A 57671-nucleotide genomic window follows, 5' to 3' on the forward strand; every position below is an offset into this window, starting at 1 on the left:
GGCTAGATTGGAGTCATATCACAGTGGCCTTCAGTCCGTTTCTGGCGTGAAAGAACTAGAGCCACCTCAATCTCAGCGACAGGCTTATCAACGTCAGTTCAGTCGACAGATGGCGGAATCCTTTAAGTCGGCTAAAAAGGATTCTCTAATGACAGCTCTCATGGGTAAGCCATCAGTGATCCTGTATGGAAATAGCTCTATCCATTATGTATATCACGGTCCGGATGGCGAAAAGACTCGCCAAGAAAGTCCCATGCACAGTGTCAGCACCTCAATAGAGTTTCCTACACTTGACAACATAGATTCTCAAGGACTGGAATATATGCTCCGCGCTTTTAAAGTTGGTGGGATTAGGCTATGAAGTTAATAATTAGAGAGTATTTGGCTGGTCTGAGAGAACGTGATGAATTAGATGCATTGCTGCCTGACCTGTTATCGCAGATGGGGCTTGATGTATTTTCTAAACCGGCAGTTGGCGGTCGTCAGTATGGAGTCGACGTAGCAGCGATCGGGAGTATTGATGGAGGACCTGAAACGGTCTATCTTTTTTCTGTGAAATCCGGTGATCTAGGCAGAACTGATTGGGATGGGGCATCCCCCCAGTCTCTGAGGCCCTCATTGAACTCGATTATTGATATATACATTGGCTCTCATTTACCTGCCCCTTATCGAAACAAGCCAATTGAGATATGTCTTTGTTTCGGTGGAAATATAAAAGAAACAGTCAGATTGGATGTGAGCAGCTATATTAATAACAATACTAGAGGCAATGTAAGTTTTGGCGAGTGGAATGGCGAGAAGCTGGCAAATTTGATAGAACGCTATTTTTTACGGGAGGATCTATTGCCGGAGCACTGCCGACAGTTGCTTCGAAAATCAATTGCAATACTTGACGAGCCTGATGCATCGTACTTAAACTTCAAGCAATTAGTGCACTTATTACTTTCCGATAAAACTTCATCAACAGAAGAACTATTGACATCACTGCGTCAAGTTTATCTTTGCCTCTGGATCCTATTTACTTGGTCGCGCGACCAAAATAACGTAGAGAGTTCTTATGTTGCAAGTGAGCTTTGTGTTTTGCACTCCTGGGAGAGGAGTAAGAAGCTGTTGACAGGCACGAACAAATTGCATGTATCGATCCAGAATACGTTTGCTGCCATTCAACAACTGCACATACAGATTACAACTCATTACATGTCAACATCAATACTACCTCACACAAATAATCTTCACGCACTGTCTACTGCTGTTTTTTCTTCGTGTTCGACGGACGTAAACCTAAAGATGTTTGATGTGCTTGGCCGATTGGCAACTTTAGGAATGTGGAACATATGGGCTTTTGAAAAACTAACGGAAGAGGATCGCTCTTCTGAGCTAGGACTGTCAGTAGTTAAATCTATTAGGTATTTACAATCATCCATGGCCGGGATGATTGTAAACAACCCAGTATTGAAAACGCCGTGCAAAGACGATCAAGGAATTGATATCATTTTGGCAGCTTGGTTTTTATCTTTTGATTTCGGGATCGATATTGCCGTTGATGATTGGTTGAACCAAGTGATTAATGCTGCGGAGTACCAGCTTGCGATAAAAAACAAATATCCCTGCAATTTGGGCGAGTATTACAAGCTGATCGAGCACCCTCAGAAAGGCGAGAGCTACTTTGAAGAGGTTACGGCTGGGTCAATACTTTATCCTTATCTGGCACTCTTGGTAGCGTTGATGGGCGATGAAGAAGGCTATAACAAGATTCGCTACATTAAGAAAGAATTTCTGAAACATTGCAACTTCCAATTTTGGTTCCCAGATGCCTCCTCGGAAGAAAATTTCTATGATAACAATTCAAGTCATGGTGCCACGCTTTCACATGTTTCCATGGAAACTGATGGTGGGATTTGGGGATTCCTAGATATGATATTCAAGGAATGTGACGAGTCTAAGAGCTTCAATTCGCTAAGCGCCGTAGAATTACAACACTGGCCACTTATCGTTATCGCTTGTCGACATTATAGATACCCTGTGCCTTTGCATTTTTTTAGCGGTATGTATGTCCAGTTAAAAAACGAACTGCCACCAGTTTGAAAAAGTATCGGCGCCCCCAAAAGCGGCCCATGTCGGTTCTGATTTAGAGTGCCATGAGGACGGCTCCGTGGCGCAGCTTATTCCTGTCGCCTCAAATTCCTTATGCAAGCCTCGGAATCAGCCTGTGTCAGGACCAGCATCACTTTGAGCATTTCACACCGACTTCAAGCGCCCCTCACCAATACGCGTTAACCCCTACCAGAACCAAACTCATGTAAATAATCCTCACTAGCCGCCTTCTCTCCTTAGGCGCTCGTTAAAGAGTTCATAGATTTTCTGTGCAAGAAATTCATCGTAGGCGATTCTGTAGCCAGTAACAGCCATCCCCTCGCTGCTCCAGACACCACCGTCAGATGTGTCGGTGTAGACCCACCAGATCGACTGATCCTTCACCACAGCAAACCAATTTGAATATCCAGAAGGAAGACTTTCTCGTAGCAAAGGCGTTGCCTGCCTCTCCTTTGCCTCTGCCCAGGTGCGCCACCTGCTGACCTTCTCACCCGTCTGAGCTATGTGCTTTTGAATACTGCTGCGTGTGTATATCAAACCCTCCCTCCGAAGTGTGAAGCATTCTGACCGGGGAACTACATGCTTGATCGAACCACATACGAATGACTGCTTTAGCGATAACCAGACGTTGACAGGGCATTCATTACTTTCTTTATCGCAAACTCGTGCTCTGGACCATCAGATGATGGGGAGAAGAGCCAGCCCGGAGGAAAAATTACGCTGATCCACTCTTCAGGAATGCTTTGAAGCTGTTTGAGCCAGCCGAATTCATCCCGGAATACCTCAAGGATGATTTCATCCTCCTCCGAGGCTGAATCGTCAAAAAGGTACGCACGGGGCAATCCCACTTTTGAGATCGTCCCCTCAGGGCAAGTTATTTGGCTGTAGCTACTCATTATCGAACCGCCACCACCTGGGTAGTCGTAGTGCGTAGATAGTGGCGCAACCACCCACAGCGAAGCGCCTGATGGCAGTGGCATTGCATCGGCAAGCACCAAGTACGATCCCATGCTTGTGTCGCAGACTCCGATGATGTTGCCGTTCAGTTTAAGGCGCTCCAGTTCTTGAGCTACCTTCGGCTGAACTATCTCCAGGCTGGCTCGGAGGCCTTCCAACTGCGCGCGTCGGTAGGCTATACGTGCCAGCTCGCGCTCAACACGGCGTGCCTCCTTTTCCTTCTTGAGCTGCTCACGAGCAATAACAGCTTGCGAAGGCTGAAGTTGCCTTTCGAGCAGCGCAGCTAGCTCACCACCACTGACTGTCTCGTGTGGATGAAGGTCTTGGTTATCCTCAAGGTATCGCAGCAACCGCGGCCAGCAACTGACGCTGAACCATTCGCTTGCACCATCTGCGCTCCCACCGCTGGCGACCACCTCAAGAGGATCCACGCTAGCAAAGCGAAATGTGCGGTGTAGGATTTTTTCTAGGGTGTATGCATCAGCTTCAGATGCCAGGCGAAGGCCAAGCGATTGTGGAAAATCAATCGACTGCCACTGAAAACTCCGCGCCCTAGCGAGGATGTTGTTCGCTTTGCCGATTTTGAATCGAGGGTGTTTCAGGTCTAACAGAATGTAAACGTGGGACGCCAAGTGTCGATCCTTATGATTAAACCAACGGGCCTAAACGGCCGCTTTCGGCTATGAGCATAGATTGATGGAATAGGCCAAAACAGCGGACAATTACGCAGATATAAATCATTCCCACTTAGACAACCCTTTTTAAATCCTGCCACGCAAACCGTGGCAGAAAAATAATATGGCCAATTACTTTAGAGTAGCAAATCCCTTAAGGCCGGAAGGTCCAGTCATTTTTATTCGTTTTAACTACAACCTCAACTACATCGCAGCGCTTATATTGAATATTATAGTCATACGTAATAGTCGAACCGAAAGGCACCTTCACTGCCTTCTTCGGATTCCCCACGCTTTCTGAGCATTGATTTCGATTAACTATAACGCTATTGATCGTTAGATCATCTGATGTGCTTACGATGTTTACTGTTCTGTAAGGAGTCTGAACAGTTCCATATTTGAACATTTTCTCGCCAATGCTTATTTTGAAGGGAGTATCTGTGGCGGCGCTCGCTGTCCTGCTGCCAGCACCACCAGACTCATCTTTCTGGCCCGGCACCTTGATACCGATACCACTTACTAATAATGTTTTAGCTGCCTGTATTGTCTCGGGCTTACAGGTATGTCTTGCGGTTTCCTTTCCCATGGTGTCCATGGAGCTAAAATACGCGCCCACCTTTCCGTCATGATTTTCATAACCAACCGCAACGGCACCCTCAATGTCGTCATCAGTTCCTCGGAGAACGAAGGACTTACTAACTCCGCCAACATTATTCAAAAATTGCTGTGCTCCACCGGACGGGATATCCAGTTTAACCACGCTCCCGCCATCATCCGGATCGTCGTTCGCCGCCAAAAACTCTATATAAGCAGTACTATTGCTGTGGCTGAGCGTCATTACCTCTCCACTATCCAAGGTACATTTAATGTCGTACTGTTCTTCAGCGCTAGAGTGGGCGGATATGGACAGTGATACAAAAAATGCAGCCACAACTAAATTTTTCATTAAGCGTCTTTCCCTAGGCGTTTTTTTTGGATTCAGGTTACGGGGTCGTTATTCATCGTTTGTATCGGCAGTAGAGAAAATGTCTTGAGGTACTCAATCGATGCAATCAGCCTCTACGCACCGCGCTGACCTAAATCGAACGGTCCAACGCCCGACAACACCCGGCGCTAAATTCAAAAGCCAGCATTTAGCTCCAGACTTGTCTCACCACCACCATCTCCTCCCTGCCCCCCCCAAACCAGCCTTAACCCCGCTGGCGAAATTCCGGCATAGCCGGGGATACACCTTCAAAATTAGGGATTCAATTCCTTTGTACTGCTCATCGGCTTCATAGGTGACAGCACCTAATCATCGGTCAGCCAAAGTAGTAACCAGCACTGCAAGGGAGTTCAGCGAATCGTATTCCCGCCCTCCCAGTTGGTGCACTTAGTAGCTCATCCAGCAATATTCATCGCATCGAGCGCTCTTTCAATGAGATCTTCTTCTGGGGCAGGAAGCATCGACCCCCTTCGCTCATAGAAGACCTCCTTCGCTCTCTCCCGGGTCAACCCCACGTCATCAAGCTTCATGTTCTTGACAGTCCAGCGCCCCTTCGCCGATACCCCTTTAATAACAACCGGTAGCTGGTCTTGATCACTGTCAAACTGAATATGCAATTCGATCTCGTCATCGTAAGGATGAACGATGTGGAACTCACAATCGTCGTACGTATCTTTGAGTTCTTTGATTGTGTCTATGTCGGACTTGACCGCTAGGCCGTTGCAATACTCGCAAGATATAACAAGATTTTTTGCAACGAAGGTCCACTGCGGGTAAATCGATGACGGAGCGATATGATCCCGATGGATTGTTCGCCTACCTTCTGCTCCCAAGGGCAGAGTGCACCATGCGCAGCGCTCTCGTTGGATCAAACGCCCTTGCGTAAGTACCTCGCCTTTAAATGTAGTCACTGCTTTAGCTTTTCCATACCAACGCTTCGGCCTTAACTCAACCTTTATGGCATCAAGCTTTTTTTGAACGCCAGGGTCAATGGCAGCACACCGCGGCAGGTTGATCATTTAAGACCTTCTATGAAGCTGCCAATGCGCTCTAGAATGATGTTCATGGCAGGGTTGTCCGGGCCGGCCACTTTTTCTAAGCGAGCGTAGGTCGAATTCAGCTCTCTGATATTCAGAGTTTCGGTCCCAGCAATCATTTGCAGTGCTTTACGGAGGTCATTTTCAACGTACATGTTGCCTGTAGTAGCCACACCAAAAACTCGGTATAGGATGTTTTCAGGAGAACGTCCGTACACGTCACCTTCAAACAATTCAAATTTTGGCCCTTCCTCGTATCGGGCAGTGACCAAAACCGAGTTATCATGACCCAAATCAGAAACCATAAAATGAGAGTGCGTAGCGATCAAAACATGCGTAGCGTCGATGTTTCTAAGGCTATCCAGCAGTGTCGGTATGTACTTGATCTGCCACTGTGGATGCAAGCTTATCTCAGGTTCATCGATCACAACCAGAGAATGATCATTTAGCTCTGCGAGCAGGCGAGAGTTCGTACCAATCAGCTGCTGCTCGCCTGAACTCAGGTCAGAAAACTCGCTTCCTACATTAGATTTTCCGAAGATAAGAGAAGATTTTTTAAATGCTCGCCACCGCCTAGCGGCATCAAATCCTTTTTTCCATATCTCTGCGGCTTCTGTACTCTCCAAAACTTCTGAAAGCTCATAATACATCGTAGTACCATCTACCCCCTGCTGGACTGGCCAAACACTAAGCAATCTTAAAAAATACCAAATATCGTCGAATTCTCTATCTAGTCTCGGTCTAAGACTTGACTCTCTTGCAGGTGACATCGCTCTTGCCGACTGTATACGAATTAGCTCCTCGTAAACTTCACGCCAGTCCCCCGAAAGCAATTTAAGTGATTGCAACTCCAACAAAATACGAATATCTTCTTTGAATCCCGCGAGCCGGAGCCAGTTCTTCAGCCTATCTTTGAAACCCGGAGTAGAAAAACCTGTGATGAGGCTTTGAATTACTTTTTTCTCTAGTGCACCAGTCGTTGTCAAATTTGAAGACTGCCGTAGTCCTAAGTACTTATAGAATGAATTTTCGCTTTCCGTAGTGAACCTAAATTTGTCATTTGGAAGGTGAGAAACCGTCGCTACCTGGCTTGGAAATGGTATATCTTTGAGCGTTGTACTTTTACCGTTTATAGAGCAACGAGTTTCATCAAGAATGTTGCGCTCAATCACGCACATTTTGCCGTCGAATCGATATTTTAGAATTGCCTGATCTGCTAGCCCCCTACTTCTAAACGCAGCTTTATCGCCATCCGTTCGCAGGGTATGCAAATAGCAAACCTCATCTACTATGCGACTTATGTATCTGCTTTTTCCCGAACCATTGGGACCAATCAGAACAGTTACGTTCGTGCTACCACCTTTGATGTTTTCATCAAAAAGCGGGATGTTAACTTTTTCTTCTTCATAACTTACTAAGCAGAAACCCACCTTCTTGTTTTTTCTCTTAACAGATTCGCTCATTTTATTCGCCATACCATCATACGGTTAACTTCACTATTATAACTATATCAAACAACGTAGATACTTATGCTCTACACTTGCGCCGAAACAACCACCCAACCTAACTCGCCACACGCCTGCACCACAAAACTTAAACCCCCCGGGGTGATTCCGGCACGCCCGGGTGATCATCCCAGTCTGTTATAAGCAAAAATTTTAGGTGACAGATACTTCATTAGTCGGGCTAAAAGCGTAGATCTTGGCAATCAGCTCAACCGCTTCAGAAGTAGCGGCGCCATTACGAATCAACTCTGCGAAATCATAAATTGCTGCCGCTCCTGAACCAGCGGCCAGTGCGCAGGCCATCAACTGCTTAACCTTAGCGTCGATGCTTGCCTCGATTTCTTCTCGAACTGAAGGCCCTTCGGAAAACAGCCTAGCTACGGCTACGCCTGAAGAATCATGGTCAATTCCAAATCGTTCTTTGAAGATCTTGCCCAGCGTGCCAGCCGACAGGAATTCGATGCGACCCCATCTTTTTGCTTCTTTGTTACCCTTACGGGTTTTTTCATAATGATGTAGCAGCCTTTGCGAAATTGTCGTTCCGGCGTCGTCGCGCTTGTAGTTGCGATCTTCAGCTTGCCCGGAGACTTCTTTCACAGCTTTCCACAGCAGGCACCACACCTGCGAAATACTGTAGAACTGGACGGCAGTGCGAATGGCGTTCTTGATTTCCTCAACCTGATTTCGAGGAACGTCCAATTTCTCCTTGTGGGATTGTTCATACAGATAGGACATGCACTCGGCTACGGCATAGTCGAACCACAGGTTTAACAGCCTCGGCTTATCGTCAAACGAACGAGCCGCGATCTTTTGAAATGCCTCCACGCCTGCACCCAGCTTCTCGTCCGGGACTAGGGCAAGCTTGATGCGATCCTTGTAGTAGCTTAGGCCATTGTCATTTGCTGAATAGGCGGATGCTCCGGTCGCGCGTGGGGCGTCCGTTAACACCTGCGCGCTCCATAGTCGATCGACGAAATCTTCTGCTCCCATAGGTGCCAGGGAGCGACTCTCGCGGTAGCTGAAGCTTCTCCCTACGAGACCAGATGCGACAGCTCTATCGAGGGCGAGAGCAATCAGGGAAAGGTCATCAGGGATTTCGTCGTAGCGAGTGGTAAGCGCGTCCACTCTTTCGATGTGCTTCGCTAAATAGCTCTGCAACTTGGCATTCGCTTCTGCCTCAGCAACCCGACGCTCATCGTCCTGTACCGCCTTGCATGAGGGGCAAGGACTACTGCTCGAATGCTGGGGGTCTTTGTTGACCTGGGACCGAGTTGTGATCGCTACGGCGCCACCGCAGATCGAACACGACTGGTTCTGGTCAATCACCAGGCACTGAGTCTTAACGAAGCTCGCAATACCGGCGGCGTTTTTGACCTCACGAAATGGCAACAGCGCACCGACCTTTTCCAGGAAGTCACCCTCCTCGTTCATCGCCCAATAGCGCTGGACCAGCGAGATGACTTCCGGGTCGGTAGCGTGGATCTCTAATTTGATTGCCATCGTGCGATCGGTCCGAGGAGGTGGTTTCGAATTGTCGGGGGTCGATCGCCATCCTACTCAAATTCTGGCTAATGGCCATAGATTCGCCTGAGCTTCTGAGATCCACCTGGAGCCCGAGAAAGTAGATAGGCACACCTAAGATTGTTAATTCGCACGAAATTCAACTGAGAGCTTCTGAGGTGCCTTCTTGCCACAGCGGAGGGTAGCGTTACATTTGGCTTAAAAAGCGACAGGGGGTTTTGGGGAGAGAATCAGGGAAAACGTTACATTCCGCGTAAATCGAAGGGAGAAATGAGTAAGCGTTACATTTTTTTGGTTTTGCGGGGATTTTGACGGGCGATAGATATTGTTAGGCAGTAATAAAATCTTGTAAATACTGGTATTTTTTGCTGAAAATCGAGTTTTCCTTATAGAGATCTATAGTGTTACATATATAGATCTTAAGGGTTAACTCAATGGTAAAACGATCACACAGGACCACCGCACCGCGGGCCAGTGCCGGGCGAATCACCTCGGCCAGATGCTGGGCTCGTGCAGCGAACACCAACAGCAACTCGGTGTCGGGGTTCATGACTTCGTCAACCGGCGCCAGCAACACTTCGCGGATCCGCTCGGCCAACGGCGTGCCGCCTGGTTCGCGAGTCAGCACGACCTCGATACCCGCGGCGCGCAGGCGCTCGGCCAGGTATTCGCGATTGGTGCTCTTGCCGGCCCCTTCCGGGCCTTCCAGGGTAATAAACAAGCCAGTCACAGGCAGTCCTTAGTCAGAGTCATTGCGGGCTTTGCGGCGCGGTTGCATCCGGTTCGGGCGCGGGTGCGGCTGCGGGTTCTTGAGCGGGTTCTTGCGCCGGCTCCGGTGAAGGCGACGGGTCAGGCGCTTGCGGCTCTGGTGGCGCCGCCTGAGCAGGCTCTTGCGGCGGCACTTGCGGCAAAGCCTCGGGGGCTGTGTCAGGCGATGCAGCCGGAATCGGTGCCTGCTCATCCGTCACCTCTGGCGCCGTGGTCGGCGCGGGGCTGGAGCGGTAGTCGGCACGGCGCTTGATCTGGAACTCACGCACAGCATTATTGTGCGCGTCCAGATCATCGGAGAACACGTGGCTGCCATCACCACGAGCCACGAAATAGAGGCTATTGCCAGCCACCGGGTTCAGCGCTGCATGAATCGCTTCGCGGCCGACCATGGCGATCGGGGTCGGCGGCAGTCCCGAAATCATGTAGGTGTTGTACGGCGTCGCTTCCTTGAGATGGGCGCGAGTCAATTTGCCGTTGTAACGATCACCGAGGCCGTAGATCACGGTCGGATCCGTCTGCAACAACATGCCCATTTCCATGCGCCGTACAAACACGCCAGCGATTTGCCCGCGCTCCTGCGGCACGCCGGTTTCCTTCTCCACCAGCGAGGCCATGATCAGCGCCTGATAGGGTTCGGTGTACGGCACGTCAGCGGCGCGCTGGCTCCATTCCTTGGCCAGGACTTCGTCGAGGCGGTCGTAGGCTTTTTTCAGCAGCTCGACATCGGTCATGCCGCGCACGAAGCGATAGGTGTCAGGGAAGAACCGCCCTTCCGGAAAAATCCCGGTGTGGCCGAGTTTGTCCATAACCTCGCTATCACTCAAACCGTCGAGGGTCTTTTCGAGTTTTTCATCCTTGGCCAGAGCAGCGCGGACCTGATGGAAATTCCAGCCCTCGACCAGCGTCAGGCTGTACTGAACCATTTCCCCGCGTTTCCACAGGTCAATCAGTCCTTCGACGGTCATGCCCGGCTGCATGCGGTACTCGCCCTTGTGCAACGGTTGTTTGGCGAGATTGAAGCGCCAATACACCCGCAGCCAGAAAGCGTCCTTGATAACGCCATCGGCTTCGAGTCGATAGAAGGTGCGGGTCGGTGTCGTGCCTTTGGGCACTTCCAGCAGCTCTTCCTGAGTGATGTTCAGCGGCTGTTCCAGCGCCGAATGGATTTTCCAGGCGGAAGCGCCCAGACACAGCCCTGCCAGAACCAATCCGGTTTCCAGCAGCAGCAAGAATTTACGTCTCACGTATCAAACATCCAGTAGCGCGCGGGCAATGGTTTGGAGTTTACGGGTGAGCGGACCAACCGGCCAGCTCAGTGCGGCATAGGCGCGCACCGGCCAAACGCCATACACGCTGTTGCAGACAAAGACTTCATCAGCCCATTGCAGCTGATCCAGGGTGATGTCGGTGATTTGCGTGGGGATCCCCAATGACTCGGCTTGAAACAATAATTCGGCACGCATCACGCCGGCCACGCCACAGCGCTTCAAATCAGCCGTGATCAGCACACCATCGCGAATCAGGAACAGATTGCTGAACACGCCTTCGATCACGCGACCCGCCTGATCGAGCATCAAGCCTTCGGCGTGCTCCGTATCTTGCCATTCGGCGCGGGCGATCACTTGTTCCAGACGGTTAAGGTGTTTGAGGCCGGCAAGCAGTGGCTGCCTGGACAGTCGTGTCGCACAAGGGAACAGGCGAACGCCCTGCTCGCCATGAACGGCAGGATAAGCAGCGGGTGGATTGCCTTGCAGAATACGTCGGGCCTGAGCCGAGGGATCGGGGGCATAACCGCGCAGACTGTCGCCGCGGGTGATGATGAGCTTGAGCACGCCCTCACCCAATGTGCTGGCATAGGCCAGCAGCTCACTGCGGATCAACTTATGATCGGCAGTGATCGCCAGGCGTGAACAACCATCGGCCAGACGCGCCAGATGTCGGTCCAGCAGCAACGGTTGCCCGCCACGCACGGCAATGGTCTCGAACAAACCATCACCGTAAGCCAGGCCGCGATCCTTCAGCGACAAAGCGTCAGCCGGCTGACCGTCGACCCAGCTGTCCATCAGTCAGCGAACCGGCGGAACACCAGCGAGCCGTTGGTACCGCCAAACCCGAAGGAGTTGGACAACACCACATCGATTTCCATGTTGCGCGCGGTATGCGGTACGAAATCGAGGTCGCAACCTTCGTCCGGCTCATCAAGGTTGATGGTCGGCGGCGCTACCTGGCTGTTGATCGCCAGCACACTGAAGATCGCCTCGACCGCGCCCGCCGCACCCAACAGGTGACCGGTCATGGACTTGGTCGAACTGACCGCCAGCTTGTAAGCGTGATCGCCGAATACCGACTTGATCGCACAGGCTTCGGCAAGGTCGCCCGCCGACGTCGAGGTGCCGTGGGCGTTGACGTACTGAACTTGATCGCCATTGATCTTGGCATCGCGCAGCGCATTGGTGATGCAACGTGCAGCACCTGCACCATCAGCCGGTGGCGAAGTCATGTGGTAGGCATCGCCACTGGTGCCGAAGCCGATCAGCTCGGCGTAGATCGTCGCGCCGCGGGCCTTGGCGTGCTCCAGTTCTTCCAGAACCAGAGCGCCGGCACCGTCGGACAGCACGAAGCCATCACGGCCCTTGTCCCATGGACGGCTGGCGCGGGTCGGTTCGTCGTTGCGGGTCGACAGTGCGCGGGAGGCACCGAAGCCGCCCATGCCCAGACCGCAAGCTGCCATTTCAGCGCCGCCGGCAATCATCACGTCGGCTTCGTCGTACATGATGTTGCGTGCCGCCATGCCGATGCAGTGCGTACCGGTGGTACACGCAGTGGCGATGGCGTAGTTAGGTCCCTGTGCGCCCAGATGGATGGACAGGAAACCGGAAATCATATTGATGATCGAGCCAGGCACGAAAAACGGAGAGATCCGTCGTGGGCCGGAATCATGCAGCGTGCGGCTGGTTTCTTCGATATTGGTCAATCCGCCAATACCCGACCCCATGGCCACGCCGATGCGCTCACGGTTGGCGTCGGTGACTTCCAGACCGGCGTTACGAACTGCCTGAAAACCTGCGGCCAGACCGTATTGAATGAACAGGTCGAGCTTGCGAGCTTCCTTGACCGACAGGTATTCCTCGACATTGAAGCCCTTTACCGAGCCGCCAAAACGGGTGGAATAGGCAGAAAGGTCGGTGTGTTCGATCAGACCAATGCCACTGCGGCCAGCCAGAATGCCCTGCCAACTGCTCGGCACATCCGTGCCCAGTGGCGACAACATACCCATACCGGTGACTACGACGCGTCTACGCGACACAGCACTCTCCTTTTTCAAATGACGACTTTGCATCAGGCCTAAAGAAAAAACCGCACGCCGTGATGGCAGTGCGGTTTTTCCATGACAGCAAGCAACGATTACAAGCTATTAAGCCTGGTGGTTAGTAACGTAATCGATTGCGGCTTGTACAGTAGTGATCTTCTCAGCTTCTTCGTCAGGGATTTCGGTCTCGAATTCCTCTTCCAGAGCCATCACCAGCTCAACGGTGTCAAGGGAGTCGGCACCCAGGTCTTCAACGAAGGAAGCAGTGTTGACCACTTCTTCTTCTTTAACGCCCAGTTGCTCAGCAACGATTTTCTTGACGCGCTCTTCGATGGTGCTCATACCTTGTTTTCACTCCTAATGGACAAATTCAGGCAGCTGGCCAGTGGGTAAGTGTATAGAAAGACTTTTCAGTTTTTCAACTGAAAGCTTCACTCCTCAAACCCGACGACCCTCTGCCTATAAATAGATTGCAGCTTTATAACGGATTTTAGACAGCTCGTATGACATTTTTTTGAAGCAATCCGTCACATTTAACTCATGTACATCCCGCCGTTCACCGGGATTGTAGCCCCAGTAACGTAAGCCGCACCGTCGGATGCAAGAAAAGCGACCACAGACGCGATCTCTTGAGCTTGCCCCAGACGGCCCAGCGGAATCTGCGTCTGCAAGGCTTCACGCTGTGCCTCCGGCAGTTCGCGGGTCATATCGGTGTCGATGAACCCAGGGGCCACCGAGTTTACCGTAATCGAACGCGAACCGACTTCACGCGCCAGTGAACGGCTGAAACCTTCCAGACCGGCCTTGGCGGCTGCGTAGTTTACTTGGCCTGCGTTGCCCATGGCACCCACAACCGAGCCAATACTGATAATTCGTCCCCAACGGGCTTTGGTCATACCGCGCAAAACGCCCTTGGACAGGCGGAACAGACTGTTCAGGTTGGTATCGACGACGTCATGCCATTCGTCATTTTTCATGCGCATCATCAGATTATCGCGGGTGATACCGGCATTGTTGACCAGGATCGCCGGCGCACCGAACTGCTCCTGAATGCTCGCCAGCACTGCCGCAACGGATTCGTCGCTGGTGACATTGAGCTCCAGGCCCGTGCCTTGAATACCGTTTTCCTTCAGGGTTGCGGCAATGCGCTCGGCACCCGAGGCAGACGTCGCGGTGCCAATAACGATGGCGCCCTGACGACCCAGTTCCAGGGCGATAGCCTGGCCGATACCGCGGCTCGCGCCAGTGACCAGTGCAACTTTACCTTGCAGACTCATGCAGGCTTCTCCTGATTCAGGCCAACGCTGCGCGAGCGGCAGCGAAGGCGTCGGGGGTATTGAGGTTGGATGTCGACACGCCTTCGGCGCAACGCTTGTTCAGGCCAGCCAGCACTTTACCCGGGCCGCATTCGACCAACTGGGTAGCACCTTTGGCGGCCAGCGCCTGAACCGATTCGACCCAGCGTACAGGCTTGTAAAGCTGCTCAAGCAGATCGCGCTTGAGGGTTTCCAGATCGGCCGGCACAGTGGCGCTGACGTTCTGCACCACCGGAATCTGCGGCGCCTGCCAGTCGATCGCTGCGATCGACTCGGCGAAACGCTCGGCCGCCGGACGCATCAGCGCGCAATGGGACGGCACGCTGACCGGCAACGGCATGGCGCGTTTGGCACCACGAGCCTTGCAGCCTTCGATGGCACGCTCGACCGCAGCCTTGGCACCGGCGATGACAACCTGGCCAGGGGAGTTGAAGTTGACCGCACTGACCACTTCGCCTTGCGCCGCTTCGGCACAGGCTGCCAGCACATCAGCATCGTCCAGACCGAGAATGGCGGCCATGCCACCTTGCCCGGCCGGAACGGCTTCCTGCATCAACTGACCACGGCGTTCAACCAGCTTCACCGCGTCACCCAGGCTAAGACTGCCCGCAGCAACCAGAGCGCTGTATTCGCCCAGGCTGTGACCGGCAACATAAGCCGGACGCGCGCCGCCTTCAGCCAGCCACAGACGCCACAAGGCAATCGAGGCGGTCAGAATGGCCGGCTGGGTTTTATCGGTTTGATTGAGTTGTTCTTCCGGCCCTTGCTGGGTCAGTGCCCACAGGTCGTAACCCAGAGCATCGGAAGCTTCTTTGAATGTTTCGAGGACAACCGGATGTTGTGCGCCCAACTCGGCCAGCATGCCGAGGGACTGCGAACCCTGTCCCGGAAAGACGAATGCGAGGGAAGCAGACATGTAACAAGCCCCTAATGATCTTGTCGTCGGAGAATTGACGTCCCGCTTGGGGGACGCAAGAAACTGACAGTTGGATGGCAAATTGAACTGAGCGGTCACATTTAAGCATTGTCCGACGAAAACGCCTAAAGCAACAAATCCTCCAGGCGACCGTGAATGCGTTCCGGCAGGTTTTCCTGGATCTCGATCAAGGCGCATTGAATCGCACTCTGGAAGCCCTGAACCCCCGCCGAACCATGGCTTTTCACCACAATCCCCTGCAACCCAAGGAAGCTTGCACCGTTATGCCGCGCAGGCGCCAGATCGGCTTGCAAGCGCTTCATCAGCGGCAATGCCAAAGCACCGACCACTTTCGACGCAAGGTTTTTCTTGAACAAGGCTTCGATGCGCCCGGCAATCATGGTCGCCAGGCCTTCGCTGGATTTGAGCAGGATATTGCCGACAAATCCGTCACAGACCACTACATCCGCCTCGCCACGGTACACACCGTCACCTTCGACAAAACCGATGTAGTTGATACCACGGGCACTTTGCAACAATGTTGCAGCGAGCTTGACCTGCTGATTGCCCTTGATGTCTTCAGTACCGATGTTCAGCAGCGCCACTCGCGGACGAACGATGCCCAGGGTTTCCGCTGCCACCGACCCCATCACCGCAAACTGCAACAGATGCTCGGCACTGCAATCGACATTGGCGCCCAGGTCGAGCAACTGGCAATAACCCTTCTGCGTCGGAATCGCCGCCACCATCGCCGGCCGATCAATGCCCGGCAAGGTCTTGAGCACAAACCGCGACAACGCCATTAGCGCACCGGTATTACCGGCACTGACGCAGGCCTGGACCTTGCCATCGCGCAGCAACTCCAGCGCCACGCGCATCGACGAGTCGGGCTTGCCGCGCAGGGCCTGTGCAGGTTTTTCGTCCATGGTGATGACTTCGGACGCCGGAGCAATCGACAGACGCGAGCGATCCACAGCCGATTGGCCAGAGAGCAATTCTTCAAGAAGGGAGGGTTGACCGACGAGGGTCAGGTGCAGCGAGGGCGTAGCAGACAGACAAGCAAGGCTGGCCTGAACAATGCTGCGGGGACCGAAGTCCCCGCCCATTGCGTCAATCGCGATGACTTGAGCAGACAAGTGATTACTCGTCAGCGCCCTTGTCGATCACTTTACGGCCACGGTATACGCCTTCTGGCGATACGTGGTGACGCAGGTGAATTTCACCAGTGGTTTTTTCTACAGACAGAGTGCTTGCCGTCAGGGCGTCGTGCGAACGACGCATGTCACGGGCAGAGCGGGATTTTTTGTTCTGCTGAACAGCCATAATTGATTAACTCCTAAACGTTTGGGTCACGCTTTAACTGCGCCAATACACTGAACGGGTTGGACCGCGTTACCTCGTCCTCGCTCGGTTCGGGCTCATCGAGACCCGCCGGCTGCTGGCATTCTTCCGGATGATGAGCAGGCACAATGGGCAAGGCGAGCAGAAGCTCCTCCTCGATCAGTGACTGCAGATCCAAAGGATCTTCGCCCAGTTCCAGCACGTCATAACCTTTCGGCAACGACTGGGTATTCGCACCCTCCTTCACCACAGCATAACTGCATTCGCTATGGATCGGCAGGGTGACCAGCTCAAGACAACGCTGGCAAACCATTTTGACTTCGGTGTCGATAAAGCTGTGGATTACCACAGACTTACGTTCATCTCGTTCAAAAACGAATTTAGCCTGCACCGTACCGACAGTGTCGGAAAGCGGGTCGCAGAGTCTCTCCAAATCGGCCAGCAGCAGTTCACCTTGAAGGGTGGTGCCACGATCAGCCAATTTGCGCGGGTCAACGTGAGGTGGAATCGGGTCATTCAACATAGGCGCAGCATTATAGGGATGCCCCCAGCCATGTCAAAGGAAATTCAGCCCTGTCCGTCACTTGCAAGCCTCCGCTAGAATTCGCGCCTGTCTTCTGGAGATGCGCATGCTGCCTTTATTACTCGCTTCAAGCTCGGTTTATCGCCGGGAACTGCTGGCCCGCTTGCAGCTGCCGTTTACCTGCAGCTCGCCAGATATCGACGAAAGCCATCGTCCGGGCGAATCCGCAATCGAGCTGGTCAAGCGCCTCGCCGAGGAAAAAGCACGCACGCTAGCCAGCAGCCACCGCGCTCACCTGATCATCGGCTCCGATCAGGTCGCCGTACTTGGCGATCGGATCATCGGCAAACCCCACACCGTCGAAAAGGCCCGCGAACAATTGCTGGCTTCGAGCGGTGCCAGCGTGACCTTCCTCACCGGCCTGGCGCTGCTCAACAGCCAGACTGGCGACTGCCAGGTCGATTGCGTGCCCTTCACCGTACACATGCGCACCCTCGATCCGGCGCGCATCGAACGCTACCTGCGCGCCGAACAGCCCTACGACTGCGCTGGCAGCTTCAAAGCCGAAGGCTTGGGGGTGAGCCTGTTTCAAAGCACCGAAGGCCCTGACGCCACCAGCCTGATCGGCCTGCCATTGATTCGCCTGGTGGACATGTTGCTGGTTGAAGGGATTGAAATCCCCTGAACACCACAGTCCTGTAGTAGCTGGCGAAGCCTGCGTTCGAGTGCGCAGCGCTCGCCAAACCATACGCCGCAACCTTTCAGATAAACCGCGCAATCCGGATTTGCGAGCGCTGCGCACTCGAACGCAGGCTTCGCCAGCTGCAGAGACCGCGCAGACATTAAAAAACCGGCCACTTGGGCTAATGCCAGTCAGTTAAGCTGACTGGCATTTTTATTTTTGATCGGATACTACGGGGATTTAAGCCTGATGGCCCGGGGGTAAACGCGCTCCTCCCGTCGATGAGGCAGGACATAATGCATGGCTGAAGCATGAAGCTCGGCCAGGTATTTGGGGATGTTCCCGGAACGGTCGGCCGAGACGCTGTTGATAAACCCGAGGATCGCCCAGGTACATGCGGTAAAACTCATTTCACATGGGTTAATATCCGGACAATGACGGCTCATTTCCACCATCTGATAGCGCAACAAGTTGTAGCCCAGCAACACGCCCCACAACTCTTGCTCGATCATCTCGGGCGTCTTGCTGCGCAGCGTATAACTGCTGTTGAGCAGCGCCTGTTTCATCTCCCGAAACCCTGGTTCGATCTCCCATCGCTGGCTGTACAGCTCGACGATCTCGTCGGATGGAAAGCGCAGCGGGTCGGCCATCGACGTCAGGATCTGACACACCTTGCCTTTGACGGTTTGGCTCAGGAGTCGCGCGGTCAGACGCTCCGGCAGCCCCGGCCATTGCTTGCGAGCCTGTGGCGAAGTGCTTAACGAAACCATCGCATCCTGGCGACCCAAGCGCTGAACCACTTCGTACTGCGCACCTTTGCGCAGTGGCATCAGCCAATGGCGCTCGGTGCCGGCTTGCTGCCATTGGTGCAGCAAACCCAGGGAATAAAAGCCGCGATCGAACAAGGTCAACGAGTGATCGGGCGTGGTTTCGATCAGTTGTTCCGCCAGCTTCATTTCGCTGCTGCGGTAGCCGTCAAACGCACTGCCGATCAGCAAGTGGCTGGTCACTCCATTTGGCAGACCATGCGCACCTGAGGAAAACCAGTGTCGCCATGCTGGTTGCTGGCGGAGTCATAACGCGCACGGTTTTCGGGGGTATCGGGTGTTCGCCAGACGACGCCGTCGACACCCAGTAAGCGCAAACCGGCCCAAGTCGGATGACCGGCCGCCTCATGCCAACTTTTCTGAGTCAGATCGAAGACCTGTCGTACAGCTTAGCTGCCTAATCGCTGACGGGCCTGGACTACGGCGCTGGGCGCCACCAGCGGACGTTGGCCCGGCAGCATGATGTTCATGCGGCTGACCACATCCCAGGCCGACATGCGTCGAAAGAACGCCATGGAGATCACGCACCAAAGCATCATTTCCAGCGGCAAACGCCGCTTGCGCAGGGTCGCTACGCCTGCCTGCTCCAGTGCCTGTTCGACCAAAGAAGGATCGAGCAAGGAATCCAATCCCTCGATTGAATTCGGAGTGGAGGCGATGTTGTGGGCCAGTTCCAGGACCCGAGCGAGACGCATAAAAAAATCCGATGCCAGTACAGGCATCGGATTTTGATTTCTTGCGGCCAAAGGTCAAGCGAGAGGGCTTAACTGATCGGCATTAGCCACTTGGGCCGGTTTTTTTATGCCGAAGGAGATCAGCGCAACGAAGGCCCCTGGAAGCCCATCCACATCGCCAGATGCTCAGCCACGCTGGCACCGAGTTTTTTCGAGAAGCGATCGAACGGCGATTCCTGAACAGTGAAGTCCACCAGCTCTTTCTCGCCGATCACGTCCCGCGCCACCGAACTGGCATTCCCCAGACCATCGATCAGGCCCAGCGGCAGCGCCTGCTCGCCAGACCAGACCAACCCGGAGAACAACTCCGGATGCTCCTTGTCCTTGAGGCGGTCGCCACGACCTTTCTTGACGCTGCTGATGAATTGCTGATGAGTGGTATCGAGCACGCCCTGCCAGAACTGAGTCTCCTCAGGTTTTTGCGGCTGGAACGGATCGAGGAACGATTTGTGCTCGCCGGAGGTGTAAGTGCGACGCTCGACACCCAACTTCTCCATCGTCCCGACAAAGCCATAACCGGCCGCCGTCACACCAATGGAACCCACCAGGCTCGCCTTGTCGGCGTAGATCTGATCCGCCGCACTGGCGATGTAATAAGCACCGGAAGCGCCCAAATCAGAGATCACCGCGTAAAGCTTGGTGTCCGGATGCAGGCCGCGCAAACGGCGGATCTCGTCATAGACGTAACCCGACTGCACCGGACTGCCGCCCGGACTGTTGATTCGCAGGATGACACCTTTGACCTTCTTGTCCTCGAACGCTGCACGCAGGCTGCCGACGATATTGTCAGCGCTGGCTGGCTCCTTGTCGGCGATCATGCCGGTCACGTCGATCAGCGCGGTGTAGTTACCACTAAGGGTGGCAGCTTTTTCCATGTCCATCAGCGGCGTGAACAGGATCAACGCGCCAAACAGGTACACAAAGGTCAGCAGCTTGAAGAAAATCCCCCAGCGACGGGACCGGCGCTGCTCCTGCACGCTGGCCAGCAGGGTCTTTTCCAGCAGCTTCCAGCTTTTCTCGTCACCGCTCTCTGCGCTTGCCTTGGCGGGCGCTTTCCATTCGTCGGTCATGACATCTACCCCAGCAAAAACCTATTAAGCCCGCTGACTCAGCCAGGCATGCAATTCTGAAAAACAATCAATGGCCAGTGCCGGCTCGAACAACTTCAACGCTTCGATCGATTGCGCGCCATAGCTGACGGCCACCGAATCCATGCCGGCGTTGCGCGCCATCTGCAAATCAAAGGACGAATCGCCCACCATCAGCGCCTGCTCCGGGCGAACCTCGCAGTGAGCGAGGATCTGCTCGAGCATCAGCGGATGGGGCTTGCTGGCGGTTTCGTCGGCCGCGCGGGTGATATCGAAATAATCTTCCCAGCCGTGAGACTTCAGCACCCGATCCAGCCCGCGACGAGCCTTGCCGGTCGCAACCGCCAAGTGATAACCCTCGGCACGAAACGCTTCCATCGACTCGACCACACCTTCGAACAACGGAGAAGGCACAGCTTCCGAGGCGATGTAGTGATCAGCATAGTGCTGACGGAAGGCTACCAATTCTTCGTCGCCGATTTCCGGATACAACGTGCGAATCGCTTCCGGCAAGCCCAGACCGATGATGCCCTTGACGGCAAAATCATCGCGCAACTGGAATCCGGATCGCTCGGCCGCGACATGCATCGACTCGACAATCCGACCAATGGAATCAGCCAGCGTGCCGTCCCAATCGAAAATCAGCAGCTTGTAATCAGATGGGTGCACTCAGGCGCTCCACGGTTTTGGCCCACATCTCGTCGACCGGTGCCTGCAACTTCAGCTCACCACCATCCGGCAGCGGTACGGTCAGCATGTAGGCGTGCAGGAACAGGCGCTTTCCGCCCAGGTCACGAATCTCTTTGCTGAAGCCTTCATCGCCGTACTTGGTGTCACCGGCAATGCAATGTCCGGCGTGCAGGGTGTGGACGCGGATCTGGTGAGTCCGGCCGGTGATCGGTTTGGCTTCGATCAGGGTGGCAAAGTCGCCAAAACGACGCAGGACCTTGAACACGGTCACGGACTCCTTCCCCTCATCCTCGTCGACCTCGACCATACGCTCGCCGGAGCGCAGATTGCTCTTGCCGAGCGACGCTCGGACTTGCTTGATCGAGGCCGCCCAGTTGCCGCGAACCAGCGCCATGTAGCGCTTATCGACGCCATCGCCGCGCAATGCCGTGTGCAAGTGACGCAGCATGCTGCGCTTCTTGGCGATCATCAGCAGGCCGGAGGTGTCACGGTCGAGACGGTGAACCAGTTCGAGCTCCTTGCAATCGGGACGCAACTGACGAAAGGCTTCGATCACCCCGTAAGTCAGGCCGCTGCCACCGTGAACCGCGATGCCGCAAGGCTTGTTGATCACGATCAACGCCTTGTCCTCGAAGACAATCGAGGCTTCGAGGCGCTGGAGCAGGCCTTGGGCCAGCGGCACCGGCTCGTCGCGCTCAGGCACGCGAACCGGCGGCACGCGCACGATATCGCCCGCCTGCAGCTTGTATTCGGGCTTGATCCGACCTTTGTTCACTCGCACTTCGCCTTTGCGCAAAATGCGGTAAATCAAAGTCTTGGGCACGCCTTTGAGCCGAGCGAGAAGGAAGTTATCAATACGTTGGCCGGCATATTCCGGCGAGACCTCCAGCAGTTGTACGGCTGGGGTCGAAGGGGCAGTAGTCGTCATGGCGCGGATGATAACAATTTTTTATGGAATTGAAGCACTTAATCATTGCTGCTATAGTCGCGAACGCCGCCAAAAGTGGCCTGGACAGCGGACTAACGGTCAAAAACCGGCCCTGACCAACGCAATTCACGAGGACGAGAGGCCGTCCTACGGGGCTTTCGCTACGAAACGGTAGAGTTTGCAGTTGTAACGAGCGCAGGTGACATGAGGCCTGAAGCATGCCGCAAAGCAGAGTTTTCACTCGCCTTGCGAGCAAATATTCACGGCCAGTTCACAAAGTGCAGTCAGCTACGAACAACCCCGAGCGAACGCTTCGGAAACAACGCCTAAATTAGCCATGATGCGTGACCTCCCCTTTCGGAGCTCACGGTAAATGCCAACCCGCTGCGGATTCTGCGCGCGGCAGCACCCGAATTATCAGGGATACGTGTAGGGTGGAGATGCACAACCGCTGGACTGTGTAGCAATAGGCTTTATCAAGACGCTTCATCTCGTCCACAGCCGCTGGTTGATTCCTCCTCCTGACTGAGTGCTTAAGTAGCCACAGCAAGCAGGACGCGTACGTCGCGACGCCGGCCCAATTGGTCGGGGTTCGCTAGACACTGGAGTGTCCAACCACTCCTGACGCACCTGACACCGACCATGAGAAGTCGTGTGTGCCGAACGCCGTTTCCGGCAGCCCGGAAACCGACGGTACTACATGAAAAGAATGCTGATTAACGCAACTCAACCCGAAGAGTTGCGTGTTGCACTGGTAGATGGCCAACGCCTCTACGACCTGGACATCGAATCCGGTGCACGCGAGCAGAAAAAGGCCAACATCTATAAAGGCCGGATTACTCGCATCGAACCAAGCCTTGAGGCTGCCTTTGTCGATTTCGGCTCTGAGCGCCACGGCTTCCTGCCCCTCAAAGAAATCTCCCGCGAATACTTCAAGAAAGCCCCCGAAGGCCGCGTCAACATCAAGGACGTCCTGAGCGAAGGCCAGGAAGTCATCGTTCAGGTCGAAAAAGAAGAACGTGGCAACAAGGGCGCAGCCCTGACCACCTTCATCAGCCTGGCCGGTCGTTACCTGGTTCTGATGCCGAACAACCCGCGTGCCGGCGGTATTTCCCGTCGCATCGAAGGTGAAGAGCGCAACGAACTGCGTGAAGCCCTGAACGGCTTGGTTGCCCCAGCCGACATGGGTCTGATTGTTCGCACTGCCGGCCTGGGCCGCAGCAGCGAAGAAATGCAGTGGGACCTCGACTACCTGCTGCAACTCTGGACCGCCATCAAAGAAGCCTCGCTGGATCGCTCCGCGCCGTTCCTGATCTACCAGGAAAGCAACGTGATCATCCGCGCCATCCGTGATTACCTGCGCCAGGACATCGGCGAAGTGCTGATCGATAGCGTTGAAGCCCAGGACGAAGCCCTGACCTTCATCCGCCAGGTGATGCCGCAGTACGCCAGCAAGATCAAGCTGTACGAAGACAGCGTTCCGCTGTTCAACCGTTTCCAGATCGAAAGCCAGATCGAGACCGCTTTCCAGCGCGTCGTTGAACTGCCTTCCGGCGGCTCCATCGTGATCGATCCGACCGAAGCCCTGGTGTCCATCGACATCAACTCGGCGCGCGCCACCAAAGGCAGCGACATCGAAGAAACCGCTCTGCAGACCAACCTTGAAGCCGCCGAAGAAATCGCCCGTCAGTTGCGCCTGCGCGACATCGGCGGCCTGATCGTCATCGACTTCATCGACATGACCCCTGCCAAGAACCAGCGCGCCGTGGAAGAGAAAGTCCGCGAATGCCTGGAAGCCGACCGCGCTCGCGTGCAAGTCGGTCGCATCTCGCGCTTCGGCCTGCTGGAAATGTCCCGTCAGCGCCTGCGTCCATCACTGGGCGAAAGCAGCGGCATCGTTTGCCCGCGTTGCAACGGCACCGGCATCATCCGTGACGTTGAATCACTGTCGCTGGCGATCCTGCGCCTGATCGAAGAAGAAGCCCTGAAAGACCGCACTGCCGAAGTTCGCGCACAAGTGCCGATCCCGGTCGCTGCGTTCCTGCTCAACGAAAAACGCAACTCGATCACCAAGATCGAACTGCGCACCCGTGCCCGCATCGTCATTCTGCCGAACGATCACCTCGAAACGCCGCACTTCGAAGTTCAGCGTCTGCGTGATGACAGCCCGGAAGCCAGCATCAACCAGTCCAGCTACGAAATCGCTGCTGCCGCTGCCGAAGTCGAAGAAGTCCAGCCAGCCGCTGCGACCCGCACCCTGGTTCGCCAGGAAGCCGCGGTCAAGACTGCTCCGGCCCGCGCCAATGCGCCGGTTCCAACCGAAGTCGTCGCTGCCGCACCTGTTGCCGCACCGGCCGCCGCGCCAGAGCCAAGCCTGTTCAAAGGCCTGGTGAAGTCGCTGGTCAGCCTGTTCGCGACCAAGGAAGAGCCTGCAACTCCGGTTGTGGTTGAAAAACCGGCCGCCGAGCGTCCAGCCCGCAACGAAGAGCGTCGCAACGGTCGTCAGCAGAGCCGCAACCGTAACGGTCGCCGCGATGAAGAACGCAAGCCTCGTGAGGAACGTGCACCGCGTGAAGAGCGCGCACCACGTGAGCCACGCGAAGCCCGCGAAGAAACTCCGGCAGTCGCCCGCGAAGAACGCGCTCCACGTGAAGAGCGCGCACCACGCGCCCCTCGTGAAGAACGTGCACCGCGCGCTCCTCGCGAAGATCGCAAGCCACGTGGCGATCGTGAAGAGCGTCCGGTTCGTGAACTGCGCGAGCCTCTTGATGCTGCTCCGGCCGCTGCTGCTACTGCTACTGCTGAAGAGCGTCCAACTCGCCAGCCACGCGAAGAACGTGCTCCACGCCCACCGCGTGAAGATCGTCAGCCACGTGTAGAGCAAGCCGCTGCCGCAGTAGCTGAAGAAGAGCTGGTTACCAACGAAGAATTGCAGGAAGACGGTCAGGAAGGCGCCGAAGGCGATCGTCCACGCCGCCGCTCCCGTGGCCAGCGTCGTCGCAGCAACCGTCGTGAGCGTCAGCGCGATGCCAACGGTAATGTGATCGAAGGTTCGGAAGAATCCGAGTCCGCCGAAGGTAACGAAGCTGCCGAAACCAACGAAGCGCCAAGCGCTGCCGATCTGGCCGCCGGCCTGGCTGTTACCGCAGCCGTTGCCAGCACCGTGATCAGCGCTCCAGCCGAAGCACAGGCTAACGAGCAAGCCGAACGCGCGACTGCCGCTACCCTGGAAACTGCTCCAGTGGAAGCGCCAGTGGTTGAAGCAACGACTCCGGTCGAAGCCACCGCTGCTCCGGAAATCGAAGTGGCCTCGGTTCGTGAAGCACAGCCTGTATTTGAAGCTGCCGCTGAGCCAGTGGTTGCCGCAGAACCGGTTTTCGAAACAGCCAGCGAAACAGTGACTGAAGCTGTCCGTGAAGTTCGCGAAGAGCAAACCGCGTTCAACTGGGTTGCCGAGCCAACCGCCGCCGAAGCGCCAGAAGCCGAGGCCATGGTGTCCGAGCCAGTGGTTGCTGCTGCCGAGCCTGCTCCGGTGGTTGAAGCGCCGGTTGTTGCCGAAGTGGCCGCACCGGAAGTCGAAGCCGCCCCTGTCAGCGCCCTGACGCCAAGTGGCCGTGCGCCGAACGACCCACGTGAAGTGCGTCGCCGCAAGTGTGAAGCCGAGCGTCTGCAGAAGGAAGCCGAACTGGCTGCCACTGCTGCTCCGGCTGCTGTCGAACCAGCAACGGTTGCCGCTGAAGTCGTCGAGGCAGCACCTGCCCCGGCTGCTGAAGTCGCTGCTGCCGAACCCGCTGAATCGGTGATCGACGAAGCACCGCGCTCCGTTCAGGAAGCGGTAGAGCAACACGAGCAAGCCCTGGAAAAAGAACACGAGCCTAAACCTCTCGTCTGATTCCATCGGCCACTAAAAAGCCCCGCCTGGTGATCCAGGCGGGGCTTTTTTATGTCTGCGGTTCTGTCATTGCGGGTAGATCAATTTCTCTGGCACATCCACATCCCACAACACCCCGGGATCGTCCACCGCCACCTCGACCACCCTCGCCTGCGCAAACAGCGCCTTGGCACCTCGATCACCGGACAACGACATCAACGCTGGACCAAAGCTGCGCCCAAAACCCACCGGATGCCCCAACTCACCTTGATGCACCGGAACACTGATGGCGTCATCAGCAATCTCCGCCACCACACATTCAATACTCGACGAAAGGATAAACGGCATATCCCCCAGCACAATCAGCCAGCCACTGAGCTGCGGACACGCCGCCACCCCGGCCGCGATGCTGTCGCCCATGCCGGTCGATTCGATCAGCACAATCTCGCAGCCATAGGCCTTGGCCATGCGGATCACTTGTGGTCGATCCACAGTGGTCACCAGGACGCGATTCTCAAGGGAGGCCGGCAAATTCAGCAGCACTTGCTCGATCATCGAATGAACAGCACCCTCGCGCGCCGTACAATCCGCCACCAGCTTGTCCTTTTCGGCACCGGCCTCCTGTCGAAACCGACTGCCCTGCCCCGCTGCCAGCACAATGACGCCGATGGGCTCGCTCATACCACCTCCTGCAACAGCTTCTTCTGCTTCAGTTCGACGCCGTTCTTGATCGCCACGATTTCGGCCAGCAGCGACAAGGCGATTTCCGCCGGTGTGTGGCTGCCAATGTGCAAACCGATCGGGCCGTGCAGCCGAGAGATAGCCTCTTGTGACAAGCCTAGCTGAGCGAGGTTGTCCCGGCGTTTGAGGCTGTTGACCCGGGAGCCCAGCGCACCGACATAAAACGCCCTGGAATCCAGGGCCGTGAGCAGCGCCATGTCATCGAGTCGAGGATCGTGGGTCAGCGCGACGATGGCCGTACGCTCGTCAGTCTGGATGCTGAGCACCGCGTCATCGGGCATGCCCGAAACAAATCGCCCGTGCTGCTCTTCCCAGCCGTAAACGAACTCGGTACGTGGATCGCAGATCAGCACTTCGAAATCCAGCAGCCGCGCCATCTCGGCGACATAACGGGACAACTGCCCGGCGCCGATCAGCAAAAGCCGCCAACGCGGGCCGTAGATGGCGCGCAATGTCTTGCCATCGAACATCAGCACATCCGTCTTGTCAGCCGGTTGCAGCATGACTTCACCCGTCTCGACACTGAGTGAGCGAGCCACGATTTCATGCGCCTCGCAGCGCGCCAGCAACTCGGCGACCCAAGCCGGATCGCCGACCCGCTCCTCGGTCAGGCGCAAGGTGCCGCCGCACGGCAAACCGAAGCGTGCCGCCTCTTCACGGGTGACGCCGTAAGTGATCAATTGCACCGGCGGCCCATCGGCGGGAATACGACCGTCGTGCAGCCGGGCAATCAAATCGTCTTCGACACAACCACCGGACACCGAGCCAATCACCACGCCATCTTCACGCAAGGCCAGCATGGCGCCAGGTGCTCGCGGCGCAGTGCCCCAGGTCTGGACCACGCTGTACAACACCACCCGCTGACCGGCGCGGCGCCATTCGAGCACGCTGCGCAGGACATTCAGATCGACGCTGTCCATCAGGCCTGCGCCTTCTGCCAACCTTGCAGCTGATAGCGAACCGGCAAGTTGCGGATGCGTTTGCCGGTGGCGGCAAAGATTGCGTTGCACAGCGCTGGCGCAATCGGTGGCACGCCCGGTTCACCGACACCGCCCAATGGCACGTTGCCTGGCGGCGTGACCAGATGAACCGCGACTTCCTTCGGCGCCAGGGACATGCGCGCCACTTCATACATGTGGAAGTTGTCCTGCTGGACCTTGCCGTCCTTGAAGCTGATTTCCCCCAGCACCGCGTTGCCCAGGCCCATGACACAGGCGCCTTCGAACTGCGCACGAATCCGCTCGGGGTTGATCTGCGGTCCGCAATCCACCGCGATGTCGGCCTTGTGCACGATCAGCGTGCCGTCGTCTTTGACTTCAACCTCAATCACCGCTGCCACATAGGTCACGAAACTGTAATGCACCGCCAGACCCAGACCTCGGCCCTTGGGCAACTCGCGGCCCCAACCGGAAGCTTTGGCGGCGGTTTCCAGTACCGTGCGCAGACGTGCGGTGTCGATCGGATAACGCTCGGGCGATTCGCCGTAGTTCCACTCTTCACTCAAGGTGCGCGGATCGATCTGCCGGTCCGGGCCGAGCAATTTGATCTGGTACTTGAGCGGATCCTGGCCGGCCTTGTGCGCCAGTTCATCGACAAAGCTCTGAATCGCAAAACCGTGAGGAATGTTCGACACCGAGCGATACCAGCCGACGCGGGTATGGACCGTCGCTTCCGGGTTTTCCAGGCGCACGTTAGGAATCGCGTAAGCCATGTTGGTAAAGCCCATGCCCAGCTCGAAGGCCGCCTCATGGTTCATGCCCGGCGCAAACAACGCAGTGATGCTTGGCGCCACGGTGCGGTGCAACCAGCCGGACGGCAGGCCGTCCTTGTTCAGGCTGGCTTTCAGGTACTCGGCCGACACCGTGTGGAAATAGGAGCAGTGGATGTCGTCTTCACGGGTCCATTGCACCCGCAGTGCCTTGCCGGGGAATTCCTTGGCAAGGATTGCGGCTTCAATGATGAAGTCCGGTTTGGATTTACGACCGAAACCACCACCGAGCAAGGTGACGTTGAAGGTGACGTTATCGAACGGAATGCCGAGGCGCTCGCCAATTCGTTCGCGAGTGACTTGGGGTGCCTGGCTTGGAGCCCAGGCTTCGCACACACCGTCCTTGAAGCGGGCGATGGCGACCATCGGTTCCATTGGCGCCTGCGTCAGGTGCGGCAGGTAATAGGATGCTTCGAGTGTGCTGTCGGCGCTGCCCATCGCGTCATCGATGTTGCCGGTATTGCGCACCACTTTGCCGGATTTGAGGGATGCAGCCTCAATTTCCTTGCGGTAGGCGATCGAGTCGTAACTGGCGTTGGGGCCATCGTCCCACTCGATTTTCAGCGCTTCGCGGCCCTTGATCGCCGCCCAGGTATTGCTGGCGACCACGGCCACGCCGCCCAGCGGTTGAAACTCCAACGGCAGTGGACGATCTTCGATCTGAATGACCTTGATCACGCCCGGGACTTTCATCGCGGTGCTGGAGTCGACGGACTTAACCTTGCCGCCGTACACCGCAGGACGTGCAATGGTGGCGTAGAGCATGCCGTCGAAATGCACGTCTGCACCGTAAATAGCGCGGCCATTGACGATGTCGGCACCGTCGATAGCCTTGGTGCCTTCCTTTCCGATATAGCGGAATTCCGACGGCTGCTTGAGCCGCAGGCTGTCACGCGCCGGTACCGCCAGCGCACCGGCCGCGGCGGCCAAAGCGCCGTAACCCAGCTCACGACCGGTCGGTTGGTGAATGACTTTATGCAGTTGCGCTCGGCATTCGCTGACCGGCACCTTCCACTGTTCGGCTGCCGCTTGTTCAAGCATGGTCCGCGCGGCAGCACCGCAGCGACGCATCGGCTCGTACCAGTGGCGCATGCTGCGCGAGCCATCGGTGTCCTGGTTGCCGAAGCGCACTTCGTCGCCCGGCGCCTGTTGCACCTTCATCATCGCCCAATCGGCTTCCAGTTCATCGGCCACCACCATCGTCAGGCTGGTGCGCACACCCTGGCCCATTTCCGAACGGTTGCAGACCACGGTCACCGTGCCATCAGCGGCGATGCTGACGTATACCTTGGGATCGTCGATCCAGCCGTTGGGCATGCCATCGGCGCCGAATGTCTTCTCTTTCTCGGCAGCGAAAGCGTCTTGCCAGCCCCAGCTCGCAACCAGTACCAGCGCACTGGTGGCGCTAACGCCTTTGAGGAAACCGCGACGACTGAGGTTGCTCAGCGCGAAATCATTCGGTAGCTGGCTCATGCCTTGGCCTCCTTCAGGTGAGTGGATGCCTGGCGGATGGCGGTCTTGATGCGATTGTAAGTGCCGCAGCGGCAAATATTGCCGACCATCGCCTCTTCGATCTGTTCGTCGCTGGGGTTCGGGTTGGTCTTGAGCAGCGCCGTGGCGGACATGATCTGCCCGCCCTGACAGAAACCGCACTGGGCCACGGCGGTGTCGAGCCAGGCTTGCTGGACGACTTGCCCGATCGGGTCGTTGTGCAATTCGTCGATGGTGGTGACATTCTGCCCGTTCACGGAACTGATCGGCGTGATGCACGCCCGCGCAGGCTGACCGTCGATATGAATCGTACAGGCACCGCACAGCCCCATGCCGCAGCCGAATTTCGTGCCTGGATGGCCGCCCGCTACATCGCGAATAGCCCACAGCAGCGGCATCTCGTCCGACACATCCATTTTGTAGTATTGACCGTTAAGCTTCAGGGTATTCATGGGCACGCCCGCATAGTTATTGGTTATGGGGTCGAGCAATCTGCCGCCTGGTGTTGGCGGTTGGCGTCACGCAGATCGGCTCAGGCTAATGAGGCTCTCTTATGCGGACGATAGCGTCTGCATCGGGCCTTTGATGGAGCAAACGTTTGCATCGTTAGGTGGCTAAGTTAACCCAGCATTAACAAAAAAGCCCTGCACCGTTAAACGTGTGCAGGGCTTTGAAATCAGTCTTGAAAGCGTAGCTTCAATACCGATTGGGCTCCATTTCCAGGTCGACATGGAAACGTTCCGAAATGTCTTTCTGAATGCGTTGCGCCAGGTTCAGCAATTGCAGACCTGTCGCGTTGCCGTAGTTGACCAGCACCAACGCCTGCAATTTATGCACGCCGACATCGGCGTCACGGAAACCTTTCCAGCCGGCCCGCTCGATCAGCCACCCCGCTGCCAGTTTCATTTGCCCGTCGGGTTGCGCGTAGGCCACCAGATCCGGATATTCACCTTTGAGTTGCGCGACAAGCGCCGCTGGCACCAAAGGATTCTTGAAGAAGCTGCCGGCATTGCCAAGCACCGCCGGGTCCGGGAGCTTTTCATTGCGGATGCTGCAAATCGCCTGACTGACATCAGTGGCTGTCGGATGATCGATACCGTGCTCGGTCAGGCGCTGGCGCACCGGGCCGTACTCCAGATGCAGGTGCGCGGCGCGGTCCAGGATGAAACGAACCCGCAGGATCAACCAACGCCCCGGTTCCTGCTTGAACAGGCTGTCGCGGTAGGCGAAGTTGCATTCTTCCAGGGTGAAATCCCGCAAGTCGCCGGTCTGCCGATCCAGCGCGGTCAGGCCGGCGAACACGTCCTTGATCTCCACGCCATAAGCACCGATGTTCTGCATCGGTGCCGCGCCGACAGTGCCGGGGATCAGACTGAGGTTTTCCAGGCCCGACAAACCCTGCGCCAAGGTGTGCTGCACGAACGGATGCCAAGGCTCGCCGGCCTCGGCTTCGATCACGACCTTGCTGCCGTCATCGCTCAAGATGCGAATCCCGCGGGTGGCCATACGCAGCACCAGCGACTGGATATCGGCCGTCAGCAGCAAATTGCTGCCACCGCCAATCACCAGCAGCGGCACGTCATGCTCCACCGCATAGGCCAGGGCTTCACGCACGTCGGCATCGCTGTGGGCTTCGGCAAACAGCCTGGCCTTAACGTCGACACCAAAGCTGTTGAACGGTTTGAGCGAAACCTGGGCGTGCACCTGCAAACTCATAACCGTCCCTTCAATTCGATCACCAGCAAATCACTGGCGCGCTCGATCAGGTCCAGCACCTGCTCGAAGCCTTGGTCGCCGTCGTAGTACGGATCCGGCACTTCATCGATTTCTGACTGGTAGCGACGCAGGAACAGATCCAGTTCGGCCTTGCCCTTGGCCGGTTGCAAGGCCTTGAGGTTGCGCAGGTTGCTGTGGTCCATCGCCAGAATCAGGTCGTAGGTGGCGAAATCGGCGCGGGACACTTGCTGGGCGCGCTGGGCGGACAGGTCATAACCACGCAGTTTCGCCGCAGCCTGGCTGCGCTTGTCCGGGGACTTGCCGACGTGCCAGTCACCGGTTCCAGCGGAAGCGACTTCGATTTGATCGGCCAGCCCCGCTTCGCGCAGTTTGTGTCGCAACACGCCTTCAGCCGTGGGGGAACGGCAGATGTTGCCCAGGCAGACAAACAAAACCCGCATCAGGCCTCCAGCAGGCGACGAACGCGCTCAAGGTCTTCAACGGTATCGACGCCGGTGGGCGGTGCGATCAGCGCGTCGGCGACGTGAATCCGCACGCCGTGCCACAGGGCACGCAGCTGTTCCAGGGATTCGGTATTTTCCAGCCAGCATGGGCCCCAGCTGACGAAGTCATGCAGGAAACCGGCGCGGTAGGCATAGATGCCAATGTGCCGGCGATACGGCACGCCTTCCGGCAATTGCTCGCGGCTTTTGGCAAACGCGTCCCGGGCCCACGGCAACGTGGCACGACTGAAGGTCAGCGCCAGGCCATTAAGGTCGCTGACAACCTTGACCACGTTGGGGTTAAACAGGGTTTCCACGTCTTCGATCGGCTCAGCCAACGTGGCCATGCGCGCTTCGGTGTGGGCGGCCAGGTTGGCGGCAACCTGATCGATCACGCTCGGCGGGATCAACGGTTCGTCACCCTGGACGTTGACCACAATAGCGTCGGGCGCCAGGCCCAGCTTCGCGGCGACTTCGGCCAAACGGTCGGTGCCGGAATTGTGATCTTCGCGGGTCAGCACCACTTCAGCGCCAAACCCGTTGCAGGCCTCGACGATGCGCGCATCGTCAGTGGCAACCACCACGCGCTGAGCACTGCTTTTGCTCGCCTGTTCCCAGACGTGCTGGATCATCGGCTTGCCGGCGATCAGGAGCAGCGGTTTGCCCGGCAAACGAGTGGAGGCATAACGCGATGGAATGACAACGGTAAAGGCTGTGGTCATTTATCCAGACGCTCGTCGGTGGTCAGGGTGCGGGCTTCGGTTTCGAGCATCACCGGGATGCCGTCGCGAATCGGGTAAGCCAGGCCTGCGCCCTTGCTGATCAGCTCGGTTTTGTCGGCACTGAGCTTGAGCGGGCCTTTGCAGACCGGGCAAGCGAGGATATCGAGCAATTTGGTGTCCATGAGCATTCCCTGGATAAAAACGGATTTAAGGCAAAAGACGAGCCGGCAACAGGCGCATCAGCTGCGTATCGAACCAGGCCACGAAGGCCGGCGATGGCGCAGCATCGACCGCCAGGTACCACCAATCGGCGGCGGCGAAGGCACGGCACTTCACCGCGTCCTTTTCGGTCATCACCAACGGCAATGACGGTGTGAAATTCAAGGCCTGCACGCTGTATTCGGCGTGGTCGGCAAACGCATGCGGGACTGGTTGCCAGTGTAGCGTTTCGAGGGTTGTGAAGAAACGCTGCGGGTTGCCGATCCCGGCCACGGCGTGCAGCGCCTGGCCTGCGGGAAAGTGATCGAGGGGACGCCGCTCGCCGCTTCGCAGATTGACCAGTTCGGTGGGTTGAAGCTGGAAGGCAAAACCGCCTTCGCGATCGTCATCGGCGCCGTTGTACAGCACCGCGTCGACGCTTTGCAGGCGCTCGGCCGGCTCACGCAACGGCCCGGCGGGCAGACAGCGCTGGTTGCCCAAACCTCGGGCGGCGTCGATCAGTACCAGCTCCAGGTCGCGGGCCAGACGGTAATGCTGCATGCCGTCGTCGGACAGGATCAGGTCCAGCGGTTCACTCGCCAGCAGGGCTTTGACGGCGCTGCTGCGGTCCGGGTCGATCATCAACGGAACGCCGGTGCGCTGGACGATCAAGAGCGGTTCGTCGCCTGCGATATCGGCGCTTTGATCCGCCTCGACTCGCCAAGGCAGTTGCGGCGGTTTGGCGCCGTAACCTCGGCTGACCACGCCAACCCGCAAACCGCTGCGCTGGCAGTGCTGGATCATCCATAGAATCAGTGGCGTCTTGCCGGTGCCGCCGACGGTGATGTTGCCGACCACGATCAGCGGCACCGGCGGTTGATAGATCTCGCCCTCACCCGCCAGAAAACGCTTGCGCTTGTTCATGACCACGCGCCGATACAGCCACTCCAACGGCTGCAACAGCTTCAGGGCCGGATGACCTTGGTACCATGCGGCGAGCAAGCGATCGGACATGGCCATCAGGGCGCGGGCGGCGCCGCCTCGACAGTGGTCATGCGCAGGTGACTGAAACCGAGTTTACCGGCGGCGTCCATAGCGGTGATGACGGACTGATGCTGGGTCTTGCCATCAGCGCTGATGGACAGCGGCAGTTTGGTGTCGCCATTGGATTCTTTCTGCAGCGCGTCCATCAGCGTCACCAGGTCGTTCTTTGGCAATACCTGATTATTCACCGAGAACGCGCCTTCGGCACTGATTGCAACGTCCAAATGCTTGACCTGCTGATCTTCGGCAGGCGAACCGCTGACCGCTTCCGGCAGATCGACGCGCAACTGGGTTTCACGGGTAAACGTGGTCGTGACAACGAAAAACAGCAGCAGGATAAACACCACGTCGATCAGCGACGCGAGGTTGATGTCCACATTCTCCCGTTGCTTGCGGCGGAATTTCACGCTTTGCTCCCATTCAGGTCAACATCACGGTCGCCCTGCACCACCTCGACAAGCTTGATCGCTTCCTGCTCCATGCCCACCACCAGTTCATCGATCCGGCGTTGCAGGAACCGGTGGAAGAATACCGCCGGGATGCCGACCATCAGGCCTGCGGCCGTAGTAATCAGGGCCTTGGAGATACCACCGGCCAACACGGCAGCGTTAGTGGTCATGCCCGAACCCATGAATGCGCTGAAGATATCGATCATGCCCAACACCGTCCCCAACAGACCCAGCAACGGGGCCATGGCGGCGATGGTGCCCAGCGCATTGATGTAGCGTTCGAGCTCGTGAACCACTCGCGCGGCGGCTTCTTCTATGCACTCTTTCATGATCTCGCGACCATGCCTGGAGTTGGCCAGGCCGGCAGCCAGGATTTCGCCCAGCGGCGAGTTGGCGCGCAGTTCCTTGAGTTTGTCCTTATTGAGTTGTTTGTCCTTGATCCAGACCCAGACCTGCCCGAGCAAATGCTCCGGGGTCACACGGCTGGCTCGCAGGGTCCAGAGACGTTCGGCGACGATCGCCATGGCTGCGATGGAACTCAGAATGATCGGTATCATCATCCATCCGCCGGATTTGACCAATTCCCACACAGTGACAGTCCCCTCGAAAAAGTGCGCCACTCTAACATAGGGGGTCGGCGCACCGAAAACCGCGATGTCGCATCCGGTCGGGCTTTAATCACTCCGGTTATTGCACAGAGCGCCAGAAACGCCGTTCTTGACGCATCGTCCATGGCGGCTTGAAGCGTCCCAGTTGCAGACGGATGGCACCCTGTTCGGCGCTGTCATGGATCGACATGCCACGCTTTCGATAGCGCGCCATGATCGTGGGATGGGGATGACCGAATGAATTGCCCTGGCCGCGGGAGATCAGCACTGCTTTGGGTTGCAGCCCGGTAAGCAGCGCCATGGAAGATGAGCTGCGACTGCCGTGGTGCGGTGCCTGCAACCAATCGGTGGTGACGGCGAGTGGACTGTCGAGCAGTGCCCGCTCGGCTACGGTGTCTATATCACCGGTCAATAACAGACGCTCACCGTTGGCTTCTATCTGCAGGACGCAGGATTTTTGATTGCTGTCGCTGGCCGAAGACCACTGCCAGAGCTGGAACCTCACATCATCCCAGACCCATTGCTTGCCGCTCTCGCAGCCTTCTGCCTGCAATTCGGCCGGCAGCGCCAGGGGATCGCCACTGACCACCCGTTTCACCGGCAGGCCATTGGCAACGGCCCGGGCGCCGCCCGCATGATCGGCGTCAGCATGGCTGATCAACATCAAATCGAGTCCATTCACGCCCAGTTTGCGTAAAGTCGGCAGCACCACCCGCTCGCCCAGGTCGAAATCGCCGAAACGTGGCCCGGTGTCATACAACAGTGTGTGATGACGGGTGCGCACCAGGATGGCCAAACCCTGGCCGACATCCAGCTGCCAAACTTCGGCGATGCCTTCAGGCAAGACCTGCCGGGGTGGAAAAACCAGCAACAACAGCATCGGCCAACCCAACGAGCGAAACGGCACACCCCGAGGCATCAATAGTAGAAAGGCACCGACTGTGCCGAGTGCCCATATCCACAACGGGATGGCCACCGGGACCCACGCGGGTAAATACCCGGCCATCAGCGTCAGGCCCTTGAACAAGAGGTCGATCAAACCTCCTGCCAACCACAGCAACCCTTCGCCCACGTAAGGAAGGGGTAAAAACAACGTACCCAGCAATGCCGGAGGCAGCACGACCAGGCTGATCCACGGCACCGCGAGCAAATTGGCCACCGGCCCGCTGAGACTGATCGGCAACCCGAGCACCAGCAGCAACGGGCACAGACCAATCGCGATCAGCCATTGGGCACGGGTCCACGTTTGCCACCAACGCCATGGGCCCAGCCGACCACCGAAGGTGAAGATCAACACCGCCACCGCCGCGAACGACAGCCAGAAACCCGGTTGCAGACTCGCCAGCGGATCCAGCAGCAAAACACCGTCGAGCGCCAGCAACAACGGCCACCAGGCGCCGAGGTGACGAAATCGCAGGCGCCACAACAGCACCAGACCGATCATCACGCAGGCCCGCCGCACCGGCACCTCGAAACCGGCCAGCAGCCCATAACCGAGAGCGGCCGCGAACGCGAGTCCACAGGCCCACGGCAGCCAAGGCAAGCGTTTCGGCCACAGGCCATAACGGGCCAGCCCGGCAATCAACAGATACACCAGCCCTGCCAACAACCCGATGTGTTGTCCGGAAATCACCAACAGATGGACGGTGCCGGTGTCTTGCAGCACCTGCCAGTCTTCGCGACTCAGTCCGGCGCCATCCCCCAGCACCAACGCCGTCAGCGCTCCCGTTCGTCCCTGGGCATCCACGGACTGCAAGCGCTGACGGATGCCGTCGCGCCAGGCCCATTGGGCTTCCTTGAGCCGCTCGCCAGCCTTGACCGCCCCGGTAGCGCCGATGCGTTGCGCCAACAGCCAGGCGTCGTAATCGAAGGCATGGGGATTGAGCAGCCCCGCAGGACGCTTCAACTTGACCGCCAGTCGCCAATGTTCGCCGCTGTTGACCGGCGGCCCGTCATACCAGGCCAGGCGCAGAAGTTTCGGCACCTTCCCATGTCGCGACCGGGCGTCCGCCAACTCGAAACGCACGACGGCCTCATTGATCTGCGGCAATCCCGTCACCCGACCTTCGACCCAACGGGTTTCGCTATCGAGGCTCATCGGCAGCCGATCATCCAGCGCCCACTGTGCATTCGCGCACGCCCAACTGAAGCCGAACAGGAAAAACGCCAACGGATAAGTCCTGAACGGCAGCGCCATCAATCCCATGACTGGCAACAACAGCCACAACCAGACCGGCGGTAGTATCGGTAAAAAACGCAAGATCAACAGACCCAACGCCAGCGCCATCATCCCTGTGCGCATACGCCCGTCCTTGAGAGTCCCCTCTTAGGCATAGCCGGCTAATCGCACAGGCATCGTTATTAATTGTCACAAAGTCTGAATGGGCGGTTCATAGAATCCAGACATACTTGCCGCCTTAACCGACCGAGAAGCCTTATGCCCCGGCGCTTATTCAAACGTTACATGCCAGACCCGATCATCATCAGGGAACACAAGTCGTTACGCTTTCTCGGCACCCTGCTGCATGACCCGAACCTCTGGCACCTCAACCGCCATTCCGTCGCACGGGCCATGGCTGTGGGTCTGTTCGCGGCGTTCCTGCCAATTCCATTGCAGATGCTGCTCGCCGCCATTCTCGCCATCATGGTGCGCGGCAACATGCCGATTGCGGTCAGCCTGGTCTGGCTGACCAACCCGATCACCATGCCGGCGGTGTTCTTCTGCACTTACCAGACGGGGGCCTGGCTGATGGACGTTCCCACCCGCCATTTGCCGGACGAGCTGACCTGGGAATGGATCAGCGGCGAACTCTCGACTCTTTGGCAGCCGTTTTTACTCGGCTCGGTGGTGACGGGACTGGTGCTCGGCGCGCTCGCCTATTGCCTGACCATGATGTACTGGCGCTGGTGGGTGGGGCGGCAGTGGCGGCGGCGCAAGAAAAAGCGAATGCAGTAAACGCAAAACGGCCTCCACAGTGGGAGGCCGTTGTTTTTTGTGGTGTCTGGACTGACGCCATCGCGAGCAGGCTCGCTCCCACAGGGGATCCAGTGTGGGAGCGAGCCTGCTCGCGAAGAAGGCGATGCGGTCGTCCTTTTAGGTACGCATCCCGCGTCCACTGACCAGCAGCCGTGCGCAACCGATGTACAACACCACGGTCGCCACCAGCATGAAGGTGATCGCCACGCTGATCCTAATGTCCGAAACGCCAAGAATGCCGTAACGGAAGGCGTTGACCATGTGCAGCACCGGGTTGGCCAGGGACACGGTCTGCCAGAACGGTGGCAGCAAGGAGATCGAGTAGAACACCCCGCCCAGGTAGGTCAGCGGTGTCAGCACAAACGTCGGGATGATCGAGATGTCATCGAAGTTGCGCGCAAACACGGCGTTGATGAAGCCCAGCAGCGAGAAAATCGTCGCCGTCAGCACCACCACCAGAATGGTCACGCCCAGGTGATGCACCTGCAAGTCGGTGAAGAACAGCGACAGCAGGGTCACGATGAGCCCGACCATCAAGCCGCGCAGCACGCCGCCCAGGGTGTAGCCGATCAGAATCGTATGCGGCGACACGGGCGACACCATCAATTCTTCGATGGAACGCTGGAACTTGCTGCCGAAGAAACTCGAGACCACGTTGCCGTAGGAGTTGGTGATCACCGACATCATGATCAGCCCCGGCACGATGTACTCCATGTAGGTGAAGCCACCCATGTCACCGATCTGCCGGCCGATCAGATTGCCGAAGATCACGAAGTACAGAACCATGGTGATGGCCGGCGGCAGCAGCGTCTGCGGCCAGATCCGGGTAAAGCGTTTGACCTCTCGGTAAACGATGGTGTTGAGGGCAACGAGGTTGGGTTGCAGCTCGGAACTCATACCGCCACCTTCGACAGATTTTTCTCCACCAGGGACACGAACAACTCCTCGAGGCGATTGGTTTTGTTACGCAGGCTCAACACTTCGATGTTCTGCTGCGCCAATTGGGTGAACAGCGCGGTGATGCCCATGGCCTTGTCGACCTGAACTTCAAGGGTGTGGCTGTCGAGCAGCTTGGTCGGGTAACCGAGCAACTGCGGCGCGGTTTGCAAAGTGTTTTTGAGGTCGAGCAGGAACGTTTCCACATGCAGTTGGCCGAGCAACTGTTTCATGCTGGTGTTCTCGACGATGGTGCCGTGGTCGATGATGCCGATGTTGCGGCACAACTGCTCAGCCTCTTCCAGGTAGTGGGTGGTGAGGATGATGGTGATGCCTTTCTTGTTTAGCTCGGTGAGGAACGTCCACATCGAGCGACGCAGTTCGATGTCCACACCCGCCGTCGGTTCGTCGAGGATCAGCAAGCGCGGTTCGTGAACCAGCGCACGGGCGATCATCAGTCGACGCTTCATGCCGCCAGACAGTGAACGCGACGGCGTATCGCGCTTGTCCCACAGGCCCAGTTGGGTCAGGTACTGCTCGGCGCGTTCCTTGGCGATTTTCGGCGGGATGCCGTAATAACCGGCCTGGGTCACGACGATATCGAAGGTTTTTTCGAACTGGTTGAAGTTGAATTCCTGAGGTACTACGCCGATGGAGCGCTTGAGCTGCGCAGGATTCTTGTCCAGGTCGTGACCGAAGATATTCACCGTCCCGCTGGTCTTGTTCACCAGGGTCGAGAGGATGCCGATGGTGGTGGATTTTCCGGCGCCGTTAGGGCCGAGCAATGCGAAAAAGTCACCTTCGGCGACGTCCAGATCGATACCACTCAGGGCCTGGAAACCGTTGCCGTAGGTTTTGGTTAGCTGCCGGATGGACAGAGCGGAACTCATATCGGATTTACGCACCAAGAAGGGAAGAAAGGGACAAATAAGGGCGGGCGGCGACTGATACAACCGCGGCGCACGAGCGCAATGGTGCTTGTCGCCGCCACACAAGTACAGTCAAGTGTGTCGATAGTGAGTATTAAGTCAACGCGGTCATAACGGCTTTCTGATACGCCGGACGCTGTTTCAGCCGTGCATACCAGGCTTGCAAATGAGGCTGCGGCGCGCGCTCGATCGGCATCTCGAACCAGGCATAAATGAAACTGCCCAGAGGAATGTCGCCCATGCCAATCTCATCGCCGGACAGGTATGGTTGGGTCGCCAGCGCCTGATCAGCCATCGACAGCAGGCCATCGCACTCCTTGATCGCGGCGTTGATTGCGGGCCAGTCCTGTTGACTTTCCGGTGTACGTAACACACCCCAGAACACCGTGCGGAACGGGCCGGCAAAACTTGAAGTGGTCCAGTCCATCCACTTGTCGGCCGAAGCCCGGGCCTGCAGATCCTCTGGATACCAGGCCGTGCCGTTGGCGTGGCGAGCCATCAGGTAACGCACGATGGCGTTGGATTCCCACAGCACGAAACCCTCGTCTTCAATCACCGGCACGCGACCATTGGGGTTCATCGCGCGGTACTGCGGCGTATCGACTACACCAAAGGCGCCGCCGGCGTCGATGGCCTCATAGGCCAGACCAAGCTCCTCGGCGGCCCACAAAGGTTTTCTGACATTCGACGAGTTTTTCCGACCCCAGATCTTCAGCATGACCGCCTCTTTATGGATGAATGCGCAGGCAGCATACGCCGGATCAGGCGCGACTCAAATCGCTCTGCATGTCACCCAGCAGCGTGGGCAGAGTGTCGCTGAACAGATGCGGATAGCACTTCTCGAGGTGCTCGAAAAAGAACGATTCAGGCACGTCGGTGAACTGCCCGTGGTCGATCAGGTATTCCATCAATTGCTCGCCGTCGCGATTGAACGGATGGAAAACGCTGTCGTTGATGCCGTCGAATTCAAGTGGTGCGACATTGAACAGTTCGCACAAGCCTTGGTTGAACGCTGGCGTGGCTTTTACCCAGCGGCCGTTCAGATACAGCTCCGTATAGCCGTGCATGGCGAACACATCGCTCTTGAGCAACTCGAGCAACCGCGGCGTCGATAAATGATTGCGCACGTCCGCCAGGCCGATACGCGCAGGGATCGCGCAATGTCGGGCGCACCCGGCCAGCAGCGTGGCTTTAGGCACGCAATAACTCTCCCCCGCTGCCAACGCATAACTGCCGCGCAAGGTGTCTGGGTCGCGACTGAAGGTGTAAGGGTTGTAACGCACAGTTTCGCGCACGGCGTAATAGAGATTGATCGCCTGCTCGAGCGGGTCACGACGGCTGCCGCGATGTTTTTCGGCGAACTCCACCACCGACGGGTGGTCACTATCTATGAAGCGGCCGGGACTCAGATACTCGTGCATGAGAACAATCTCCTGGGAAAGCCACGAGTCTAGCGACACGTTCAGCACAGAGATAACGACGTTTCGGCCAAACATGGACGCTTTGCCGCCCGTCCAACGAACGATTTCCGCGGCCTGCCCACCGGGCCTACAAAACTCATCCATGGTTTCCCACGAATTCAATCACATCGCTCTGACCACCCTGTTTTGCGGATGCCGTCTAAGCTCTGAACGTTGGTTTTGCCCTGGTTTCACGGAGGATTAAATATGCTGCTGTTGTGGATACTGGTTCTGGTTGTCGGGTTTGCTTATTTAGCCCACCGACGCATCGCTCCACTGCCGGCCTTGGGTATCGTCGCCGTCTACCTGGTGGCGATGGGTGTTTTCAGCCACGCGCCAAGCTGGCTGTTGCTGATTTTCTGGGTGTTGATCGCGGCTGTGGCTGCACCATTGTTGTTGCCCGACCTGCGCCGCAAATACTTCAGCGCGCCGCTGTTCAGCTGGTTCCAGAAAACCCTGCCGCCGATGTCGGAAACCGAACGAGACGCCATTGAAGCCGGCACCGTGTGGTGGGACGGCGAACTGTTCAGCGGTCGCCCGGACTGGAACACACTCCTGGCCTATCCAAAAGCACAGCTGAGCGAAGAGGAACAGGCCTTTATCGACGGCCCGACCGAAGAACTCTGCGCCATGGTCAGCGACTGGCAGATCGGTCAAACCATGGACCTGCCTCCCGAAGCCTGGGCCTACATCAAGGAAAACGGCTTCTTCGCCCTGATCATTCCCAAGGAGTTTGGCGGCAAAGGTTTCTCCGCTTATGCCCACTCCCAGGTGGCGATGAAACTGGCGACCCGCAGCGGCGACCTTGCCTCTACCGTGATGGTCCCCAACTCCCTCGGTCCGGCCGAACTGCTGCTGCATTACGGCACCGACGAGCAACGCAACCACTACCTGCCACGACTGGCGCGCGGCGATGACATCCCGTGCTTCGCACTGACCGGCCCACTGGCCGGCTCTGATGCCGGCTCCATGCCCGACACCGGGGTGATCTGCAAAGGTGAATGGGAAGGCAAGGAAACCTTGGGCCTGCGCCTGAACTGGGAAAAGCGTTACATCACGCTGGGCCCGGTCGCCACACTCCTCGGCCTGGCCTTCAAGGCCTACGACCCGGATCACCTGCTGGGTGAGGAGGAGGACCTGGGCATCAGTCTGGCGTTGATCCCGACCGATACCGCCGGTGTTGACATCGGCCGCCGTCACTTGCCGTTGGGCGCGTCATTCATGAACGGCCCGAACTCCGGCAAAGATGTCTTCGTACCGTTGGAGTTCCTCATCGGCGGCCAGGAAATGCTCGGCAAAGGCTGGATGATGCTGATGAACTGCCTGTCGGTCGGGCGTTCGATTTCGTTGCCAGCGGTCGGCACCGGCGCCGCCAAGTTCACCAGTCTGGTGACCGGCCAGTACGCTCAGGTCCGTGAACAATTCAATGTTCCACTGTCGGCCTTCGAAGGTATTCAGGAAGCAATGGCCCGTATCGGCGGCAACGCCTGGATGATGGACGCCGCGCGGATGCTCACCGCCAATGCAGTGGATTTGGGCGAGAAGCCATCGGTGCTGTCGGCGATTCTCAAGTACCACCTCACTGAACGCGGCCGCGAGTGCATCAGCCACGCCATGGATGTTCATGGCGGCAAGGCAATCATCATGGGGCCGAACAACTACCTCGGTCGCAGCTGGAATGGCGCGCCGATTTTCATCACCGTGGAAGGCGCGAACATTCTATCGCGCAACCTGATGATCTTCGGTCAGGGAGCAATTCGCTGCCATCCCTTCGTACTGAAAGAAATGGCCCTCGCCGGCCGTGAAGACAAGGATCAGGCACTCATAGAATTCGACGGCTTGCTACTCAAACACATCGGTTTTGCCGTGAGCAATGCTGCCAGCACGCTGGTGCTGAACCTCGGCTTCGGTCACTTCGAACACGCTCCGGGAGACAAGCTCAGCCAGAGTTATTTCCGTGCGCTCAACCGTCAGGCTGCCGCGTTCGCCATGCTGGCTGACCTGAGCATGATGTTGCTGGGCGGCGAACTGAAACGTCGTGAACGCCTGTCGGCGCGTCTGGGGGATGTACTCAGCAACATGTACCTCGCCTCCGCCGCACTCAAGCGTTACCACGACCTCGATTCACCGGAGCACATGGCGCCACTGTTTACCTGGGCCATGGAAGAAAGCCTGGGTCAGTCGGAACGAGCGCTGGATGAACTGCTGAGCAACTTCCCGAATAAGGTGTTGGGTTGCCTGTTGCGGGTGATCGTGTTCCCGTTCGGGCGTCGTCACAAAGGGCCATCGGACAAACTCGGCGCCGAAGTGGCGGCGGTGATCGGTCGCGCCAAGGGCGATCCGACCCTGGAAGAGTTGCTCGGCGGTTGCTACCGGCCGCAATCCACTGATGACCCGGTCGGCGCCCTGCAACATGCATGTAACCTGCTGAGTGCCGCGCAACCGCTGCGCAAAAAACTTCATGTCGCGCTCAAAAGCGGCCAGGTCAAACCGGTCGCCGGGGAACACGTCATCGATGCAGCGCTTGAGGCTGGCGTGTTGCAGCCCGGGGAAGCGCAGACCTTGCGTGACGCCGAAGCGGCGCGGCGCAAGGTGATTGATGTCGATGATTTCGACAAAGAGGAGCTGGCGCTGGCAGACGGAAAGGTCCGCTGATCCATGTTGTACTCTCCACCATGTAAAAACGGGCGCAGGGGCTTTATACTCCCGCGCCCGTTTTGCTCTTGAGGACTTATCTCGTGTCCAATGTCGTTGCCGATCATCTTGTCTTGCTCGACCACCTGCGCAGCATCCTGGTCGCCGTAGGTGAGGCCGAACAGGTTCCCGAAGAAAGCCATGCCTTGTTCCTGGAGCGCTTCGACGAACTGCGTGCTTTGCTGCCGGTCGACCCGATCGAAAGCCAATACCTGGGCCAGGACATTCTGTGCCAGGTGATCACCCGCTACCCGCAAATCGCTCACCTGGTCCCGCGCGACCTGCTGTGGTACTTCGCCGGTGACTGCCTGCATTACATGCCCGACGATGAAATCGACTTGTACCAGGCGCTGGAAGAACGTCGTTTCGAAGCCGAACAAAACGACGAACCGTTCGACTGGAACCAGGAAAAACAGCTGCTGGCGATGTCGAAAGACGACAGCAAACACTGATCCCCGGTCAGAAATACAAAAGGCCCGCATGGTTGAACATGCGGGCCTTTTTTTGATCTTCGCTTCAGAGCAATCCATCACTCTCCGGCAACTCATACTCTACCGCGACCTTACCCGAGCCACTCAACTTGCCAGGCTTGCTCAGGGTCGGTTCCTTTTCCAGGCACTCCACCAGATAGTCGATCAGCACCCGTAACTTCGGTGGCAGATAACGGGTCGGCGAATGCAGCAGCCAGGCACCGCCGTGGTAAGACGCCAGAAAGGTCCAGTCCGGCAACACCTGCACGATCAGTCCCTGCTCCAGCGCATAACGTGCGGTGAAATACGGCAGGCTGCCAATCCCGATGTGCTGCAACACTGCGCCCAACCGCACGCCGGTGTGATTGGCCGCATAACGTCCGCGCACGCCAACGGTTACAGCCTTGGTGCCTTTCTTGAATTTCCAGCGTGCATCGCTCGGCGTTTCGCCCAGATAGATGCAGCTGTGGTTGAGCAAGTCGTGGGGATGGGTCGGTGTGCCGTGTTCAGCCAGGTATTGCGGCGTTGCACAGAGCATATGATCGATGGTCAGCAATTGCCGCCCGACCAGTCCAGCAGGTGGCCGATCTGTAATACGAATCGCCAGATCAACGTTGTCGTCGATCAAATCCACCTGGCGGTCCTCGAGCAACAGCTCCACGTCCACTTTGGGATAGCGACGCAAAAATTCCGGCATATGCGGATGAATCACGAAACGCCCCACCGCCTTCGGCACACTGACGCGCACCAGTCCTTCCGCTTCATGGGTGAACTGGCCGCTGATTTCCATCACCGATTTGGCTGCGCTGACCATCTCCTGGCAGCGCTTGAACACCTCTTCCCCTCCGTCGCTCAAGCGCAACTTGCGCGTGGTTCTCTGCAGCAAACGGGTGGCAAGCGCCTTCTCCAGGCGCGAAATGCTGCGACTGACCGCCGAGGGTGAAGAACCCAACTGTCGAGCAGCCTCGGAGAAGCTGCCAGTCTCGACAACCTTGACGAAGATCGCCATTTCACCGAGCAATGGCAGTGGAAGATTTATGCTCACAGCGCAACAGTCCTTTGATGTTTGAACGGATTATCACGCAATTCCACGCTCCATATAATAAAAAATAGAATTGTTAATAAGGGCATGGAATATGACGCTTCGCCTCTTTTTCCATAGTGATGACCTCAAGGCCAATGTGGAAGTCCTGGATTGCACGCCCCATGAGAACGAATTTGCCGTGGTGCTGCGCGCCACGTTGTTTCATCCCCAAGGCGGTGGACAGCCCTTTGACACCGGTTGGATCGGCGAAAGCCGGGTCCTGCGGGTTGTTCAGGATCCAGAGCGGATCATTCATTTCGTCGACCATCCGGTAAAACCGGGCATGACTCAGATTCGGGTCGACGAACAACGCCGCCAGTTCAACTCACGCATGCATTCCGCCGGCCACCTGATCGGCCACTTCGTCCAGGCCATGGGCTGGATGCCGATCAAGGCTCATCACTGGCCGGGCGAAGGACGCGTGCAATTCAAACCGGCAGAGTCGGCAAAAGAGGTTGATGCCGAGATGGTTCAGCACGGCATCGAGCAGTGGATCGCCCATGATTTTCCGCGCCTGACATCGATGCGTGAAGGCGCCCGGGAAATCGGTTTCGGTGAACTGCCCGCCTACGGCTGCGGCGGCACCCATGTACGCAGCCTGAAGGATTTGGGCACGGTCACGATCACTTCCCTTTCACTGAAGAAGGGAACGCTATCAGTCCACTACAGCGTGGATTGAGCATTTGGGCGATACCGTTCCTGTCATCGCCTGACGCCGGGGGAACCTGCGGTCGCGGGTTCTGTTGACTATCTGATAGATGGACCTAAGACATGATGCTTGACGTCGAGCGTCTCGATGAGACGTGCATAAAAAAACTGGCCAACGAAGAAGTCCTCGCCGTCCGCGTCAAAGGCTTGTTGCCCAAGCCGCTGGCGATTCAGATTGGCGACAAGATCCTCGCCCCGGGCTTTGAAGGCTATATCAATGCGCCGAGCATCGGTCGCATCGGCATGGCGTTTTATGAAGCGGAAAACCAGCCGCTGCTGATCGAAGATTATTTCGAACGCGCCACCCGCAACATTGCGGAGTTACGCAACCGGTGTGCGCCCTATTCGTCCCCCGTCGACACACTGCGCTGCATGCTCGACGAGTCCTGGCCGGCGGGTGCGCACCTGGAAAATCTGTACGGTCGCAAGATGTATGTCGGGCTGTCCCGGGTGGTAAAACCCGGGATCTGTTTTCTGGCCCACCACGACATTTTCGCCAAGGACGCCCCGGACAGTTACCAGGCTAAAAGCCTGGAAGCGCAGTTCGCCTGCAATGTTTACCTGAACATGCCCGCCGAGGGCGGTGCACTGCAGATGTGGGACCACGACATCTCCCCGGACCAGTTTGACGAAATGCGTGGCGACAGTTACGGAATCGATCCGGCTCTGCTCGGGACTCCGACCCTGGAGATTCTTCCCGAGCCGGGTGATTTCATCATGTTCAATTCGCGCTGCATGCACTCGGTGACACCGGGTGTGGCTGATCCGCGCTTGAGCCTTTCGTTCTTTGTCGGCTATCGCGGCAATGCTTCACCCCTTACTTTCTGGAGTTGAAATGCTTTCGAATTACCTGGGCGAGTTTCTGGCGCTGGCAACTATCCACTTTCTGGCCGTGGTTGCACCCGGACCGGACTTCGCAGTGACCATCCGCCAGAGCGTGCGCTTCGGTCGACTGGTCGGGATTTGCACGGCGCTGGGCATCGGTGCGGGCATTTCCGTGCACGTGCTTTACACCTTGCTCGGGGTCGGCGCGCTGATGCACACGACGCCTTGGCTGCTGACGGTGGCCAAGGTTGTGGGTGGCGCTTACATTTTGTACCTCGGTGTCAGCCTGCTGCGCAGCAAGCCCAAGACCGTACTGGAAGGCGACAAACCTGACGAACCGGTCGCAGAACAAACTTTGCTGAAGGCATTTACCACCGGCTTCCTGACCAACGCGACCAACCCGAAAGCCACACTGTTTTTCCTGGCGATCTTCACCACCATCATCAGCACCACAACGCCACTGAAGATCCAGGCGCTTTACGGAATCTGGATGTGTTTTGTGAATGCGCTGTGGTTTGTGATCGTCGCGCTGTTCTTTTCCAGTGCCCGGGTACGGCTGCTGTTTATGCGCATGGGGCACTGGTTCGAACGCACCATGGGGGTGATTCTGATCCTGTTCGCCGGGCGCCTGATTCTGTCGATGTAAAATCTGCGGCCATGCAAAAGGCCCGCTCAGTCGACTGGCGGGCCTTTTCCGTTTCTGCGTCGCTTTTGCATTTCTGTGCGACAGATCTCACTTCAGGGACTCCCGGACTGCTCACTCGTGGTGTTAGTTTGGGAACGTTTTCTTGTCCCATCGATCAGCAACTTCTCACAAACGCCTGCAAAGGAATGCCCCCAGCAATGAATTTCTCACTCAAGCACCTGGCCGCGTCGACTCTGATACTGGTCAGCCTTTCGTCGTTCACCCTGACAGCGCACGCTAACATCACCCCGCAACAGAGCGCGGCTATCCTCAAGACCTTCAGCGACGCATCGGTAACGGATTTCAGGCAGTTCCTGGGAGGCCTGGCCAAAAGCGACCTTGGCAAAACCGACGACCTCGGCCCGGCCATCAGTGCCTTTCTCGACAACAAGACCCTTTCTTCAGAACAGCAGAACGAGATCCATCGCCTGCTCGGCCTCTATGCACGCGTGAAGTACGGCAGCGCCGCCACTGAGACCCTGCGCGAGTTGGTGGCCATCCCGACCTTCCGTGTGGATGGCGTTGCCCAGCACGACAATCCCGAATTCATCAAGATCGCCGACAAGATCAAAAGCCTTGCCCAGGCCTTCAACCTGAACTTTCGCAACATCGACAATCGCGTCTATGAGATCTCCCTGGAAGGCAGTGGGGATGAAGTCGTGGGCATTCACGCGCATGCCGACGTGGTGCCCGTGACGCCGGAGAACTGGGTCCTGAAAGACGGCACCCAACTTGATCCGTTCAAGGTCACTTTGATCGGCGACCGCCTGTATGGCCGGGGCACCGAGGATGACAAGAACGGCATCGTGGTGTCGCTCTATGCCATGAAGGTCATCAAGGAAGAGAAGCTGCCGCTGGCCAGGAATTTCAAGCTGCTGGTCGACACCACCGAAGAAACTACCGGCGACGCCATCCCTTATTACTTCGAAAACAACCCGACACCCAACTACAACCTGGCGCTGGATGGCGGCTACCCGGTGGTGATTGCCGAGAAAGGCTACGGCACCGTCATGGCGAACTTTGCCAAGCGCAAGGCCGAGGGCAAGGGCGCTGAAATCATCTCGATGACGGGCGGCATGGCCACCAACCAGATTCCGTCGACATCGGTCTCCACCCTTTTGAGTGACAAGCCTGCTGAATTGGCCGCCAGCCTGCAGAAGGCCGGTAGCGATTATGCCAAGCGCAATGTCGGCAACTTCGAGGTAACCGCCAAGGTCGTCGGCAAGGACGTCAAGCTGACGGTCACCGGCGTTTCGGCCCACTCCTCCGAGCCCGAGTCAGGTGTTAACCCGGTGGCCAGGATGCTGGATTTCATCAACAGCCTTGACGGAAAAGTCGCGCTCAAGCACAACCACATTACCGATGCTGCTCGCTACGCCGCCGACAACTGGGGGCTGGATTACCTGGGTGGCAAATTGGCGGTCGGCTTTTCCGATGCCTTCATGGGACCGTTGACCACTTCCCTGACCTATGTCGGGATGGATGAGAAAGCCTTCAAGCTCGCGGTCAACCTGCGGGTGCCGAAGGGCAAATCCCCCGAAGTGCTCAAAGCCGAAATCGCCGAAAAGCTTGGCGCCTGGAGCAAGAAGACCCACGTTGCGGTGGCCTTCGACTATTCGATCGCCGAGCCGATGTACCGCAACCCCGAGGGTGAATGGGTCAAGGCCCTGCTGGCTGTGGCCAGCGAAAACCTTGGCATGGAACACACGTTCGGTACTTCCGCCGGCGCCACCTCGGTCCATGAACTGCCCAATGGCGTGCAATTCGGCCTGGCCAGGCCCGAGATCAAGTACACCGGCCACACTGACAACGAGTTCAAGACCGTCGACCAGTTCTTGCTGGACCTGCAGATCGTGACCGAGATGATGGGGCGTATTGGGCAGTTGCCGAAGCTCTGATTCCCTTTCGGACCCGCTATTTTGGCGGGTCCACTGCTTTGATCGTAGCAACGCATACCCTGTAGCTGCTGGCGAAGCCTGCGTTCGGCTGCGCAGCAGTCGTGAAATCAGGCAATGCGGTCCTTCAGGACTACCTCGCGCTCAGTTTTACGACTGCTGCGCAGCCGAACGCAGGCTTCGCCAGCTGCTACAAGGTGCGACTTGGCTTACCTGATCGGCATTTCCCGAAGAAGGTTGTTTTCTGTTGCGCCATAAAAGACGCGCAAACAAAAACGCCGCTCATTGCTGAGCGGCGTTTTCGTTAAATATGGAGCGGGAAACGAGACTCGAACTCGCGACCCCGACCTTGGCAAGGTCGTGCTCTACCAACTGAGCTATTCCCGCAAATGGCGTCCCCTAGGGGACTCGAACCCCTGTTACCGCCGTGAAAGGGCGGTGTCCTAGGCCACTAGACGAAGGGGACACGCTAACTGAAACACATGGTGTGTATTTCAGTGCCCAAATCCGCATCCGAAGATGCTGGTTCTGGTTTCACTCAGCCCTGCCCGAAAGCAACGCTGTTTAAAATTGGAGCGGGAAACGAGACTCGAACTCGCGACCCCGACCTTGGCAAGGTCGTGCTCTACCAACTGAGCTATTCCCGCATATGGCGTCCCCTAGGGGACTCGAACCCCTGTTACCGCCGTGAAAGGGCGGTGTCCTAGGCCACTAGACGAAGGGGACACACGTACAACATTCACTCCCTACCGCGTTTCGCTGTGTGCTTTACGCTGTAAGTGGCGCGCATTCTATGGATGGATTGAGGGGTCGTCAACCCCCAGATATAAATTTATTTAAATCAATGACTTCGCCCTGCTTTGAGACACTAATCGGGCTTTTCCGTCGCCCGGGGTTTGACGCCTATATTCTGACACCCGCCAAGACGTTATAGTCCACCTACGCCAAAGATGATGGCATTGTGCACCTCGCACGCTATTACTTATATAAGCAGGAACGCGGCCGATACAGGCAGTGCAGTAGCCGATTCAACTCGCTGAGTGGCGCTATGCGTCCCAATGCCAAGCCACTACACTCGCACGCGAACCCCATAAAGAGGTCTTACCGGTGACACCACTCATGATCACCCTGCTAGTCATAGCCGGGATCGCACTATTGATCGCCATTGGCTACATGAACCATGTGGTGGAAAACAATAAGCTGGAAAAGGCCCGCGCCAAGGTTGAGCTCAACGATCGTCTGCGTCGTTGCGGCGAAATCACCGAGACCTTTCCCGGCCAATTGATGACACCGGCACTCAAGCTGCTGTTGACCCGTCTGGAATTGAACGTCTGCCAACGCCTGCTCAATCTGGAAAAAACCAGCTCCAACCTCAAGGCACGGATTGGCGAACTGAGCGCCTTGGTCGGCCAGGGCGAATCGATCCCGGTCAACAACCCGCCGGCACCGATCCAGACCGAAGCCAAAGCTAAAGACGTACGCTTCCTGCTCGAAGCCATGCACGGCCAAATCACCCGCGCCGCACAGGACGGCTTCCTGCCAACCAACGAAGCCAAACGCTGGATCCGCGAAGTTCGCCACCTCCTGGTCCTGCTGCACATCGAATTCTTCAACAACCTCGGCCAGCACGCCCTGCAACAGAACCAGCCCGGCCAGGCCCGCCTGGCATTCGAGCGCGGCGTGCAATACCTGCGCAAACAACAGGAACCCCAGGTCTACGCCGAACAGCTGGAATACCTGGAAAAACTCCTGGCTCGCGCCAACGCACAAGTCATGGACAACATCGCCCCGGCAGAAGGCGAAGTGAACCAGCTGACCGAAGGCCTCAAAGACGTCGAGGCCGATGCGGACTGGAAGAAAAAAGTGATCTACGACTGATCACAAAAAACAGAGAAGCCACCAACAGGTGGCTTTTTTTTTGCGTTGAGTTTGGCGTGCCCCCCCCCCTAAAAAAACAGGTCGGCCGTCAGGCCGCCATCGCGGCGATGCGGCGACCCGACAAGCCCGGCTCCCACAGTTGATAGGTATACGCCTCAGAGCCGAAAGTGCCCCACCATCCCCTTCAACTCAACCCCCAACTGCGCCAACTCAATACTGGAAGCCGCATTCCCCTGCATCGCCAACGAAGACTGATCTGCACTCGCCCGGATACTCGTGACACTGCGATTAATCTCCTCAGCCACTGAACTCTGCTCCTCGGCAGCCGCTGCAATCTGCTGGTTCATCTGCTGAATCAAAGACACTGCCGCTGCGATACTCCCCAGCGCACTCTCAGTCTGCAACGCATCACTCACCGCCAGCTTCACCAGCTCGCCACTGTTCTGAATCTGCTGAACAGAAGACTGAGCCGCCGAACGCAAGGCACTCACCAGTCGCTCAATCTCCTCGGTAGACTGCTGAGTACGCTTGGCCAGTGCCCGCACTTCATCGGCCACCACCGCAAAGCCCCTGCCCTGCTCGCCGGCTCGAGCCGCCTCGATCGCGGCGTTGAGAGCCAACAGATTGGTCTGCTCGGCCACACTCTTGATGACGCTCAGCACTGTGCCGATGTTCTGGATTTCCGCACTCAAACTTTCGATGCTCGAACTGGCCGAGGTGGCGGAATCTGCCAACTGTTCGATCCGCGCCATGCTCTGGCGCACCACCTGCTGACCACTTTCAACCTTGCCGTCAGCTGTCTGCGCCGCCTGAGCGGCCTCCTCCGCGTTGCGCGCAACGTCGTGCACGGTGGCGGTCATCTGATTCATCGCGGTAGCGACCTGTTCGGTTTCTTCCTTCTGGCTGCTGACTTCAAGATTGGTCTGCTCGGTCACCGCCGATAGTGACTGCGCTGAACTGGCCAACTGTTCGATACCCGCCTGCAAACCGCTGACAATACTGCTAAGCCCCGCGCCCATCTGCTGCATGGCCTGCATCAGCTGCCCGATCTCATCACGACGGGTCACTTCAACCGTCGCACTCAAATCGCCAGAGGCAATCTGTTGAGCAACACGGATCACGCTGCGCAGCGGTGCCACGATCAACCGGGTAATCACCCAGGCCGCAATCAGCCCGACCAGCAACGCCAGCGCCGAGGAACCGATGATCAGCAGCGAGTTCTTTTTCAGCTCCGCCTGCATCGACTGGTCTTCGGCGACATAGGCCTGGTCCACCCGCTCCACCACCTGAGCGGCGCGCTGATGCAGCTGTTGATAAACGGTTTTTTCCTGCGCCAGCAGGCCGGTGTACTCGGCGAGTTTTTCGCTGAATCCGCCAATGTGCCCGACCACTTCATTGAGGACCGTCTGGTAACCCTCATCCTTGACCGTGGTTTTCAGCTGCTCGGCCTGCGTCAGTGCCTGGTCGGCCTGCTCGATCTTGCCCTGCCCTGCGCTGTCGTCGCCCTTTCGGCTCAGGTCCAGGCGCACACGCGCTTCGTTCATGGCTTGCAACATCAACCGCGACACCTGGCTGACCTGATTGGCCTGTTCGATAAACTGCCCACCGTCCTTGCCTTCGGATTCCTTCAAGGTATAAGCGCCGTCATCGGCCAACCCGGCCTGCAACACGTCGAGGTTATTGGCCACGCTGGACACCGACCAACTGGCCATCTCCAGTGCTAGGTCCTTGGCCTGGCTGAGCGAGACGAACTCGTCAAAGGCCTTTCGGTAAGCCCCCAAAGACTGCTCGACGTCATTCATCACCGGCACGTTGGCCGCAGACGCCGCTTTCAGTTGGGTCGCCAGGGCGATCAGGCCGTCAACGCCCTCGCGCAGCGCATCGGCGGTTTTCGGGTTGCCGTGCAAGGCGTATTCCTGCTCGAGCAGTCTCACCTTGAGCAAACCGCTGTTGAGCGACGACATCTGCTTGAGCCCATCGAAGCGCTGGCTGATGGTTTGCAAGGACCATACGCCGATGGCCGCCACCAAGGCGGTCAACAGCAGCACCAGTACAAACCCGACACCCAGTTTTTTCGCCATACCGAGGTTGGCAAAACGTCCTTGCACGGCCGAAATCATTGCACTTAGTCCCCTGACATAGTCTGTTGACGCAGATTCGCAACGGGCCTGTATCAACACAAGTCTCCGGCGTCGGAATAATGGCAAATAGCTACGCCCACGTCGTTTTCAGAACGCTTGAGGTCGATCCCGAGCGGTGGCCTGAAAAAACGCCCGGGCTCGCGGATCACAGGCATAGGCCACATTGATACGCTGCCAGCCACTGGCCTCTGCGGTGGGACTGAATGCCGTCGCTGAAGACAACAGGACACCGAAGCGCTGGGCTTGTTTGCGCACCTGAGCGTAGTCGGACATCCGCGATCGCGCCCAGATGAACAGGCCTCCAACCGGCTTGCCGAAAACCTCCCATTCGGCGTCTTCAAGCACTTGCAACGCAGCCTCCCTGTCATTGCTCAAACGCTGGCGCTGGCGCTGGACCAATTTGCGGTAGGCACCGCTGGCTAAAAGGCTTGCCAGCACCGACTCGCAAAACCGTGAAGCGCCCATGCTGCTGATCATCTTGACCTCGGCCAGCCGCGAAATAACCCCGGCGCCGGCCACTACAAAACCGACCCGCAACGAACTGCTGAGGGTTTTGGAGTAGCTGCCGACGTAGATCACGTTGTCATCGATACCCAACGCAGCGAGGCGCGTACCGGGGCCGCTGTGCAAATCCGCATAGACGTCGTCTTCGATCACCAGAAGGCCATAAGTTTTGGCTAATTGCAGAACCCGCTGCGCCACCGCCGGCGCCAGGCTGCTGCCAGTGGGATTGTGATAGAAGCTATTGATAAAGATCCCGCAGGGCCTGTACTTAACCAGCAGTGCCTCAAGCACTTCAATGTCCGGTCCGTGCGGGGTTCGTGGCACCTCGATCATGCTGACACCGTGCAGCCTGAGCAAATCGAACAGCAAGGAATAACCGGGACTCTCCACCACCACGCAATCACCCGGCTTGAACAAGGTCCGCACGATCAGGTCCAGCCCCTGACTGGCCCCCGCCGTTGTCAGGATCCGGCTTTCCTCCACCACGATATCCAGCTGTTTCAGGCGTTTGTGGATCTGCTGGCGCAAGGCTGGCAGGCCCAGCGGCGTGCTGTAGCTGAACAGGCCGGCCATGTCGGTGCGACTGACCTGACGGATCGCGTAGCTCAAGTCGTCAGTTTCGCGCCAGCTCTCGGGCAGTCCGCCACACCCCAGTTTGAGTTCGCCCGAAGTGCCGCCCTGCTTCGTTTCTACCCCCTCGAACCAGGGGCAGTCCTGTTGCCCTTGAGCGGCCGGCGCTGGCATGGCGACAATGAAACCGGCGCCATGACGCGACGCCAGCACTCCTTGAGCCACCAGACGCTCACAGGCCTCAACGACGCTGGACTGACTGAGCAAATTGATCCGGGCGATTTGCCGCACGGAAGGCAAACGCGTCCCCGGCGGCACCTCGCCACGGCGAAGCCAGCAGGCTAGTGCGTCGACGATTTGCTGTACGACCGGCACCATTGCCTGTCGATCGATTCTCAACTCCATGAGCAAGCAAACTCCTGTCCGTTTTGCGGGAAACAGTTAATCACAGGATTGGTCGATCAGCTGTGCGACAACGCCGCTAAAACCGTCGGTTCTAACCATTTGAAACACATTGCCCAGCCCCGTTAAGGAACCGAAAAAAAACCCGCACAAATGCGGGTTTTTTCCTACGCTGCAGTGCTTGGTCAGAATGCCGTGACGCCACCGTCTACCGCCAGCGAGTGCCCCGTGGTGAACGCTGCGCCGTCGCTGCACAGGTACAACACCGCACTGGCGATTTCCTCGACCTTACCGATGCGCCCGACGGGGTGCATGGCATTGGCGAATTCACCTTTCTTCGGGTCGGCTTCATAGGCACGGCGGAACATGTCGGTGTCGATCACTGCCGGACACACCGCGTTCACGCGAATCTTTTTCTTGGCGTATTCGATGGCCGCCGATTTGGTCAAGCCGATCACCGCATGTTTCGACGCCGCGTAAATACTCATCTTCGGCGCCGCTCCGAGGCCGGCTACCGATGCGGTGTTGACGATTGCACCGCCGCCCTGGGCCAACAGTAATGGCAACTGATACTTCATGCACAACCAGACGCCTTTGACGTTGACGCCCATGATCGCGTCGAACTCATCGACCGTGCCTTCGGCCAACTTGCCTTTCTCGATCTCGATGCCCGCGTTGTTGAAGGCATAGTCGAGACGGCCGTAGGTACTGACCACTTCGTCCATCAGATTTTTTACATCGCTTTCCAGTGTGACGTTGCAGCGCACGAAGGTGGCTTCGCCGCCAGCGGTACGAATCAGCGCCACCGTGCCCTCACCACCTGCCACGTCTAGGTCGGCCACTACCACTTTCAAGCCTTCAGCGGCGAACGCCTGGGCGGTCGCGCGGCCAATGCCATTGGCGGCGCCCGTTACAACGGCGACCTGGCCAGAAAACGTCATGCTCATTGTTATGTCCTCGAAGAGAAGATGCAGGGGATCGCGTGTTCTCAATCTAGCCACAAGGGCCTGCGGCGCGGCAGCACTATCAGAAGGCCGGTTGGGTACCCATGAGTGATAGTGATAAAACCGCCCGCTCGACTATCACTGCACTGGATCGATGTGCATTCGCCGCATCAGCCAAACTTGCGGCATCGTTCATGAAGGTCTATCAACAAGTCTTCATTCATCTTGAGTGCCTGTCATGACTACCCAGACCAATCGCCAGTTCCTGCTCGCCAAACGTCCGGTGGGCGCGGCGACCCGCGAGACCTTCACCTATCAAGAAGTACCGGTCGGCGAACCGGTTGCGGGTCAGATCCTGGTCAAAAACGAATACCTGTCCCTGGACCCGGCCATGCGAGGCTGGATGAACGAGGGCAAGTCCTACATCCCGCCGGTCGGTATCGGCGAAGTGATGCGCGCATTGGGCGTAGGTAAAGTCGTTGCCTCGAATAATCCGGGCTTCGCGGTCGGGGACTACGTCAACGGTGCCTTGGGCGTGCAGGATTACTTCCTCGGCGAGCCACGAGGTTTCTACAAGGTCGATCCGAAACTGGCGCCTCTGCCGCGCTATCTGTCTGCACTGGGCATGACCGGGATGACCGCATATTTCGCCCTGCTCGATGTCGGCGCGCCAAAGGCTGGCGACACCGTGGTGCTGTCGGGCGCGGCCGGTGCGGTGGGCAGCATTGCCGGGCAGATCGCCAAGATCAAAGGTTGCAGGGTAGTCGGCATTGCCGGGGGCGCGGACAAGTGCCAGTTCCTGATCGACGAACTGGGTTTTGACGGCGCCATCGATTACAAAAACGAAGACGTCCACGCCGGCCTCAAGCGCGAATGTCCGAAAGGCGTCGATGTGTATTTCGATAACGTCGGCGGCGACATTCTCGACGCGGTGTTGAGTCGTCTGAACATGAAGGCGCGGGTGGTGATCTGTGGCGCCATCAGCCAGTACAACAACAAGGAAGCGGTCAAAGGTCCGGCCAACTACCTGTCGCTGCTGGTCAACCGCGCGCGGATGGAAGGTTTTGTGGTGATGGACTATGCCACGCAGTTCGCCGCCGCCGGACAGGAAATGGCCGGCTGGATGGCCAAGGGGCAACTCAAGAGCAAGGAAGATATTGTTGAAGGACTGGAGACGTTCCCGGAGACGCTGATGAAGTTGTTCAGCGGCGAGAATTTCGGGAAGTTGGTTCTGAAGGTTTAACCCGACATTTATAGTCGCCACAAAACCAATGTGGGAGCGAGCCTGCTCGCGAAAGCGGAGTGTCAGTCGACATCAATGTTGACTGATACACCGCTTTCGCGAGCAGGCTCGCTTCCACAGGTTTAGCGGCGTTTAGGCCAGTTCGGCTACCACAGCGGCGAGCGCCTTGGCCGGATCCGCGGCCTGGCTGATCGGACGGCCGATCACCAGATAATCCGAACCGGCATCCAGCGCCTGACGCGGGGTCAGAATGCGGCGCTGATCGTCCTGGGCGCTGCCCGCCGGACGAATCCCCGGGGTCACCAGTTGCAACGAC

Annotated in this window: 51 protein-coding genes, 4 tRNA genes and 2 pseudogenes (2 of these 57 only partly in view); 13 read left to right on the top strand and 44 right to left on the bottom strand. The window is 57.5% G+C overall.

The features are described from left to right. Together QFW87_RS21780 and QFW87_RS21785 are read left to right on the top strand one after the other, a co-directional pair. Nucleotides 1–361, top strand: the 3' portion of a protein-coding gene (locus tag QFW87_RS21780; RefSeq protein ID WP_283188856.1) for a hypothetical protein. Its footprint begins 1370 nt before the window's first position; 361 of the gene's 1731 nt are visible here — the last part of the coding sequence; the start codon falls outside the window, past its left edge; the stop codon is at nucleotides 359–361. Further along, nucleotides 358–2085: a hypothetical protein gene (locus QFW87_RS21785; protein ID WP_283188857.1), complete on the top strand. Its 1728-nt coding sequence runs from the start codon at nucleotides 358–360 to the stop codon at nucleotides 2083–2085. The genes QFW87_RS21780 and QFW87_RS21785 overlap by 4 nt, the downstream gene beginning before the upstream one ends. 620 nt (nucleotides 2086–2705) lie before the next feature. Here the strand turns inward: QFW87_RS21785 and QFW87_RS21790 are convergent. From QFW87_RS21790 to QFW87_RS21860, 15 genes and pseudogenes are all read right to left on the bottom strand, one after another. After that, nucleotides 2706–3683: a GIY-YIG nuclease family protein gene (locus tag QFW87_RS21790; RefSeq protein WP_283188858.1), complete on the bottom strand. Its 978-nt coding sequence runs from the start codon at nucleotides 3681–3683 to the stop codon at nucleotides 2706–2708. Between the two features lie 196 nt (nucleotides 3684–3879). Continuing rightward, on the bottom strand, nucleotides 3880–4671 hold the full coding sequence (locus QFW87_RS21795; RefSeq protein WP_283188859.1) for a hypothetical protein: 792 nt from the start codon (nucleotides 4669–4671) through the stop codon (nucleotides 3880–3882). 434 nt (nucleotides 4672–5105) lie between these two features. Continuing rightward, a complete protein-coding gene (locus QFW87_RS21800; RefSeq protein WP_283188860.1) occupies nucleotides 5106–5729 on the bottom strand; it encodes a hypothetical protein in 624 nt (207 codons plus the stop codon). Further along, nucleotides 5726–7210, bottom strand: a complete 1485-nt coding sequence (locus QFW87_RS21805) for an AAA family ATPase (protein WP_283188861.1) — start codon at nucleotides 7208–7210, stop codon at nucleotides 5726–5728. Before QFW87_RS21805 ends, QFW87_RS21800 begins: the two co-directional genes overlap by 4 nt. A gap of 195 nt (nucleotides 7211–7405) precedes the next feature. Beyond that, nucleotides 7406–8752 carry a hypothetical protein gene (locus QFW87_RS21810; RefSeq protein ID WP_283188862.1) on the bottom strand — a complete coding sequence of 449 codons (1347 nt, stop codon included), beginning with the start codon at nucleotides 8750–8752 and terminating at the stop codon, nucleotides 7406–7408. A gap of 457 nt (nucleotides 8753–9209) precedes the next feature. Beyond that, a pseudogene (tmk, locus tag QFW87_RS21815) lies at nucleotides 9210–9503 on the bottom strand (dTMP kinase); the annotation flags it as partial. A gap of 19 nt (nucleotides 9504–9522) precedes the next feature. Then, nucleotides 9523–10788 carry an endolytic transglycosylase MltG gene (gene mltG, locus QFW87_RS21820; RefSeq protein ID WP_283188863.1) on the bottom strand — a complete coding sequence of 422 codons (1266 nt, stop codon included), beginning with the start codon at nucleotides 10786–10788 and terminating at the stop codon, nucleotides 9523–9525. A gap of 3 nt (nucleotides 10789–10791) precedes the next feature. Beyond that, nucleotides 10792–11607 (bottom strand): aminodeoxychorismate lyase, encoded by an 816-nt coding sequence (gene pabC, locus QFW87_RS21825; protein ID WP_283188864.1) that lies wholly within the window; start codon nucleotides 11605–11607, stop codon nucleotides 10792–10794. After that, nucleotides 11607–12851, bottom strand: a complete 1245-nt coding sequence (fabF, locus tag QFW87_RS21830) for a beta-ketoacyl-ACP synthase II (RefSeq protein WP_283181252.1) — start codon at nucleotides 12849–12851, stop codon at nucleotides 11607–11609. The genes pabC and fabF overlap by 1 nt, the downstream gene beginning before the upstream one ends. Nucleotides 12852–12959: 108 nt before the next feature. Then, the gene (acpP, locus tag QFW87_RS21835) at nucleotides 12960–13196 is read right to left on the bottom strand and encodes an acyl carrier protein (protein ID WP_003442511.1); all 237 of its coding nucleotides are present in this window, start codon (nucleotides 13194–13196) and stop codon (nucleotides 12960–12962) included. Nucleotides 13197–13387: 191 nt separating this feature from the next. Beyond that, a complete protein-coding gene (gene fabG / locus QFW87_RS21840) occupies nucleotides 13388–14131 on the bottom strand; it encodes a 3-oxoacyl-ACP reductase FabG (RefSeq protein WP_283181253.1) in 744 nt (247 codons plus the stop codon). Between the two features lie 16 nt (nucleotides 14132–14147). After that, a complete protein-coding gene (gene fabD, locus QFW87_RS21845) occupies nucleotides 14148–15086 on the bottom strand; it encodes an ACP S-malonyltransferase (protein WP_283188865.1) in 939 nt (312 codons plus the stop codon). A 125-nt stretch (nucleotides 15087–15211) separates the two neighbouring features. Further along, on the bottom strand, nucleotides 15212–16222 hold the full coding sequence (plsX, locus tag QFW87_RS21850; RefSeq protein ID WP_283188866.1) for a phosphate acyltransferase PlsX: 1011 nt from the start codon (nucleotides 16220–16222) through the stop codon (nucleotides 15212–15214). Between the two features lie 4 nt (nucleotides 16223–16226). Continuing rightward, nucleotides 16227–16409, bottom strand: a complete 183-nt coding sequence (gene rpmF, locus QFW87_RS21855; protein ID WP_008152339.1) for a 50S ribosomal protein L32 — start codon at nucleotides 16407–16409, stop codon at nucleotides 16227–16229. A 13-nt stretch (nucleotides 16410–16422) separates the two neighbouring features. Then, entirely contained in the window at nucleotides 16423–16950 is a 528-nt protein-coding gene (locus QFW87_RS21860; protein ID WP_004371317.1) for a YceD family protein, read from the bottom strand. 106 nt (nucleotides 16951–17056) lie between these two features. Here QFW87_RS21860 and QFW87_RS21865 point away from each other — a divergent pair, with 106 nt between their 5' ends. Next, entirely contained in the window at nucleotides 17057–17635 is a 579-nt protein-coding gene (locus QFW87_RS21865; protein ID WP_283181256.1) for a nucleoside triphosphate pyrophosphatase, read from the top strand. A 227-nt stretch (nucleotides 17636–17862) separates the two neighbouring features. Here the strand turns inward: QFW87_RS21865 and QFW87_RS21870 are convergent. The 4 genes and pseudogenes from QFW87_RS21870 to rluC all read right to left on the bottom strand — a co-directional run bounded on the left by QFW87_RS21870 (nucleotide 17863) and on the right by rluC (nucleotide 21899). Beyond that, nucleotides 17863–19154, bottom strand: a pseudogene (locus tag QFW87_RS21870) (IS4 family transposase). 119 nt (nucleotides 19155–19273) lie between these two features. After that, nucleotides 19274–20263, bottom strand: coding sequence for a S49 family peptidase (locus QFW87_RS21875; protein WP_283181257.1), 990 nt, complete (start codon nucleotides 20261–20263; stop codon nucleotides 19274–19276). 24 nt (nucleotides 20264–20287) lie between these two features. Continuing rightward, nucleotides 20288–20950, bottom strand: a complete 663-nt coding sequence (locus QFW87_RS21880; protein ID WP_283181258.1) for an HAD-IA family hydrolase — start codon at nucleotides 20948–20950, stop codon at nucleotides 20288–20290. After that, on the bottom strand, nucleotides 20937–21899 hold the full coding sequence (rluC, locus tag QFW87_RS21885) for a 23S rRNA pseudouridine(955/2504/2580) synthase RluC (RefSeq protein ID WP_283181259.1): 963 nt from the start codon (nucleotides 21897–21899) through the stop codon (nucleotides 20937–20939). Before rluC ends, QFW87_RS21880 begins: the two co-directional genes overlap by 14 nt. A 700-nt stretch (nucleotides 21900–22599) precedes the next feature. Here rluC and rne point away from each other — a divergent pair. Next, nucleotides 22600–25791, top strand: a complete 3192-nt coding sequence (gene rne, locus QFW87_RS21890; RefSeq protein WP_283188867.1) for a ribonuclease E — start codon at nucleotides 22600–22602, stop codon at nucleotides 25789–25791. 66 nt (nucleotides 25792–25857) lie between these two features. On the opposite strand, the gene QFW87_RS21895 is transcribed toward rne, so the two are convergent. The 12 genes from QFW87_RS21895 to QFW87_RS21950 form a co-directional block, all read right to left on the bottom strand. After that, on the bottom strand, nucleotides 25858–26451 hold the full coding sequence (locus tag QFW87_RS21895) for a nucleotidyltransferase family protein (protein ID WP_283188868.1): 594 nt from the start codon (nucleotides 26449–26451) through the stop codon (nucleotides 25858–25860). Then, complete coding sequence (locus tag QFW87_RS21900; protein ID WP_283188869.1) at nucleotides 26448–27431, bottom strand: XdhC family protein; 984 nt, start codon at nucleotides 27429–27431, stop codon at nucleotides 26448–26450. The genes QFW87_RS21895 and QFW87_RS21900 overlap by 4 nt, the downstream gene beginning before the upstream one ends. Next, the gene (locus QFW87_RS21905) at nucleotides 27431–29752 is read right to left on the bottom strand and encodes a xanthine dehydrogenase family protein molybdopterin-binding subunit (protein ID WP_283188870.1); all 2322 of its coding nucleotides are present in this window, start codon (nucleotides 29750–29752) and stop codon (nucleotides 27431–27433) included. Before QFW87_RS21905 ends, QFW87_RS21900 begins: the two co-directional genes overlap by 1 nt. After that, nucleotides 29749–30222, bottom strand: coding sequence for a (2Fe-2S)-binding protein (locus QFW87_RS21910; RefSeq protein WP_283181264.1), 474 nt, complete (start codon nucleotides 30220–30222; stop codon nucleotides 29749–29751). Before QFW87_RS21910 ends, QFW87_RS21905 begins: the two co-directional genes overlap by 4 nt. 244 nt (nucleotides 30223–30466) lie before the next feature. Continuing rightward, nucleotides 30467–31486, bottom strand: a complete 1020-nt coding sequence (murB, locus tag QFW87_RS21915) for a UDP-N-acetylmuramate dehydrogenase (protein WP_283188871.1) — start codon at nucleotides 31484–31486, stop codon at nucleotides 30467–30469. Next, on the bottom strand, nucleotides 31483–31947 hold the full coding sequence (locus QFW87_RS21920; protein ID WP_283188872.1) for a low molecular weight protein-tyrosine-phosphatase: 465 nt from the start codon (nucleotides 31945–31947) through the stop codon (nucleotides 31483–31485). Before QFW87_RS21920 ends, murB begins: the two co-directional genes overlap by 4 nt. Then, on the bottom strand, nucleotides 31947–32711 hold the full coding sequence (gene kdsB / locus QFW87_RS21925) for a 3-deoxy-manno-octulosonate cytidylyltransferase (RefSeq protein ID WP_046049062.1): 765 nt from the start codon (nucleotides 32709–32711) through the stop codon (nucleotides 31947–31949). The genes QFW87_RS21920 and kdsB overlap by 1 nt, the downstream gene beginning before the upstream one ends. Continuing rightward, on the bottom strand, nucleotides 32708–32893 hold the full coding sequence (locus QFW87_RS21930; protein ID WP_007945752.1) for a Trm112 family protein: 186 nt from the start codon (nucleotides 32891–32893) through the stop codon (nucleotides 32708–32710). The genes kdsB and QFW87_RS21930 overlap by 4 nt, the downstream gene beginning before the upstream one ends. Nucleotides 32894–32918: 25 nt before the next feature. After that, nucleotides 32919–33929 (bottom strand): tetraacyldisaccharide 4'-kinase, encoded by a 1011-nt coding sequence (lpxK, locus tag QFW87_RS21935; protein ID WP_283181267.1) that lies wholly within the window; start codon nucleotides 33927–33929, stop codon nucleotides 32919–32921. Continuing rightward, entirely contained in the window at nucleotides 33929–34360 is a 432-nt protein-coding gene (locus tag QFW87_RS21940; protein WP_283188873.1) for a biopolymer transporter ExbD, read from the bottom strand. The genes lpxK and QFW87_RS21940 overlap by 1 nt, the downstream gene beginning before the upstream one ends. Continuing rightward, nucleotides 34357–34992, bottom strand: coding sequence for a MotA/TolQ/ExbB proton channel family protein (locus QFW87_RS21945; RefSeq protein WP_283181269.1), 636 nt, complete (start codon nucleotides 34990–34992; stop codon nucleotides 34357–34359). The genes QFW87_RS21940 and QFW87_RS21945 overlap by 4 nt, the downstream gene beginning before the upstream one ends. A gap of 97 nt (nucleotides 34993–35089) precedes the next feature. Beyond that, complete coding sequence (locus tag QFW87_RS21950) at nucleotides 35090–37312, bottom strand: DNA internalization-related competence protein ComEC/Rec2 (RefSeq protein ID WP_283188874.1); 2223 nt, start codon at nucleotides 37310–37312, stop codon at nucleotides 35090–35092. Between the two features lie 135 nt (nucleotides 37313–37447). Here QFW87_RS21950 and QFW87_RS21955 point away from each other — a divergent pair, with 135 nt between their 5' ends. After that, nucleotides 37448–37966 (top strand): DUF2062 domain-containing protein, encoded by a 519-nt coding sequence (locus QFW87_RS21955; protein WP_283181271.1) that lies wholly within the window; start codon nucleotides 37448–37450, stop codon nucleotides 37964–37966. Between the two features lie 138 nt (nucleotides 37967–38104). Here the strand turns inward: QFW87_RS21955 and QFW87_RS21960 are convergent, their stop codons facing one another. From QFW87_RS21960 to QFW87_RS21975, 4 genes are all read right to left on the bottom strand, one after another. Further along, nucleotides 38105–38884, bottom strand: a complete 780-nt coding sequence (locus tag QFW87_RS21960) for an ABC transporter permease (protein ID WP_283188875.1) — start codon at nucleotides 38882–38884, stop codon at nucleotides 38105–38107. Next, nucleotides 38881–39813 (bottom strand): ABC transporter ATP-binding protein, encoded by a 933-nt coding sequence (locus tag QFW87_RS21965; RefSeq protein WP_033056918.1) that lies wholly within the window; start codon nucleotides 39811–39813, stop codon nucleotides 38881–38883. The genes QFW87_RS21960 and QFW87_RS21965 overlap by 4 nt, the downstream gene beginning before the upstream one ends. Before the next feature lie 133 nt (nucleotides 39814–39946). Further along, nucleotides 39947–40570 (bottom strand): glutathione S-transferase, encoded by a 624-nt coding sequence (locus QFW87_RS21970; protein WP_283188876.1) that lies wholly within the window; start codon nucleotides 40568–40570, stop codon nucleotides 39947–39949. Between the two features lie 43 nt (nucleotides 40571–40613). Beyond that, nucleotides 40614–41273 carry a transglutaminase family protein gene (locus tag QFW87_RS21975; protein WP_283188877.1) on the bottom strand — a complete coding sequence of 220 codons (660 nt, stop codon included), beginning with the start codon at nucleotides 41271–41273 and terminating at the stop codon, nucleotides 40614–40616. 246 nt (nucleotides 41274–41519) lie between these two features. On the opposite strand from QFW87_RS21975, the gene QFW87_RS21980 reads away from it, so the two are divergent. Both QFW87_RS21980 and QFW87_RS21985 read left to right on the top strand, forming a co-directional pair. Next, complete coding sequence (locus QFW87_RS21980; RefSeq protein WP_283188878.1) at nucleotides 41520–43967, top strand: acyl-CoA dehydrogenase; 2448 nt, start codon at nucleotides 41520–41522, stop codon at nucleotides 43965–43967. Between the two features lie 83 nt (nucleotides 43968–44050). Next, nucleotides 44051–44458: a PA2817 family protein gene (locus tag QFW87_RS21985; RefSeq protein ID WP_008152400.1), complete on the top strand. Its 408-nt coding sequence runs from the start codon at nucleotides 44051–44053 to the stop codon at nucleotides 44456–44458. 64 nt (nucleotides 44459–44522) lie between these two features. Here QFW87_RS21985 and QFW87_RS21990 read toward each other — a convergent pair whose 3' ends face one another. After that, entirely contained in the window at nucleotides 44523–45521 is a 999-nt protein-coding gene (locus QFW87_RS21990; protein ID WP_283181277.1) for a LysR family transcriptional regulator, read from the bottom strand. Between the two features lie 91 nt (nucleotides 45522–45612). Between QFW87_RS21990 and QFW87_RS21995 the strand changes: the two genes are divergently transcribed. The 4 genes from QFW87_RS21995 (at nucleotide 45613) to QFW87_RS22010 (ending at nucleotide 49676) form a co-directional block, all read left to right on the top strand. Further along, a complete protein-coding gene (locus QFW87_RS21995; protein WP_283188879.1) occupies nucleotides 45613–46239 on the top strand; it encodes an alanyl-tRNA editing protein in 627 nt (208 codons plus the stop codon). Nucleotides 46240–46331: 92 nt separating this feature from the next. After that, nucleotides 46332–47102: a 2OG-Fe(II) oxygenase gene (locus QFW87_RS22000; protein ID WP_283181279.1), complete on the top strand. Its 771-nt coding sequence runs from the start codon at nucleotides 46332–46334 to the stop codon at nucleotides 47100–47102. A 1-nt stretch (nucleotide 47103) separates the two neighbouring features. After that, nucleotides 47104–47739: a LysE family translocator gene (locus tag QFW87_RS22005; RefSeq protein WP_283181280.1), complete on the top strand. Its 636-nt coding sequence runs from the start codon at nucleotides 47104–47106 to the stop codon at nucleotides 47737–47739. A gap of 197 nt (nucleotides 47740–47936) precedes the next feature. Continuing rightward, nucleotides 47937–49676, top strand: a complete 1740-nt coding sequence (locus QFW87_RS22010; RefSeq protein WP_283188880.1) for a dipeptidase — start codon at nucleotides 47937–47939, stop codon at nucleotides 49674–49676. 308 nt (nucleotides 49677–49984) lie between these two features. Here QFW87_RS22010 and QFW87_RS22015 read toward each other — a convergent pair. The 4 genes from QFW87_RS22015 to QFW87_RS22030 form a co-directional block, all read right to left on the bottom strand. Continuing rightward, nucleotides 49985–50060: transfer RNA gene (locus QFW87_RS22015), tRNA-Gly, on the bottom strand. Between the two features lie 3 nt (nucleotides 50061–50063). Beyond that, nucleotides 50064–50139: transfer RNA gene (locus tag QFW87_RS22020), tRNA-Glu, on the bottom strand. Nucleotides 50140–50244: 105 nt separating this feature from the next. Further along, nucleotides 50245–50320, bottom strand: a tRNA-Gly gene (locus tag QFW87_RS22025). A gap of 3 nt (nucleotides 50321–50323) precedes the next feature. Further along, nucleotides 50324–50399: transfer RNA gene (locus tag QFW87_RS22030), tRNA-Glu, on the bottom strand. Between the two features lie 393 nt (nucleotides 50400–50792). On the opposite strand from QFW87_RS22030, the gene QFW87_RS22035 reads away from it, so the two are divergent. Then, complete coding sequence (locus QFW87_RS22035; protein WP_283188881.1) at nucleotides 50793–51551, top strand: hypothetical protein; 759 nt, start codon at nucleotides 50793–50795, stop codon at nucleotides 51549–51551. 155 nt (nucleotides 51552–51706) lie between these two features. On the opposite strand, the gene QFW87_RS22040 is transcribed toward QFW87_RS22035, so the two are convergent. The 3 genes from QFW87_RS22040 to QFW87_RS22050 form a co-directional block, all read right to left on the bottom strand. Next, nucleotides 51707–53671: a methyl-accepting chemotaxis protein gene (locus QFW87_RS22040; RefSeq protein WP_283188882.1), complete on the bottom strand. Its 1965-nt coding sequence runs from the start codon at nucleotides 53669–53671 to the stop codon at nucleotides 51707–51709. Between the two features lie 108 nt (nucleotides 53672–53779). Next, nucleotides 53780–55171, bottom strand: a complete 1392-nt coding sequence (locus QFW87_RS22045; RefSeq protein WP_283188883.1) for a PLP-dependent aminotransferase family protein — start codon at nucleotides 55169–55171, stop codon at nucleotides 53780–53782. Between the two features lie 182 nt (nucleotides 55172–55353). Next, entirely contained in the window at nucleotides 55354–56115 is a 762-nt protein-coding gene (locus QFW87_RS22050) for an SDR family oxidoreductase (RefSeq protein WP_283188884.1), read from the bottom strand. 235 nt (nucleotides 56116–56350) lie between these two features. On the opposite strand from QFW87_RS22050, the gene QFW87_RS22055 reads away from it, so the two are divergent. Continuing rightward, nucleotides 56351–57355, top strand: a complete 1005-nt coding sequence (locus QFW87_RS22055; RefSeq protein WP_283181287.1) for an NADP-dependent oxidoreductase — start codon at nucleotides 56351–56353, stop codon at nucleotides 57353–57355. A gap of 132 nt (nucleotides 57356–57487) precedes the next feature. Here QFW87_RS22055 and pyrF read toward each other — a convergent pair whose 3' ends face one another. Further along, nucleotides 57488–57671, bottom strand: the 3' end of a protein-coding gene (pyrF, locus tag QFW87_RS22060; protein ID WP_178122744.1) for an orotidine-5'-phosphate decarboxylase. Its footprint extends 515 nt past the window's final position; 184 of the gene's 699 nt are visible here — the last part of the coding sequence; its start codon lies off the right edge, out of view — the gene reads right to left on this strand; it ends in the stop codon at nucleotides 57488–57490.

This window comes from Pseudomonas sp. PMCC200344, assembly GCF_030053095.1.
Classification (GTDB): Bacteria; Pseudomonadota; Gammaproteobacteria; order Pseudomonadales; family Pseudomonadaceae; genus Aquipseudomonas; species Aquipseudomonas svalbardensis.

Coding starts and splice junctions, on each gene's coding strand:
- QFW87_RS21785 (WP_283188857.1), top strand. CDS start 358: ATGAAGTTAATAATTAGAGAGTATTTGGCTGGTCTGAGAGAACGTGAT.
- QFW87_RS21795 (WP_283188859.1), bottom strand. CDS start 4,671: ATGAAAAATTTAGTTGTGGCTGCATTTTTTGTATCACTGTCCATATCC.
- QFW87_RS21800 (WP_283188860.1), bottom strand. CDS start 5,729: ATGATCAACCTGCCGCGGTGTGCTGCCATTGACCCTGGCGTTCAAAAA.
- QFW87_RS21805 (WP_283188861.1), bottom strand. CDS start 7,210: ATGAGCGAATCTGTTAAGAGAAAAAACAAGAAGGTGGGTTTCTGCTTA.
- QFW87_RS21810 (WP_283188862.1), bottom strand. CDS start 8,752: ATGGCAATCAAATTAGAGATCCACGCTACCGACCCGGAAGTCATCTCG.
- pabC (WP_283188864.1), bottom strand. CDS start 11,607: ATGGACAGCTGGGTCGACGGTCAGCCGGCTGACGCTTTGTCGCTGAAG.
- acpP (WP_003442511.1), bottom strand. CDS start 13,196: ATGAGCACCATCGAAGAGCGCGTCAAGAAAATCGTTGCTGAGCAACTG.
- fabG (WP_283181253.1), bottom strand. CDS start 14,131: ATGAGTCTGCAAGGTAAAGTTGCACTGGTCACTGGCGCGAGCCGCGGT.
- fabD (WP_283188865.1), bottom strand. CDS start 15,086: ATGTCTGCTTCCCTCGCATTCGTCTTTCCGGGACAGGGTTCGCAGTCC.
- rpmF (WP_008152339.1), bottom strand. CDS start 16,409: ATGGCTGTTCAGCAGAACAAAAAATCCCGCTCTGCCCGTGACATGCGT.
- QFW87_RS21860 (WP_004371317.1), bottom strand. CDS start 16,950: ATGTTGAATGACCCGATTCCACCTCACGTTGACCCGCGCAAATTGGCT.
- QFW87_RS21865 (WP_283181256.1), top strand. CDS start 17,057: ATGCTGCCTTTATTACTCGCTTCAAGCTCGGTTTATCGCCGGGAACTG.
- QFW87_RS21875 (WP_283181257.1), bottom strand. CDS start 20,263: ATGACCGACGAATGGAAAGCGCCCGCCAAGGCAAGCGCAGAGAGCGGT.
- rluC (WP_283181259.1), bottom strand. CDS start 21,899: ATGACGACTACTGCCCCTTCGACCCCAGCCGTACAACTGCTGGAGGTC.
- rne (WP_283188867.1), top strand. CDS start 22,600: ATGAAAAGAATGCTGATTAACGCAACTCAACCCGAAGAGTTGCGTGTT.
- QFW87_RS21895 (WP_283188868.1), bottom strand. CDS start 26,451: ATGAGCGAGCCCATCGGCGTCATTGTGCTGGCAGCGGGGCAGGGCAGT.
- QFW87_RS21900 (WP_283188869.1), bottom strand. CDS start 27,431: ATGGACAGCGTCGATCTGAATGTCCTGCGCAGCGTGCTCGAATGGCGC.
- QFW87_RS21905 (WP_283188870.1), bottom strand. CDS start 29,752: ATGAGCCAGCTACCGAATGATTTCGCGCTGAGCAACCTCAGTCGTCGC.
- QFW87_RS21910 (WP_283181264.1), bottom strand. CDS start 30,222: ATGAATACCCTGAAGCTTAACGGTCAATACTACAAAATGGATGTGTCG.
- murB (WP_283188871.1), bottom strand. CDS start 31,486: ATGAGTTTGCAGGTGCACGCCCAGGTTTCGCTCAAACCGTTCAACAGC.
- QFW87_RS21920 (WP_283188872.1), bottom strand. CDS start 31,947: ATGCGGGTTTTGTTTGTCTGCCTGGGCAACATCTGCCGTTCCCCCACG.
- kdsB (WP_046049062.1), bottom strand. CDS start 32,711: ATGACCACAGCCTTTACCGTTGTCATTCCATCGCGTTATGCCTCCACT.
- QFW87_RS21930 (WP_007945752.1), bottom strand. CDS start 32,893: ATGGACACCAAATTGCTCGATATCCTCGCTTGCCCGGTCTGCAAAGGC.
- lpxK (WP_283181267.1), bottom strand. CDS start 33,929: ATGGCCATGTCCGATCGCTTGCTCGCCGCATGGTACCAAGGTCATCCG.
- QFW87_RS21950 (WP_283188874.1), bottom strand. CDS start 37,312: ATGCGCACAGGGATGATGGCGCTGGCGTTGGGTCTGTTGATCTTGCGT.
- QFW87_RS21955 (WP_283181271.1), top strand. CDS start 37,448: ATGCCCCGGCGCTTATTCAAACGTTACATGCCAGACCCGATCATCATC.
- QFW87_RS21960 (WP_283188875.1), bottom strand. CDS start 38,884: ATGAGTTCCGAGCTGCAACCCAACCTCGTTGCCCTCAACACCATCGTT.
- QFW87_RS21965 (WP_033056918.1), bottom strand. CDS start 39,813: ATGAGTTCCGCTCTGTCCATCCGGCAGCTAACCAAAACCTACGGCAAC.
- QFW87_RS21970 (WP_283188876.1), bottom strand. CDS start 40,570: ATGCTGAAGATCTGGGGTCGGAAAAACTCGTCGAATGTCAGAAAACCT.
- QFW87_RS21975 (WP_283188877.1), bottom strand. CDS start 41,273: ATGCACGAGTATCTGAGTCCCGGCCGCTTCATAGATAGTGACCACCCG.
- QFW87_RS21980 (WP_283188878.1), top strand. CDS start 41,520: ATGCTGCTGTTGTGGATACTGGTTCTGGTTGTCGGGTTTGCTTATTTA.
- QFW87_RS21995 (WP_283188879.1), top strand. CDS start 45,613: ATGACGCTTCGCCTCTTTTTCCATAGTGATGACCTCAAGGCCAATGTG.
- QFW87_RS22000 (WP_283181279.1), top strand. CDS start 46,332: ATGATGCTTGACGTCGAGCGTCTCGATGAGACGTGCATAAAAAAACTG.
- QFW87_RS22005 (WP_283181280.1), top strand. CDS start 47,104: ATGCTTTCGAATTACCTGGGCGAGTTTCTGGCGCTGGCAACTATCCAC.
- QFW87_RS22010 (WP_283188880.1), top strand. CDS start 47,937: ATGAATTTCTCACTCAAGCACCTGGCCGCGTCGACTCTGATACTGGTC.
- QFW87_RS22035 (WP_283188881.1), top strand. CDS start 50,793: ATGATCACCCTGCTAGTCATAGCCGGGATCGCACTATTGATCGCCATT.
- QFW87_RS22040 (WP_283188882.1), bottom strand. CDS start 53,671: ATGATTTCGGCCGTGCAAGGACGTTTTGCCAACCTCGGTATGGCGAAA.
- QFW87_RS22045 (WP_283188883.1), bottom strand. CDS start 55,171: ATGGAGTTGAGAATCGATCGACAGGCAATGGTGCCGGTCGTACAGCAA.
- QFW87_RS22050 (WP_283188884.1), bottom strand. CDS start 56,115: ATGAGCATGACGTTTTCTGGCCAGGTCGCCGTTGTAACGGGCGCCGCC.
- QFW87_RS22055 (WP_283181287.1), top strand. CDS start 56,351: ATGACTACCCAGACCAATCGCCAGTTCCTGCTCGCCAAACGTCCGGTG.